51 protein-coding genes (1 of these 51 running past the window's edge) are annotated in these 49,824 nt (G+C 71.5%); 35 read left to right on the forward strand and 16 right to left on the reverse strand.

What is annotated here, in order from left to right; all coding sequences use genetic code 11:
• From O3X23_RS21565 to O3X23_RS21600, 8 genes are all read left to right on the forward strand, one after another.
• A protein-coding gene (locus O3X23_RS21565) for an SIS domain-containing protein (RefSeq protein WP_269273104.1) crosses the window boundary here: on the forward strand, positions 1 to 631 show its 3' portion. 317 nt of this gene lie to the left of the window's left edge; 631 of the gene's 948 nt are visible here — the last part of the coding sequence; its start codon lies off the left edge, out of view; it ends in the stop codon at positions 629 to 631.
• Positions 624 to 1,634 carry an ROK family protein gene (locus O3X23_RS21570; RefSeq protein WP_269273105.1) on the forward strand — a complete coding sequence of 337 codons (1,011 nt, stop codon included), beginning with the start codon at positions 624 to 626 and terminating at the stop codon, positions 1,632 to 1,634. Before O3X23_RS21565 ends, O3X23_RS21570 begins: the two co-directional genes overlap by 8 nt.
• The gene (locus O3X23_RS21575; protein ID WP_269273106.1) at positions 1,631 to 2,566 is read left to right on the forward strand and encodes a 1-phosphofructokinase family hexose kinase; all 936 of its coding nucleotides are present in this window, start codon (positions 1,631 to 1,633) and stop codon (positions 2,564 to 2,566) included. Before O3X23_RS21570 ends, O3X23_RS21575 begins: the two co-directional genes overlap by 4 nt.
• Entirely contained in the window at positions 2,544 to 3,383 is an 840-nt protein-coding gene (locus tag O3X23_RS21580) for a class II fructose-bisphosphate aldolase (RefSeq protein WP_269273107.1), read from the forward strand. Before O3X23_RS21575 ends, O3X23_RS21580 begins: the two co-directional genes overlap by 23 nt.
• 319 nt (positions 3,384 to 3,702) lie before the next feature.
• Positions 3,703 to 6,057, forward strand: coding sequence for a chitobiase/beta-hexosaminidase C-terminal domain-containing protein (locus tag O3X23_RS21585; protein ID WP_443047924.1), 2,355 nt, complete (start codon positions 3,703 to 3,705; stop codon positions 6,055 to 6,057).
• Positions 6,058 to 6,237: 180 nt separating this feature from the next.
• Positions 6,238 to 7,647 (forward strand): hypothetical protein, encoded by a 1,410-nt coding sequence (locus tag O3X23_RS21590; protein WP_269273108.1) that lies wholly within the window; start codon positions 6,238 to 6,240, stop codon positions 7,645 to 7,647.
• A gap of 57 nt (positions 7,648 to 7,704) precedes the next feature.
• Complete coding sequence (locus tag O3X23_RS21595) at positions 7,705 to 8,967, forward strand: AAA family ATPase (protein WP_269273109.1); 1,263 nt, start codon at positions 7,705 to 7,707, stop codon at positions 8,965 to 8,967.
• A complete protein-coding gene (locus O3X23_RS21600) occupies positions 8,964 to 10,208 on the forward strand; it encodes a vWA domain-containing protein (RefSeq protein ID WP_269273110.1) in 1,245 nt (414 codons plus the stop codon). Before O3X23_RS21595 ends, O3X23_RS21600 begins: the two co-directional genes overlap by 4 nt.
• Before the next feature lie 24 nt (positions 10,209 to 10,232).
• Here the strand turns inward: O3X23_RS21600 and O3X23_RS21605 are convergent, their stop codons facing one another.
• From O3X23_RS21605 to O3X23_RS21615, 3 genes are all read right to left on the reverse strand, one after another.
• Entirely contained in the window at positions 10,233 to 10,922 is a 690-nt protein-coding gene (locus tag O3X23_RS21605; protein WP_269273111.1) for a ribonuclease H family protein, read from the reverse strand.
• Positions 10,923 to 11,000: 78 nt separating this feature from the next.
• The gene (locus O3X23_RS21610; RefSeq protein ID WP_269273112.1) at positions 11,001 to 13,385 is read right to left on the reverse strand and encodes an FtsX-like permease family protein; all 2,385 of its coding nucleotides are present in this window, start codon (positions 13,383 to 13,385) and stop codon (positions 11,001 to 11,003) included.
• The gene (locus O3X23_RS21615; protein WP_269273113.1) at positions 13,382 to 14,080 is read right to left on the reverse strand and encodes an ABC transporter ATP-binding protein; all 699 of its coding nucleotides are present in this window, start codon (positions 14,078 to 14,080) and stop codon (positions 13,382 to 13,384) included. Before O3X23_RS21615 ends, O3X23_RS21610 begins: the two co-directional genes overlap by 4 nt.
• Before the next feature lie 241 nt (positions 14,081 to 14,321).
• On the opposite strand from O3X23_RS21615, the gene O3X23_RS21620 reads away from it, so the two are divergent.
• The 9 genes from O3X23_RS21620 (at position 14,322) to O3X23_RS21660 (ending at position 22,265) form a co-directional block, all read left to right on the forward strand.
• The gene (locus tag O3X23_RS21620) at positions 14,322 to 15,650 is read left to right on the forward strand and encodes a sensor histidine kinase (RefSeq protein ID WP_269273114.1); all 1,329 of its coding nucleotides are present in this window, start codon (positions 14,322 to 14,324) and stop codon (positions 15,648 to 15,650) included.
• A complete protein-coding gene (locus O3X23_RS21625) occupies positions 15,647 to 16,324 on the forward strand; it encodes a response regulator (protein ID WP_269273115.1) in 678 nt (225 codons plus the stop codon). Before O3X23_RS21620 ends, O3X23_RS21625 begins: the two co-directional genes overlap by 4 nt.
• Positions 16,325 to 16,844: 520 nt before the next feature.
• Positions 16,845 to 17,840 carry a serine/threonine-protein kinase gene (locus O3X23_RS21630; protein ID WP_269273116.1) on the forward strand — a complete coding sequence of 332 codons (996 nt, stop codon included), beginning with the start codon at positions 16,845 to 16,847 and terminating at the stop codon, positions 17,838 to 17,840.
• Positions 17,827 to 18,282, forward strand: coding sequence for a hypothetical protein (locus O3X23_RS21635; RefSeq protein WP_269273117.1), 456 nt, complete (start codon positions 17,827 to 17,829; stop codon positions 18,280 to 18,282). Before O3X23_RS21630 ends, O3X23_RS21635 begins: the two co-directional genes overlap by 14 nt.
• A gap of 34 nt (positions 18,283 to 18,316) precedes the next feature.
• Positions 18,317 to 19,051, forward strand: coding sequence for a hypothetical protein (locus O3X23_RS21640; protein WP_269273118.1), 735 nt, complete (start codon positions 18,317 to 18,319; stop codon positions 19,049 to 19,051).
• Positions 19,041 to 19,832 carry a vWA domain-containing protein gene (locus O3X23_RS21645; protein WP_269273119.1) on the forward strand — a complete coding sequence of 264 codons (792 nt, stop codon included), beginning with the start codon at positions 19,041 to 19,043 and terminating at the stop codon, positions 19,830 to 19,832. The genes O3X23_RS21640 and O3X23_RS21645 overlap by 11 nt, the downstream gene beginning before the upstream one ends.
• A gap of 57 nt (positions 19,833 to 19,889) precedes the next feature.
• A complete protein-coding gene (locus tag O3X23_RS21650; protein ID WP_269273120.1) occupies positions 19,890 to 20,699 on the forward strand; it encodes a PP2C family serine/threonine-protein phosphatase in 810 nt (269 codons plus the stop codon).
• Entirely contained in the window at positions 20,696 to 21,847 is a 1,152-nt protein-coding gene (locus tag O3X23_RS21655) for a hypothetical protein (protein ID WP_269273121.1), read from the forward strand. The genes O3X23_RS21650 and O3X23_RS21655 overlap by 4 nt, the downstream gene beginning before the upstream one ends.
• Before the next feature lie 88 nt (positions 21,848 to 21,935).
• Positions 21,936 to 22,265 (forward strand): thioredoxin family protein, encoded by a 330-nt coding sequence (locus O3X23_RS21660; protein WP_269273122.1) that lies wholly within the window; start codon positions 21,936 to 21,938, stop codon positions 22,263 to 22,265.
• Positions 22,266 to 22,327: 62 nt separating this feature from the next.
• Here the strand turns inward: O3X23_RS21660 and O3X23_RS21665 are convergent, their stop codons facing one another.
• Positions 22,328 to 23,428 carry a hypothetical protein gene (locus O3X23_RS21665; RefSeq protein WP_269273123.1) on the reverse strand — a complete coding sequence of 367 codons (1,101 nt, stop codon included), beginning with the start codon at positions 23,426 to 23,428 and terminating at the stop codon, positions 22,328 to 22,330.
• Between the two features lie 326 nt (positions 23,429 to 23,754).
• Here O3X23_RS21665 and O3X23_RS21670 point away from each other — a divergent pair, with 326 nt between their 5' ends.
• From O3X23_RS21670 to O3X23_RS21705, 8 genes are all read left to right on the forward strand, one after another.
• Positions 23,755 to 24,099, forward strand: coding sequence for a luciferase domain-containing protein (locus tag O3X23_RS21670; RefSeq protein WP_443047925.1), 345 nt, complete (start codon positions 23,755 to 23,757; stop codon positions 24,097 to 24,099).
• Between the two features lie 164 nt (positions 24,100 to 24,263).
• Positions 24,264 to 24,674, forward strand: coding sequence for a rodlin (locus O3X23_RS21675; RefSeq protein WP_269273125.1), 411 nt, complete (start codon positions 24,264 to 24,266; stop codon positions 24,672 to 24,674).
• Positions 24,675 to 24,898: 224 nt separating this feature from the next.
• A complete protein-coding gene (locus tag O3X23_RS21680) occupies positions 24,899 to 25,339 on the forward strand; it encodes an SPW repeat protein (RefSeq protein WP_269273126.1) in 441 nt (146 codons plus the stop codon).
• A gap of 132 nt (positions 25,340 to 25,471) precedes the next feature.
• Positions 25,472 to 25,987, forward strand: a complete 516-nt coding sequence (locus tag O3X23_RS21685) for a hypothetical protein (RefSeq protein WP_269273127.1) — start codon at positions 25,472 to 25,474, stop codon at positions 25,985 to 25,987.
• 97 nt (positions 25,988 to 26,084) lie between these two features.
• Positions 26,085 to 26,690 carry a TIGR03086 family metal-binding protein gene (locus tag O3X23_RS21690; RefSeq protein ID WP_269273128.1) on the forward strand — a complete coding sequence of 202 codons (606 nt, stop codon included), beginning with the start codon at positions 26,085 to 26,087 and terminating at the stop codon, positions 26,688 to 26,690.
• 109 nt (positions 26,691 to 26,799) lie between these two features.
• Positions 26,800 to 27,375, forward strand: a complete 576-nt coding sequence (locus O3X23_RS21695) for a TetR/AcrR family transcriptional regulator (RefSeq protein ID WP_269273129.1) — start codon at positions 26,800 to 26,802, stop codon at positions 27,373 to 27,375.
• Positions 27,376 to 27,379: 4 nt separating this feature from the next.
• On the forward strand, positions 27,380 to 27,928 hold the full coding sequence (locus O3X23_RS21700) for a hypothetical protein (protein WP_269273130.1): 549 nt from the start codon (positions 27,380 to 27,382) through the stop codon (positions 27,926 to 27,928).
• Between the two features lie 81 nt (positions 27,929 to 28,009).
• A complete protein-coding gene (locus O3X23_RS21705) occupies positions 28,010 to 29,257 on the forward strand; it encodes an MFS transporter (protein WP_269273131.1) in 1,248 nt (415 codons plus the stop codon).
• A gap of 86 nt (positions 29,258 to 29,343) precedes the next feature.
• On the opposite strand, the gene trxA is transcribed toward O3X23_RS21705, so the two are convergent.
• Positions 29,344 to 29,679 carry a thioredoxin gene (trxA, locus tag O3X23_RS21710; RefSeq protein WP_269273132.1) on the reverse strand — a complete coding sequence of 112 codons (336 nt, stop codon included), beginning with the start codon at positions 29,677 to 29,679 and terminating at the stop codon, positions 29,344 to 29,346.
• Position 29,680: 1 nt separating this feature from the next.
• Positions 29,681 to 30,112, reverse strand: coding sequence for a MerR family transcriptional regulator (locus O3X23_RS21715; protein WP_269273133.1), 432 nt, complete (start codon positions 30,110 to 30,112; stop codon positions 29,681 to 29,683).
• Positions 30,113 to 30,245: 133 nt separating this feature from the next.
• Here O3X23_RS21715 and O3X23_RS21720 point away from each other — a divergent pair, with 133 nt between their 5' ends.
• Genes O3X23_RS21720 through O3X23_RS21730 form a run of 3 tightly spaced genes read left to right on the forward strand, consistent with a single transcriptional unit; the run spans position 30,246 to position 32,140 of the window.
• The gene (locus O3X23_RS21720) at positions 30,246 to 31,031 is read left to right on the forward strand and encodes a DeoR/GlpR family DNA-binding transcription regulator (RefSeq protein WP_269273134.1); all 786 of its coding nucleotides are present in this window, start codon (positions 30,246 to 30,248) and stop codon (positions 31,029 to 31,031) included.
• Positions 31,032 to 31,091: 60 nt separating this feature from the next.
• Positions 31,092 to 31,469 (forward strand): DUF4406 domain-containing protein, encoded by a 378-nt coding sequence (locus O3X23_RS21725; RefSeq protein ID WP_269273135.1) that lies wholly within the window; start codon positions 31,092 to 31,094, stop codon positions 31,467 to 31,469.
• Positions 31,466 to 32,140 carry an NUDIX domain-containing protein gene (locus tag O3X23_RS21730; RefSeq protein ID WP_269273136.1) on the forward strand — a complete coding sequence of 225 codons (675 nt, stop codon included), beginning with the start codon at positions 31,466 to 31,468 and terminating at the stop codon, positions 32,138 to 32,140. Before O3X23_RS21725 ends, O3X23_RS21730 begins: the two co-directional genes overlap by 4 nt.
• 31 nt (positions 32,141 to 32,171) lie before the next feature.
• Here O3X23_RS21730 and O3X23_RS43950 read toward each other — a convergent pair whose 3' ends face one another.
• Positions 32,172 to 32,939 carry an ATP-binding protein gene (locus O3X23_RS43950; protein ID WP_331283928.1) on the reverse strand — a complete coding sequence of 256 codons (768 nt, stop codon included), beginning with the start codon at positions 32,937 to 32,939 and terminating at the stop codon, positions 32,172 to 32,174.
• Here O3X23_RS43950 and O3X23_RS21740 point away from each other — a divergent pair.
• Both O3X23_RS21740 and O3X23_RS21745 read left to right on the forward strand, forming a co-directional pair.
• Positions 32,884 to 33,471, forward strand: a complete 588-nt coding sequence (locus O3X23_RS21740; protein ID WP_269273137.1) for a TetR/AcrR family transcriptional regulator — start codon at positions 32,884 to 32,886, stop codon at positions 33,469 to 33,471. The genes O3X23_RS43950 and O3X23_RS21740 overlap by 56 nt on opposite strands.
• Before the next feature lie 84 nt (positions 33,472 to 33,555).
• On the forward strand, positions 33,556 to 34,071 hold the full coding sequence (locus tag O3X23_RS21745) for a DinB family protein (RefSeq protein WP_269273138.1): 516 nt from the start codon (positions 33,556 to 33,558) through the stop codon (positions 34,069 to 34,071).
• 219 nt (positions 34,072 to 34,290) lie between these two features.
• Here O3X23_RS21745 and O3X23_RS21750 read toward each other — a convergent pair whose 3' ends face one another.
• Positions 34,291 to 34,743, reverse strand: a complete 453-nt coding sequence (locus O3X23_RS21750; protein WP_443047927.1) for a DUF2199 domain-containing protein — start codon at positions 34,741 to 34,743, stop codon at positions 34,291 to 34,293.
• A gap of 315 nt (positions 34,744 to 35,058) precedes the next feature.
• Here O3X23_RS21750 and O3X23_RS21755 point away from each other — a divergent pair, with 315 nt between their 5' ends.
• Positions 35,059 to 36,699: a glycoside hydrolase family 9 protein gene (locus O3X23_RS21755; protein ID WP_269273140.1), complete on the forward strand. Its 1,641-nt coding sequence runs from the start codon at positions 35,059 to 35,061 to the stop codon at positions 36,697 to 36,699.
• Between the two features lie 31 nt (positions 36,700 to 36,730).
• Here the strand turns inward: O3X23_RS21755 and O3X23_RS21760 are convergent, their stop codons facing one another.
• Complete coding sequence (locus tag O3X23_RS21760) at positions 36,731 to 37,906, reverse strand: alanine--tRNA ligase-related protein (protein WP_269273141.1); 1,176 nt, start codon at positions 37,904 to 37,906, stop codon at positions 36,731 to 36,733.
• A 377-nt stretch (positions 37,907 to 38,283) separates the two neighbouring features.
• Here O3X23_RS21760 and O3X23_RS21765 point away from each other — a divergent pair, with 377 nt between their 5' ends.
• Positions 38,284 to 39,126: an SDR family oxidoreductase gene (locus O3X23_RS21765; protein ID WP_269273142.1), complete on the forward strand. Its 843-nt coding sequence runs from the start codon at positions 38,284 to 38,286 to the stop codon at positions 39,124 to 39,126.
• A gap of 67 nt (positions 39,127 to 39,193) precedes the next feature.
• Here the strand turns inward: O3X23_RS21765 and O3X23_RS21770 are convergent, their stop codons facing one another.
• Together O3X23_RS21770 and O3X23_RS21775 are read right to left on the reverse strand one after the other, a co-directional pair.
• Positions 39,194 to 40,270 (reverse strand): DUF3800 domain-containing protein, encoded by a 1,077-nt coding sequence (locus O3X23_RS21770; protein ID WP_269273143.1) that lies wholly within the window; start codon positions 40,268 to 40,270, stop codon positions 39,194 to 39,196.
• Between the two features lie 79 nt (positions 40,271 to 40,349).
• Entirely contained in the window at positions 40,350 to 40,844 is a 495-nt protein-coding gene (locus O3X23_RS21775) for a MarR family winged helix-turn-helix transcriptional regulator (RefSeq protein WP_269273144.1), read from the reverse strand.
• A 91-nt stretch (positions 40,845 to 40,935) separates the two neighbouring features.
• Between O3X23_RS21775 and O3X23_RS21780 the strand changes: the two genes are divergently transcribed.
• From O3X23_RS21780 to O3X23_RS21790, 3 genes are all read left to right on the forward strand, one after another.
• The gene (locus tag O3X23_RS21780) at positions 40,936 to 41,403 is read left to right on the forward strand and encodes an SgcJ/EcaC family oxidoreductase (protein ID WP_269273145.1); all 468 of its coding nucleotides are present in this window, start codon (positions 40,936 to 40,938) and stop codon (positions 41,401 to 41,403) included.
• Between the two features lie 64 nt (positions 41,404 to 41,467).
• Positions 41,468 to 41,974 carry a DinB family protein gene (locus O3X23_RS21785; protein ID WP_269273146.1) on the forward strand — a complete coding sequence of 169 codons (507 nt, stop codon included), beginning with the start codon at positions 41,468 to 41,470 and terminating at the stop codon, positions 41,972 to 41,974.
• 42 nt (positions 41,975 to 42,016) lie between these two features.
• Positions 42,017 to 42,589 (forward strand): 3'-5' exonuclease, encoded by a 573-nt coding sequence (locus tag O3X23_RS21790; RefSeq protein ID WP_269273147.1) that lies wholly within the window; start codon positions 42,017 to 42,019, stop codon positions 42,587 to 42,589.
• A gap of 58 nt (positions 42,590 to 42,647) precedes the next feature.
• Here O3X23_RS21790 and O3X23_RS21795 read toward each other — a convergent pair whose 3' ends face one another.
• From O3X23_RS21795 to O3X23_RS21815, 5 genes are all read right to left on the reverse strand, one after another.
• Entirely contained in the window at positions 42,648 to 42,935 is a 288-nt protein-coding gene (locus O3X23_RS21795; protein WP_269273148.1) for a DUF6343 family protein, read from the reverse strand.
• 53 nt (positions 42,936 to 42,988) lie between these two features.
• On the reverse strand, positions 42,989 to 44,272 hold the full coding sequence (locus tag O3X23_RS21800) for an LCP family protein (protein WP_269273149.1): 1,284 nt from the start codon (positions 44,270 to 44,272) through the stop codon (positions 42,989 to 42,991).
• 161 nt (positions 44,273 to 44,433) lie between these two features.
• Complete coding sequence (locus tag O3X23_RS21805) at positions 44,434 to 45,660, reverse strand: SGNH/GDSL hydrolase family protein (RefSeq protein WP_443047926.1); 1,227 nt, start codon at positions 45,658 to 45,660, stop codon at positions 44,434 to 44,436.
• Positions 45,657 to 48,077: a glycosyl hydrolase family 95 catalytic domain-containing protein gene (locus tag O3X23_RS21810; protein ID WP_269273150.1), complete on the reverse strand. Its 2,421-nt coding sequence runs from the start codon at positions 48,075 to 48,077 to the stop codon at positions 45,657 to 45,659. Before O3X23_RS21810 ends, O3X23_RS21805 begins: the two co-directional genes overlap by 4 nt.
• An 84-nt stretch (positions 48,078 to 48,161) precedes the next feature.
• On the reverse strand, positions 48,162 to 49,824 hold a 1,663-nt coding region (locus O3X23_RS21815; RefSeq protein WP_269273151.1), incomplete at its 5' end, for an alpha-galactosidase D.

Below are 49,824 nucleotides of genomic sequence, written 5' to 3' on the forward strand. Positions count from 1 at the left end.
CGTGCCCACGACGGCGATCACCGCCGACCCGGCGACCCCCGTGATGACGGCGGCCGGCTCCCTGGTGGTCCTGGACTTCGCCGACGAGGAGTCGGTCGTGCAAACCCGGTTCGCCACCACCGTGGTCGCCCTGCTCCGTGCCCACCTGGAGGCCGAGGGGGCGCTGCCGCCGGGGGTGCGCTCCATCGCCGAGGCCGCCGAGCACGCGGAGCGGGCCGTCTCGGAGCAACTGGCCGCCGAGGTGTGCGGAGCCGAGCAGTTCACCTTCCTCGGCACCGGCTGGACGTACGGCCTGGCGCTGGAGGCGGGGCTGAAGATGCGGGAGGCCGCGGGCGCGTGGACCGAGGCGTACCCCGCCATGGAGTACCGCCACGGGCCGATCAGCATCACCGGGCCCGGGCGCGTGGCGTGGATGTTCGGTTCGCTGCCGCAGGGGCTCGCGGACGATGTCGCCCGGGTCGGCGGCACGCTCGTCGCCGGGTCCGGGACCGGCACCGCGGCCCTCGACCCGCTGGCCGACCTCGTGCGCGCCCAGCGGCTGGCCGTCGCCATCGCCGAGTCCCGCGGCTACGACCCGGACCGGCCGCGCAACCTCACCCGGTCCGTGGTCCTGGACGGCCGCCATGCGTGAGGGCCGTGACGCGGGCGAGTGCGTGATCGCCGTGGATGTCGGCGGCACCGGCATCAAGGGGGCACTTCTCGACCGGGAACTGCTGCTGGCCACCGTGCGCCGGCCGACCCCGCGGGCCGCGGGACCGGAGGCGGTGGTGGACGTCATCACCGAGACGCTGCGCGCCCTCGCCCAGCAGGCCCGTGACGAAGGACTGCGGGTCCGCAGAGCGGGCGTGGTCGTCCCCGGGCACGTCGACGAGGACCTCTCCCACGCCGTCTACTCCGCCAACATCGGCTGGCGCGACCTCCCGCTCGCCAACCTCCTCGAGCGGCGCACCGCGCTGCCCGTGACGCTGGGACACGACGTCCGGGCCGGAGGGCTCGCCGAGTGTGTCCTGGGGGCGGCCCGCGGCGCCCGCGACGTGCTCTTCGTGGCCATCGGCACCGGCATCGCCGCCGCCGTCATCAGCGACGGGCGGCCCGTCCGGGCCGGGGGCCACGCGGGCGAACTCGGCCATGTGGTCGTCGATCCCGGCGGCGCGCGGTGCCCGTGCGGCGGCCGCGGCTGCCTGGAGACGGTGGCCTCCGCGGTCGCGATCAAGGCGGCCTTCACCGCGCGCACCGGCCGTTCCGTGCAGGGCGCCGACGAGGTGGCGGCGCTGGTGGCGCAGGGCGACACCGACGCCGTGGCGGTCTGGGACCGCGCGGTCGACGCGCTCGCGTCGGCCCTGGCGACCGCGTCCTCACTGCTCGGCCCCGAACTCGTCGTTCTCGGCGGAGGCCTCGCCCAGGCCGGTGACACCCTCCTCCAACCCGTCCGTGCCCGCCTGGCCGAGCGGCTGACGTTCCAGCGCAGGCCGGCCGTCGTGCGGGCGGCGCTGGGCGACATGGCCGGCTGCCTGGGCGCCGGACTCTACGCCTGGCAGGCCGTGGACTGCGTGACGCGCGGCACCGGCGCGGGGGACGTGGAGTTCGCCGTGCGCGGTGCCACCGCCGGTTCCGCGGGGGCCGGGTCACGGTGATCCTGACCGTTACGCTCAACGCCGCCCTCGACGTCACCTACGTCGTCGACCGCCTCGTACCCCGCACCTCGCACCGCGTCGACACCGTGCACGAGCGCGCCGGCGGCAAGGGCGTCAACGTCGCCCGGGTGCTCTCCGCGCTGGGCTGGCCGACGGTGGTGACCGGCCTGTGCGGCGGTGACACCGGCGCCAGGCTGCGCGGTGAACTGCGCACGGCCGGCCCGCGCGACGAGCTGGTGCCCATCGCGGGCGAGTCCCGGCGCACCCTGACGGTCGTCTCGCGCGCGGACGGTGACGCCACCGTCTTCAACCAGGGCGGACCATCGGTGACGGCCGGCGAGTGGGAGGCCTTCACCACGCGGTACGCGCTCCTGCTGCGTGACGCGGACGTGGCGGTGCTGTCGGGCAGCCTCCCGCCGGGCCTGCCGGCCGACGCGTACGCGCACCTCGTCACCCTGGCCCGCGAGAGGGGTGTCGCCACGATCCTGGACACCAGTGGTCCCGCGCTGAGCGCCGCACTGCCCGCCGGCCCGGACGTGGTCAAACCCAACGCCGACGAACTCGTCGCCGTCACCGGCCGCCAGGACCTCGCGGACGCGGCGGCCCGCCTGCGGGCGATGGGTGCCCGCGGCGTCGTGGCCTCCCATGGTCCCGACGGGCTGCACGCGATCACCGAACAGGGCACGTGGCGCGCCACGCCGCCCGAGCGGCTGGCGGGCAACCCGACCGGTGCGGGCGACGCGTGCGTCGCGGCGCTGGCGGCCGGGCTCGCCACCGGCGCGCCGTGGCCCGCCATGCTCTGCGAAGCCGTCGCCCTGTCGGCCGCCGCCGTGCTGCGTCCTACGGCGGGCGACTTCGACGCCGACGCCTACCGCCGTTTCCGTACCGCCGTTTCCGTGGAGGAAGTCCATGCCGCTCGCAGCCACCCATGAGATCGCCGACGACGCGGCCGGAAGGGCCGTGGGCGTGGGCGCGTTCAACGTCGTGCAGTTGGAGCACGCCCAGGCCATCGTCGCCGGCGCCGAGGCGGCCGGGCTTCCGGTGATCCTGCAGATCAGTGAGAACACCGCCCGCTACCACGGCTCCCTCGAACCGATCGCCCTCGCTTCACTGGCCATCGCGCGGTCGGCGCGGGTCCCGGTGGCAGTCCATCTCGACCACGCGGAGTCCGCGGCCCTCGTGCACGAGGCGGTCGAACTCGGCTTCACCTCGGTCATGTTCGACGCGGCCAAGCTCCCCTACGCCGACAACGTCGCCGCCACCCGGGAGATCACCGCCCACTGCCACCGCCGGAAGGTGTGGGTCGAGGCCGAACTCGGCGAGATCGGCGGGAAGGACGGCGCCCATGCCCCCGGTGTCCGCACCGATCCGGACGAGGCGCGTGACTTCGTCGCCGCCACCGGGGTCGACGCGCTCGCCGTGGCGGTGGGCAGCTCCCACGCCATGCGCACCCGCGACGCCGTCCTCGACTTCGACCTGATCACCCGGCTGCGCGACGCCGTCGGCGTCCCCCTGGTCCTGCACGGCTCCTCCGGAGTCGGGGACGCGGACCTCATCCGGGCGGTGGCGGCGGGCATGACGAAGGTCAACATCTCGACCCACCTCAACCGGACGTTCACCCGGGTGGTCCGGACGCACCTGAACGCCGATCCGGCCGTCTCCGACCCCCGCAAGTACCTCGGCCCGGCCCGCGACGCGGTCGCGGCGGAGGTCGCCCGTCTGCTGCGGGTGCTGGCCGGCACGTCCTGAGCCCTCGCTCTCCCCTGACGTCGCCCATCGGCTTCACCTCATGGCCCTCTCTCCGCAACTCATCGCGGGAGAGGGCCGTTTGTGTTCAAGAGTTGAATTCTGCCCGTCATCTTGACGACTCGCCGCCGTCACTTAACACTGCCTAAGCAGATCCAGTGTCTTCGGCGATCCGCAGATTGAGAGCGTTTTCAAGCGGTTGAATCCAAGGTTTAAACCCGAGCCACATCCCCCAATACGCAGTTTTACGACCCACTTCACCTTTCTTCCGCGCCGACTCGGTGTTCACTTCACGAATCCAGGCGAAAGGACCCCCCCACCCATGCGCAGCACCGCCCCTCCCGGCCCCATGCGTCCTCCCCCACGCCTCCACCAGCGCACCGTCGCCCTGCTGAGCGTGCTCGTCCTGGCGCTGACCGGGCTGCTCGGCCTCAGTCAGCTCACCGGTCCCGCCTCGGCGGCCGCGGCCGACTACACCCAGAGCGTCACGCAACTGAGCACAACGCAGGCCCAGATATCCTTCACGCCGACCACGAGCGCGCTCTATGTCGATGTGCACTACACGGTCAACGGCGCCGGCCAGCAGAACGTCCGCATGACCAACAGTGCGGGCACCTGGACCAAGACCGTCGACTCACTCGCCAACGGGTCGCTCCTGGACTACTGGTTCACCTACGAGAAGAGCGGACCGCAGTACGACACCCCCCACTTCACGTACACCCAGGGCGGGGGCGGCACCGGGACGGTGGCCACCCCGACCTTCAATCCGGCGGGCGGCAGCTACACCTCGGCCCAGAGCGTGACGCTCGCGGACGCGACGGCCGGCGCGAGCATCCACTACACCCGTGACGGCTCCACCCCCACCGCCACGTCCACGCTGTACAGCGCGCCGATCAGCGTGACCGCGACGACCACCGTCAAGGCCATCGCCGTGAAGGCCGGCCTCACCAACTCGGCAGTGGCGAGTGCCACTTACACGATCGGCGCATCCGCCGGCTGCCCCACGCAGTCGGACACGCCGAACTTCGGCCCGAACGTCCACATCTACGACCCGAGCATGTCGAGCGCCACCATCCAGGCGCAGCTCGACGCACAGTTCGCGCAGATGAAGGACACCAACACCGCGCAGTTCAGCTCCAACCGGGTGGCCCAGCTGTTCAAGCCGGGCACGTACAACGTCGACGACAACGTCGGCTTCTACACCTCGGTGGCCGGCCTCGGGCAGAACCCGGGCGACGTGACGATCAACGGCCACGTCACCGTGGACGCCTTCAACGCCTCCGACGCGGGCAACGCGACGCAGAACTTCTGGCGTTCGGCCGAGAACCTGGCGATCAACCCGGTCGGCGGCAACCGCTGGGCCGTGGCCCAGGCGGCCCCGTTCCGCCGGATCGACGTCCGCGGCGACCTGCAGCTCTACCCGGCCAGCTACGGCTGGGCCAGCGGCGGCTACATCGCCGACACCAAGGTCAGCGGTCAGACCGCGTCCATCTCGCAGCAGCAGTGGTACACCCGCGACAGCAACCTGGGCAGCTGGGCCGGCGGCGTGTGGAACATGGTCTTCTCCGGCACCACCGGCGCTCCGGCCAACACCTTCCCCAACCCGCCCGAGACCACGCTGGCCACCACCCCCGTCTCCCGTGACGTGCCCTACCTGTACGTCGACGGCGCCGGCAAGTACCGGGTGTTCCTCCCGTCGCTGCGCACCAACGCCTCCGGCGCGAGCTGGGCGAACGGCAGCACCCCCGGCACCTCGCAGCCGATGAGCCAGTTCTACGTGGTCAAGGCCGGCGACACCGCCGCGACCATCAACAACGCGCTCTCACAGGGCTGCAACCTGTTCGTCACCCCCGGCGTCTACCACCTGAACCAGACGCTGAACATCAACCGGGCCAACACCGTCGTGCTCGGCATCGGCTACCCGACGTTCGTTCCGGACAACGGCGTCAACGCGATCCAGGTCGCCGACGTGGACGGAGTCCGCCTCAAGGGCCTGCTGATCGACGCCGGGACCACCAACTCGGCGGCGCTGGTGACCGTCGGCCCGGCCGGATCGTCCGCCAACCACGCGGCCAACCCGACCACCATCCAGGACGTCTTCTTCCGGATCGGCGGCCAGATCGCCGGCAAGGCGACGACCAGCCTGATCGTCAACAGCAACAACACGATCATCGACCACATCTGGGCCTGGCGCGCCGACCACGGCACGCCGGGGACGTTCGGCTGGACGATCAACACCGCGGACACCGGCGTGATCGTCAACGGCGCGAACGTCCTGGCGACCGGACTGTTCGTCGAGCACTACCAGAAGCACGAGGTCATCTGGAACGGCCAGAACGGCAAGACGATCTTCTTCCAGAACGAGATGCCGTACGACGTGCCGGACCAGGCCGCGTGGAAGAGCTCGGCGAGTGTCAACGGATATGCCGCCTACAAGGTGGGGGCGGGCGTCACCACCCACGAGGCGTGGGGACTCGGCAGCTACTGCTACTTCAACGTCAACCCGGCGGTGAACAGCTACCACGCGTTCGAGGTGCCCAACACCCCGGGCGTACGGTTCCACAACATCCTGACCGTCTCACTGGGCGGCAACGGCACCATCACCCATGTCATCAACGACACGGGGGCGCTGACCCCGGCGGGCACCGTGCCCAGCAACGTGGTCGCCTACCCGTGACCGGATGGCGATGACCTGACACAGAAGGCGGACCCGGGGCCCCTCGCGAACGGCGAGGGGCCCCACGTCCGCCCGGACCGCAAACGGCTGGCAGAACGCGGTCGGGCGAGCTACGATCACCGCGATGATGAATCAGACAGCTCACAGATCGGGGGTCCCGTCCGCGCAAGGTGAGTGCTGATGCTCACTCAGACCGCGAACAGGGACACCCGACTTTCCTTCTGGCTGCGCGTGCGGGAGTACGCCGTGCCGCCGTCCATGATCGAGACCGCGACCGCCCGCCGCCGTGCCGGGGACTGGGCAGGGGCCTGCGCTGCCGCGGGCATCGACGTCGATCTCCGTCTGCGCTCCGTGGCGCACACACACGGCCGCGACCTCGCGGCCCGAGTCCGGTCCGATCTCCGCCATCTGGTGCCTGACCTGCTGCGCTGGCACATGCCGCGCATCGCCCCCAGCGGGCTGCTGCGTCCGGGCCTGACCATCGCACTGGCCCGGTACGACGACGCGGGGCGCGACGGTGCGAGACCGGTGCACCTCGTGGCCCGCACCCCGCCCGCCTGGGCGGACGCCGGTCAGCGCATCAGCCTCGCGCTGTGGGACGCATCCCCTGCGGCCGCCGGCACCGGCCGCCATCCGCATCCCCATCCCAACCGCCGGTTCCGCCTGGACCTGCACCGGCACCTGTGGGACGCGCGCAGGACCGACGAACTTCGGATCCGCTCCGGCGCGCCGGATTCGCCGGCGCCGCGACCGGAGTTGCTCGGAGCCGAGCTCCTGGAGGCGGTACCGCCGGGGCGTCCCCGCGCCGTCGACCGGTGGGCCGCCGAGGCGGAGATCCTGCTCCGCGCGGACGGGCTGCCCGACGGCCCGGTCACCGTGCGGTTCGACGCCCGCCATCGACTGGTCCTGGATCCGGTCGCGGCCGCGGACGGCGCCGGGTCGTCGTCCGCGCTGCGGATCACGGCGGCCCCCACTACCGGCAGTGCTGCCGCGCTGCCGGTGCTGCCCGACGCGGCGGCCTGGGTGCCACCCGATCTGGAGCTGATCCGCACCGGTTCGATCGAGGCCGGCCGGCTGCACCCGCTGGTGGCCTCGTCCCTGGTACCGGGTCACCCACCGGACGGGCTGCCCCGGGCCCCGCACCGGCCGGGGCAGCCGCGCCTGGTGGAGTGCCGGGGAGCTCAGCACCGGATCGCCCTGGTCGACGGGGTCCTGGCCCCGATGGACCACGACCCGGTCGAGATCCGGCGGGAGGAGCTGCTGGTCGAACTGACCGGTACTCCGCTGCCCTGCCTGCGCGCCATCGACGAGGCACACCGCCGTCCCGACTGCCTCACCGGTGTCCGCGAACGCCTGGACCACGGCGACACCGCCGGTGCGCTGGCCGTCGTCGAGGGCCTGCTGGGGCCCGACGCGCTGCTGCGCGCCGGGGCGCTGCGCGACGAACTGGAGACAGCGGCGCTGCGGCGGATCACCTACGGGCTGTACCGGTCGGGGCTGATCGGAGCCGGGCCCGACCGCGTCCCTCCGACCGGCCCGCACCACCGCCGCGCCGACCGCGCCCGCCCGCGCCACGCCCACTTCTGCTGAGCCGGGGCCTCCGCCCGGTACCCGCTCGACCCGCCACGAACCCATAGGTGATCAAACATGTCCTCATGCACGCTGCCCGCCGCCACCGACACCCCTGCCGAACCCGTCCACGACTCCCAACTCAACGTCGCCGGGGCGCTGCTGACCCTGCTGCGCGACGCGGACACCGAACCGCGTCCCGACACCCAACTGGAGGCCCTGACGCTGGCCGTCGCCGCGGACCTGCCCGTCCTGCTGTGGGGTGGGCCCGGGATCGGCAAGACCGCGGCCCTCACGCAGCTCGCCGCGGCTCTGGACCTGCCGCTGACCACGGTGATCGCCAGTGTGCACGAGCCATCCGACTTCTCGGGCCTGCCGATCATCGGCGACGATCCCGCGGAGCAGGGGGTGCCGATGGCCCCGCCGGAGTGGGCAGTGCGGCTGGTGCGCGCCGGCCGGGGGCTGCTGTTCCTGGACGAACTGTCCACCGCGCCCCCGGCCGTTCAGGCCGCCCTGCTGCGCCTCGTGCTCGAACGGCGGATCGGCTCCCTGCAACTCCCGCCCGGGGTCCGGATCGTGGCCGCCGCCAATCCGCGTTCCTCGGCCGCCGACGGCTGGGAGCTGAGCCCGCCGCTGGCCAACCGCTTCGTCCACCTGCAGTGGACACACGACCACGACGTCGTGGTCCGCGGCCTCGCCGGGACCTGGCCCCGCGCCACCCTGCCGCCGCTCGACGCGGACAAGCTGCCGGAGGCCGTGAACTTCGCCCGTCGCGCGGTGTGCGGGCTGCTCTCCGCCCGGCCCGCTCTCGTGCACCGGCTGCCCACCAGCGAGACCCGTCGCGGCGGTGCTTGGCCGTCGCCCCGCAGCTGGGAGATGACGCTGTGCCTCATCGCCTTCGCGACCGCGGCCGGCTCCTCCCGGGAGGTGCTCTCCCTGCTGGTCAGGGGCACCGTGGGGGACGGTCCCGGGCTGGAGCTGCTGGCGAGCCTGGACCGGATGGACCTGCCGGACCCCGAAACGCTGCTCGCCGACCCGGCGAGCGCGGTGCTGCCCGAGCGGGGCGATCTGCGCCAGGCCGTGCTCGACGGTGTGGTGGACGCCGTCCGCAAGCGCCTGGAGAAGTCCCGCTGGGACGCGGCGTGGGCGGTCCTCGCACGGGCGGTGGAGACCGGAGCGCCGGACCTGGTGGTCGTGCCCGCGACCACCCTGGCCAGTCTGCGCCGTGCGGACTGGGACGTTCCGCCGTCGATCGAAGGGCTCGCCGGCGCGGTGACCCTGTCCCGGCGGGCGAACGAGGCCGCGGCCCGGGCGTCGGTCACCACGAAGGCGGGCCGATGATCCCGGACGCACCAGGGGCTCTGGACCTCGACAAGCTCTTCGCGGCCCGACTGCAGGCCGCCCGGGCGCGGCCCTACCTGGCGACCGCCCTGTTCGCCCTGCACGCCGTCGCATCGCGCCGGGTGCCGACCATGGGTGTCGACCGGTACTGGCGGTGCTACGTCTCGCCCGGATTCGTGGACCGGACGCCGGTGGAGGAGCTGGCCGGGGTTTGGGTGCACGAGGTGTCGCACCTGCTGCGCGACCACCACGGGCGCGGCGACCGGGTCGCGCGGGAGCAGGGGCTGACCGGCCCGGCGGAACGGCTGCGGATGAACATCGCCGCGGACTGCGAGATCAACGACGACATCTACGGCGACGGACTGGTCCGGCCCGAGTGCGCGGTCGACCCGGTGTCCTTGGGGCTGCCCGTGGGACAGCTCATGGAGGACTACCTGCGCCGGTTCAGCCTCGCGCCACTCACCCTGGACGCGGCCTGGCTGGACTGCGGCAGTGGCGCCGACGGCCTGGACCGGGAGTGGGACCTGGGACCGGACGGCGCTCACGGCCTCAGCGAGCAGGAACGCGACGCGGTCCGGTTCCGGGTGGCGGAGGGCATCACCGGCCGGCCGGGAAGCGCCCCGGCGGGGTGGAAGCGGTGGGCGGAGGAGGCCTTCCACCCGCCGCAGCCGTGGCGGGAGCTGCTGGGAGCGGCGGTCCGCTCGGCGGCCTCCGGTTCCGGTGCGGGCGAGGACTACAGCTACGGCCGGCCGTCACGGCGCTCGGCCGCGGTGCCCGGCGCCATTCTGCCGAGCCTGCGGCGCCGGCCGCCGCGGGTCTCCGTGGTCATCGACACGTCCGGGTCGGTCAGTGACGCCGAACTGGGCAGCGCGCTCCTGGAGGTCGCCGCGATCTCCCACGCCGTGGGCGGCCGGCGCGACCTGATCACCGTGGTGCCCTGCGACGCGGCGGCCCGCATCGTGCACCCGCTGTGCCAGGGCGAGGGAATCCCGCTGCTGGGCGGCGGCGGCACGGACCTGCGCACCGGCTTCACCAAGGCGCTGCGGGCGCAGTACCGCCCGGACGTCATCGTGGTCCTCACCGACGGCCAGACGCCCTGGCCGAGCGCCCGGCCGCCGTGCCGGACCGTGGTGGGCCTGTTCCCCCGGGGCCGAACGGCCTCGTGGGACGAGAACGATCCCGACTACGTGCCGGACTCACCGCCCGACTGGGCGCGCGTGGTGACCATCGGGCCCGCCTGACGTGCGGGTGGGGTCCCGCCACGCTCAGCTTCTGCCGGCCACCTCCGCGCACGCGGCGTGACCCCAGCCGCCCGCGACCTTGGCGATCAACTCGCCCTTGGCGTAGGAGCCGGAGCAGTGGCACCTGCCGGGGAACTTCGCCTGGATCGTGCCGGACGTCCCCTTGCCGGTCCGCGGCTTCGCCGCCCCCGCCTTGCGGGCGGGACGTGCGCCCTCCGCGGACCGGGAGGCATCCGGCACGGGCAGCTCCGCGCCCGTCCCGCTGCTCGCCTCCTGGCTGACCGCGGCGTCACTCGCGGCCTTGTCGGCGATCGCGTTGAGCGGGTCCCCGTTCACCTGGTGCGCGGGGACGTACACGAACTCGACGTCGCGCCCGGTCAGCAGGGCATCGATCCGCTGGATGATCTCCCGGTTCGCCACCGGCTTCCCGGCGGCGGTCTTCCAGCCGTTCTTCTTCCACGCGACCAGCCACTTGGTGGCCGCGTCGCGGGTGTAGGTGGAGTCCAGCCGGACCTCCAGGGGCACCGCCGGGTCCGTCGCGGTCAGGAGCTGCTCCAGTGCCGTCAGCTCACCGACGTTGTTCGTCGAGTGTCCCAGCGGCCCCGCCTGCCAGCGCTGCGGCCGCCCCTCGGCGTCCGCGACCACGAAGGCCCACGCCGCCGGGCCCGGGTTGCCCTTGGCGGCTCCGTCACATGCTGCGATAACGCGTTCCATGCCCTGATGATGTCAGGTGCCGGACCGCCCGCGGACCCCGTGTTCCGCGGACGGCCGTCCCTCCCCCTCCGACCGCGGCTACTCGGTGCGCAGCGCGGTCGCGGTGCGGGTGCCGGCGGCCCATCCGGCGGGCAGCAGCGCGCCCGCGGTCGCGATGACCAGCCCGCCCAGCAGCAGCGGGAGCAGTACCGGGAGGTGATAGACCGCGAGGTCCTGTGCCGGGAAGCGCGTACCGGCGGCGTCACCCATCACCGGCAGCACGTAGCCGTGCAGCGCGATGCCGACCGGGACGCCGACCAGACCGGCGACCAGTCCGATCCCGGCGACCGAGGTGAGGACCATCGTGATCGTCTGCCGCGGTGACATGCCCAGCGCCTTGAACACCCCGAAGTCGTGGACGCGTTCGCGGGTGTCGAGCACGACGGTGTTCAGCACGCCCAGCCCCGCCACCGAGACAAGCATCAAGGTGAGCAGCGCGGCCAGCGTGTCCATGGCGACCACCGTGCTGCTCGTCTCGCTGGTGTTGCCCTCGGCGGTGATGCCGAGCGGCTCCAGGGCGGTGTTGAGCGCGGCCAGATAGCTCTGCGGGTCCGTTCCCGGCGTGAGGTCGATGCTGAACCGGACCGACTCCGGTTCGACGACGGTGGCGAGACCGGTCAGGGACGCGGCGTCGGTGAGGATGGTCATGCCTTCGTCCCGCAGGTCGAGGGCCTCGCCGACGATCCGCACCGGGGCGGTGCGGCCCTCGTTGGTCAGGGTGATGGTGTCCCCGATGTGAGTCCCGGTGGCGTTGAGGAAGCCGGACGGGACGACCGCCTGGCCGCGCCCGGTGAACCAGGATCCCGAGATCATCCGGTAGGAGCCCCAGGACGAGGCGCCCCGGTACGCGATCACGTTCGTCCGTCCGGCGAGCCCCGCGACGCCGGCCCGGGTCTCACCGGTGCTGAAGTACCGTCGCGTCCCCGGTTGCGAGCTGATCTTCGCGGCGATCGCGGCGGAGTCGACCGGGGTCGGAGGCCGCCGCGGCGCCTCGCCCGTTCCAACGTCGGCGGGCGGCCCGCCGATGGCCCGGACCAGAACGGCGCCGGCCGTCCGGCGGTTCAGGCCGCTCTCGATCCCGTTGAGCGACAGGGCGAGGCCGACACCGAAGGTGACCCCGACCGTACCGAAGATCACGGCGGCGGCCATGGTGCCGGAGCGCCCGGGGCGGGCGAAGGGGTTGGCCAGGCCGAGGCTCACCGGGCGCGGCAGCGGCAGCCGGCCGAGCAACTGCCGGACGAAGCGCCCCCGCCCGGCCCTCGGAGCCCGGCCGACGGCGAGCGCCTCGACCGTACGCAGCCGCCCGGCGCGCAGGGCCGGTGCCAGCGCGGTGGCGACGACCGCGGCGAGTGCGGCGGCGGGAACGGCGACGTCGATCCACGGGGCGACCGTCGTGGTCCCGGTGCCGTAGGCGCTGCCCTCGATCCCCATGACCGGGATCGCCAGCAGATTGCCGAGGACGACGCCCAGCCCCGCGCCGACCGTCGCGGGGATGAGTGCCTGGCCGACGTAGGCGCGCACGACCTGCCCCGGAGTGAAACCCAGCGATTTCAGGATGCCGATGCGCCGGGTGGCGGCGCCGACCGCGCCGCTGACCACGATGCCGATGATCAGGACCGACATGAGGAGCCCGAGCACACCGAAGGCGACCACGAACGGCACGAACGTCGCCGCCGTCCGGTCCGCGGCCAGCTTGATCGTCAGATACGACACCACTCCGGTCATCGACCCCTGTGGCACCGCGGCGGCGACCGCGGCACGATCGGCGCCGATCTGGGCATCCGTCGCGGCCTTCGCGAAGCGGTAGAGCATCTGGTACTCGGGCCGGGCGCCGAGCGCGGTCAGTTGCGCCAGCTGGGCCGGCGTCACCCACGCCTCGGCGCTGTCGCCCACCGAGGTGGCCAGGCCGACGACGGTCAGCGTCGGACCGCCAGGCAGATCCGGGAAGGTCATCCGCGCGCCCACCCCGAACGGCGAGTCCAGGCTGCGCAGTACGATCTCCCCGGGGCCGGTGGCCCACCTGCCGTCGACCACGTCGAGGTCGTCGACCGGCCCGCCGGCGTTCGCCCGGCCGACGAACGTGAGCTGCGGCATGCGACCGTGCGAAACCGTTCCGGAGTCCTCCGCACTGAGCTGCGGGCTCAGACGGAGAACGGGATACGGGCCGGCGGCAGCCGTCACCCCGGGGATGTGCGCGGTGGCGGCGACCTGCGCGGCGGTGATCTTCGCCGCGTCGAACCCCGCGGTCAGGTGCGCGCCGTTCTGGCGCGCGAAAGCGTGGTCGAACGGCGCCGACGACGCGACGAGGAGCCCGCCGGCCAGCACCGACGCGGTGACCGCCATCATCGTGGTCAGCGTCATCACCAAGGTCTGGACCCGGCGCCGGCCGACTCCGGCGCGCACCACCTTCCCCAGCGCGCTCATCGCACGGCCCCCGCGCCGCTGGTCCGGTCGAGGGCGACATGCCCGTCGACGAGGTGGATCGTCCGGCCCGCGCACGATTCGGCGAGGTCCAGGTCGTGGGTGACCAGCACGATGGTCTGTCCGCCCCGGTGCAGATCGATCAGCAACTCGCGGACGTCGCGCCCGGAGGCCATGTCCAGGGCGCCCGTCGGTTCGTCGGCGAGCAGCAGCGCGGGTCGGTTGATCAGTGCCCGGGCGACCGCGACGCGCTGGCGCTCACCCCCGGACAGCCGGCCCGGGTAGGCCCGCGCGTGCTTCTCGATGCCGAGCGTCTCCAGCAGTTCGTGCGCGCGCCGCGCCGCCTTGCCCCGGGCTGTTCCCGCCAGTTGGGCGGGCAGCACGACGTTGTCCAGGACGGTGAGGTCGTCCAGGAGGTTGAAGAACTGGAACACCATGCCGATCCGCTCGCGGCGGAACCGCGCCAGGCCGCCCTCCCCGAGGTTGTCGATCCGCGTGCCGCCGACGGCCACGATGCCCTCCGTCGGCTTGTCCAGCCCGGCCACCAGGTTCAGCAGCGTGGACTTGCCGCTGCCCGACGGCCCGGTGACGGCGACCGCCTCGCCCTCCTCCACGGTCAGCGTCAGGGGGCCCAGCGCGGGCCCGTCCGCGTTGTCGTAGCGCTTGACGGCGCCACGCAGTTCGATCACGTTCACCATGGGGATCCCGGTCCTTCCGGTCGCAGCGGCCGCGTCCTCGGAGGGGCTCCCCCGGGCGGCCCGCCGGCAGCACCGAAGCTAGGTGCGGCCGCCGCGGCGGCGCGTCGGCCGCCGCACCGACATCCGGTCGCCCGCGAGGAGGACCCGGCCGCGGCGTCATCCTCGCGAAGTACTCCGCACGGCGGGAGCTCTGATCGCTGAGACCGATGTGCGCCGGACGGGCGGCGCCGACAATGTGCTCGTGGACACGGATGAACGACAGGGATGGCGCCGGCAGGTGCGTGACGCGCTGCGCCCGGACGGCCAGGCTCCCCGCTGGTCGAGACGGGCCGTCGTCACCGATGCCGTGCTCGCGCTGGCCCTCACCGTGATCGTGCTGATCGCGGTGTCCAGGCTGCACTTCGACGCGAGCTGGCCGGTCGGGCCCCGGACGCCCTTCGACCCCTGCCCCGCGATCGTCGAACCCCTGCCGCCCGACTGGCCGCTCCCGCCCGGCGCGCCCCCGCCGGGGGCCTCGTTCCAGCCGGCGGTCCACGCCTATGTCCTCGCGGCGCTGACCACGCTGCCGCTGGCGGCGCGCCGGCGCTTTCCGCTGGCCGTCTTCTGGGTGGTGATGTGCGCGACGCTGGCCGGTCCGGACTACGCGACGAGGTTCACCCCGCTGGTGTGCTTCGTCGCCGCCTGCAGCGCCCTCTTCCACAGCCGCAACCTGACCTCCACGACGGGCAGTTTCGCCCTCGCGGCCGTACTCGCCGCCACCGTCGACTGGAACACCGACCCGGAACTGCCGTTCTGGTCGGGCCGGCTGTTCGTCCTGCTGGTCGTCGCACTGATCGCCAGCGTGATCCGCTACTGGCAACTGCGGCTCAAGGAGACCCAGCTGCGATTCACCGAACTGCAAGTGGCCCAGGAGAGGGCGATGCGCGAGGCCATCGACGAGGAACGCTCCCGGATCGCCCGTGAACTGCACGATGTGGTGACCCACAACGTCAGCGTGATGGTGATCCAGGCCGGGGCGGCCCGCAAGGTCATGGACACCGCGCCCGAGCAGTCGAAGGAGGCCCTGCTCGCGGTCGAGGCGAGCGGCCGGGCCGCGATGAGCGAGCTGCGCCACGTCATGGGCCTCATCGCGGCCTCGGGGACAGGCCCTTCCGACAGCGCCGAGGACGCGCTCGAACCGCAGCCGGGACTCGACCAGTTGCACGATCTCGTGGAACGCGTCCACGCCGCCGGGCTGCCGGTGACCGTCACCCTGTCGCCCCCGCCGGAGCCGCTGCCCCCCGGCGTCGACCTGACCGCCTACCGTGTCGTCCAGGAAGCACTGACCAACACCATGAAGCACGCCGCGGGCTCGACGGCGTCCGTCACCATAGGACATGACGAGGGCTGGCTGGAGATCGAGGTCACCGACACCGGCGGGGCGTGGGGAACGTACGCGCAGAGCGGCGACGGCCGCGGGTTGATCGGTCTGCGCGAGCGGCTGGCCGTCTATGGCGGAACCCTCGCGGCAGGGCACAGAATCGGCGGCGGATACAAGATCGAGGCCCGAGTCCCGTGGAGAGCCCTATGAGCCGGCAGTCCCTGCGCGCCGTGATCGCCGACGACCAGGCACTGGTGCGCACCGGGTTCCGGATGATCCTCGCCGCCGACGGCATCGACGTGGTGGCCGAGGCCGCCAACGGTGCCGAGGCCGTGGCAGCTGTCCGGCGCACCCGTCCCGACGTCGTGCTGATGGACATCCGGATGCCGCAGATGGACGGCCTCGAAGCCACTCGGCAGATCCTGGGCGACGGTGCGGCCGGGACCCGCATCCTCATCCTGACCACGTACGACCTCGACCACTACGTCTACGCCGCGCTCACCGCGGGCGCCAGCGGCTTCCTGCTCAAGGACGTGTCCCCCGAACACCTGGTCGCCTCGGTCCGCCTGGTGCAGTCCGGCGACGCGCTGCTCGCACCGACGATCACCCGCCGGCTGATCGAGCGCTTCGCCCACCGTGACGAGGTCCAGTCCGCGGTGCACCGCGACCTGTCGGGCCTCACACCCCGCGAACTCGAAGTGCTGCGCCTGCTCGCCACCGGCCTGAGCAATGCGGAACTCGCCGACCGGCTGACCCTCAGCGCGACGACGGTCAAGACCCACGTCGCGCGCATCCTGTCCAAACTCGGTCTGCGCGACCGGGTGCAGGCCGTCGTGCTCGCCTACGAGACCGGCCTGATCTCCCCCGGCGCGGCCGCTTCGTGACACACCCCGGGAGCGGACCGAAGTCCGCTCCCGGGCGAAACGAATGCCATCACCCGCTGCGACCTGGGGTGTTGACGGTTCGATCTTCGAACCCCGCTAATCCATCGCCGAAAGGCCCTCCTCGTTCCCGAGGATCGGTGTCAATTCGCGATATCCAGTGGACGGCCCATTCCTCGGCGCTCCATTCCTCTTCCGGCTGCGGGGAGCATTCGCGCCGTGTCAGCCCCCTCCCGCAATGATCCCGATGGGACCCACGCGAACACCGGGTCGGCTGGGGCGGCTGCGCACCCGGAGCACGGATCACGTGTTCGACAAAAGAAGGTTGTCACCACGTTCGAGCGCCGCAGTTGTTTCGAACAAGCCGAGATCCTGAGAATATCCGACTGTTCCCATAACGTCCGGATGAGTTTTGCGGGACACTCTGAGCAACCACGACGGCGGGGCGCGGACCGCCTGTGGCGAGCCAGGGACGGAAGCCGTGACAGGGGGCGGAGTGCGGACTCCGATAAGTGATCCGTTAATGGTGGGCCCTTACCGCATTGTCGGTCGGCTCGCCTCGGGCGGCATGGGGTGGGTGTACCTCGGCAGGTCGGCGAGCGGCCGGGCGCTGGCCGTGAAAGTGGTGCGCCCCGAGTTCGCTGCCGACGCCGAATTCCGCCTCCGCTTCGCACGGGAGGTCGACGCGGCGCGTGCGGTCAGCGGCGCCTTCACCGCGGCCGTCGTCGACGCCGACACCCGGGGCGATCCGCCCTGGCTGGCCACGATGTACGTCCCCGGCCCCACGCTCGCGGAGGCGGTGCGGGCGGACGGCCCACTGCCCGAAGCGGCGGTCCGGCTGATGGCCGCCGGGCTCGTCGAGGCGCTGCAGGCGATCCACCGCGTGGGCGTCGTGCACCGCGACCTCAAGCCCGCCAACGTCCTGCTGGCCGCGGACGGTCCGCGGGTCATCGACTTCGGTATCTCGCTGTTCGGGGCCGCCGCGAACACGATCACCCAGGTGGGGACGGTGATGGGCACTCCGCCGTTCATGTCGCCCGAGCAGTTCAGGGGCGAGGTCGCGCAGCAGCCCAGCGATGTCTTCTCCCTCGGAGCGGTGCTCGCCTTCGCCGCGACCGGGGTCGCGCCGTTCGGCTCGGGCGTCGGCGTGATGTACCGGATCATCCACGAGCGGCCCGCCCTGGACGGCGTCCCGGACGGGCTGCGCCCCCTGCTGGAACGCTGCCTCGCCAAGCGCCCGCAGGACCGGCCGGATCTCGCCACGTTGCTGGAGGAGGTTCTGCCACCCGAACCCGAGCCGCTGACACCCGATCCCGAACCGACCGCCGTCACCTCGTGGCCGCCGCCCGCCGTCGCCGAGGGCATCCGGGTGCGCACCGACGACCTCGACGCCCGCAACAACAGCCGGGGATCGGTGATGTCCGTACCGTCCTGCCTGCTGCTGCACGCACAGACCCTGCTCGATGCCGGACTGACCGACCGCATGGTGGCGGAGGCGGTGGGCCGTGGCGGACTCTGAGGCCGCGCCCGCCGGCGAGATGGAACTCGGAGCCGGCTGGCGGCCGCTGGTACGTGCCTGGGCGGAGCGCAGCCACTACCGGTCGTCCGAGGACGACGCCGCGATCTCGTTGGAGTTCGACCTGGCGGGATCCGACCACCCGGTGACCGTGCGGTTCATGGCGACGCGGGATCTGCTGGTGGCGTTCATGACGGACGGGCACATCCTCAAACCCGACCAACTGGCGCTGGCCGCCGCCGCGTCCAACGCCTGGAACACCGAACAGCTGACCCCCATGCTCTCGGTCTGGGACGTACGCGGTCCGGGCCCGTGCCTCGCCGGCGTCTGCACCCTCCCGCTCACCTGCCGGATGACCCACCAGCAGTTCGGTCTGCTGGCCGCGAAGTGGGCCGAGCACGCCCGGCAGATGTTCACCCGGTGCCACCGCGTCTTCGAACTGTAGAGATCCGCGAGAAGAAGGAGTTGGGGAGCCTCTCGTGCCATCCGACACGGCGCAGCGCGGTCGTCCGATCGCCATGATCCTCACAGCGGTGCTGCTGCTCGGCCTCCCGGCCGCCCTGCCGGCGGCAGCGGCACCCGCCGACCCGCCGCCGACCTGCGCGACGGCCGACCCGAAGGCGCACTGCCCGGCCACGACGCCGACCTGCGTGACGCCGTCCGCAGGCGAGATCAGACCCAGGACGACGGCTCCCGCGGAGAAGTTGCCCGGCGGCAAGCCGACCACCGGCAAACCGGCCACCCGTTCCACCGACGCCTGTCCCGAGGAGAAGACGTCCGGCGGTGACGACACCAGTTGGGCGCTCTTCGGCTCCATCGCCGCGCTCCTGCTGGTGCTCCTCGTCCTGCTCGCGGTGGCCGTCCGCCGTTCGGGCACCGGTCGCCACTCCGCCCACGCCCGGACCCACCGGAACGACGCCGACCCGATGGCGTCCCGCACGCCCACCGCGCCCGCACACCTCCCGGGAGCACGCCGGACACCGCGGCCGGGGAACCTGCGCCCCGCCACGGTCGCCACCGACCTGCACCCGCAGGGCTACGTCGAGATCGACGGGTGCCTCTTCCGCGCGGTGTGGTCCGAGCCCGCGGAACCCCCACCGGGCGCGGGCGATCCCGTCGAGGTCGGCCGCCCCGATCCGCAGGACGAGACCCACGACCAGCACGTCCTTCTCGCCTTCCCGGCCGACCTCCGACGGAGAGACCATGCGCGATAACACCCACCCCATGACCGTGCGCGTGAACCAGCAGGCCAGCACCCTGCCGTACCAGTACGCCGACATCGAGATCGAGAACAACGCGCAGCGAATGCCACTCGTGCTGTGCCTGGACACCTCGCACTCGATGCTCGGCGCGCCCATCGCGTCCCTCAACGAGGCCCTGCGCGAGTGGACCCGGGAACTGCACGACGACGTCAGCCTCAGCTACAGCGTCGAGGTCGCCGTCCTCACCTTCGGCGACGCCGGGGTGAGCGCCTGGCAGGGCCCCAACCTGCTGCCTTACAACAGCCCGGTCAGCCCGTTCGTCCCCGCCCACCTGTTCCAGCCGCCGCAACTGCGCGCGGCCGGGGTCACGTTGATGGCCGAGGCGCTGGAGCTGTCGATGCAGATCGTCGCCGCCCGCAAGGCGGAACTGCGCCGGCTCGGCCTGCAGTTCTACCGACCGCAGATCTGCCTGGTCACCGACGGCCTGCCGACGGACACGACCGGGCACCCCACTGATGCCTGGCGGCGCGTCGTCCCGGTGCTCACCGAGGAGCAGCGCGCGCGGCGGTTCCGCCTCTACGCGATCGGCGTCGGCGGCATCACCGACCGGGGCGAGGAGGTCCTGCGGGCCTTCGCCCCGACGTTCAACGCCCGCCTGCAGGGATTCCCGTTCCGCGAACTGCTGCAGATGATGTCGGCCAGTGCCAACGCCGAGCAGCGGGGTGCGGGGGACGAGGTCTTCGAGAAGATCTTCAGCCAGTTCAAGACCCAGCGGCCCGCCTGGGAATCCTGATCCGGATCAGACCGACAGGACCCGACAGAACCGACGACGGGCACCGGGAGACGACACATGGACGATGACAGCGGCGGCGGCCCCGGCGCGCAGTGGCGGGTCCGCGGCGTCAGCGTCGAGGGCTACCGCCACCGGCGGACCGGAACTCCGTGCCAGGACGCCTGGCTGTACGCGGTCTCCGGACCGCCGGAGGATTCGGTGACGGTACTGGCGGTCGCCGACGGAGCGGGCAGCCGCGCACGCTCCGACGAGGGCTCGGCGCTCGCGGTCCAACTGGCCGTCGAGTGCTTCACCCGGCGCTCCGCCGATCTGCCGCCGACCGCCTCGGGTGTGCGCGCGGCGCTGCGCGAGGCGTTCCTGGACGTCCGCGAGGAGTTCCTGCGGCGCACCGGGGACGAGTCGAACGACTTCGCCACCACGCTCACCGTCGCCGTGCTCGCCCCGCGATGGATCGGCTACCTCAGCGTCGGCGACGGCTTCGTCGTACTGCGGGCCGGGACGGTGGACGGTGTGCGGCAGTTCCACCTGCTGCCCCAGCCGGCCGCGGCCAGCGAGTACAGCAACGAGACCGTGTTCCTCACCTCGGCGGAAGCGGAGCGGTCGGTCCGTACCGCCTGCGTGCGCGACCCCGAGGTCGACGGTGTGCTGCTGTCGACGGACGGCCTCGCCCAGATCGCCCTGACCTGGGTGGACGGGCAGCCGCAGCAGCCCCGGGCGTCCTTCGTCGCGGCGATGCTGCGGACGCTGGACTCCCCGTCCGAGGACCCCGACGAGGACGATGACGCGCTGGCCGTACTCCTGCGGTCGGACAAACTGACCGCGGTCAACGCCGACGACAAGACGCTGCTGAGGGCGGTGCGCCCATGACCGGGCACAGGATCCTGCTGAACGACGTGCCGGTGGAACTGTCCGAGCAGCCGCTGAAGAGCGGTGGCGAGGCCGCCGTGTACACCGTCGTCGGCAACGACGGCATCGTCGTCAAGCTCTACCGGGACGCCCCCGGACCCGAGCAGGAACGGCGACTGGCCCGGATGCTGACGATGACCCCGTTGGGCGGCCGGCCCACCGACCGCGCCCAGCCGCCGGAGCTGGCCTGGCCGACGGCACCCGCGCGCAGCCCCGGCGGGGAGTTCGTCGGCTACGCCATGAACCGGTTCGGTGAGCCCGAACACATCCGTCTGGTCGGCCTGTTCACCCGCGCTCAGCGGCTGCGGCTCTTTCCCGAACGGGTCGACTGGCGCTTCCTGCTGGGCGTCAGCTGGAACCTGGCCTTCATGACCGCCCGCATGCACCACGAGGGCCTGGTCGTCGGGGACTTCTCCAGCAACAACGTCGTGGTGGACGCGAACGGCTTTGTCACGTTCCTGGACTGCGACTCCATCGCCTTCACCGACCCCGGCTCGAAGGAGTACTTCCCCTGCCTGATGCAGACGGCCGACTACTGCGCCCCGGAGCGGCAGAAGGGCGGGCCGGCCACCACGGCCAGCGACGACTTCGCACTCGCGGTGCTCGTGTACCAGTTGCTGACGGTCGGGAACCATCCCTTCGGCGGGGTGCCGCACGACAGCGACTCGCAGTCGACGGTCAAGGACAACATCGCCGCCAGCTGCTCCTACGTGGTCCAGCCGGATCGGATCATCGTCCCGCGCGGTGTCATCGACCCCGCCGTGCTGCCCCCGGCGCTGCTGGCGCTGGCCCGCGCCGCCTTCGGCCCGGGTGTGGCGAACCCGCAGGCCCGCCCCTCCGCCGAGGACTGGCTGCGGGCGCTGGACCAGGAACGCGGCCGCGTCCGGACCTGCCCCGCCCGGCCCCGGCACACCTACAGCTCACATCTGCCCTTCTGTCCCTGGTGCGAGCGCGCCGGCCGCACCGGCCAGGACGACTTCAACGTCGTCCTGCCACCGCCTCCCCCGCTGCCCGAGGTTCCGGAGAAGACGCACGCCCTGCGCAGCTCCATCATCGTCGTGGCGCTGCTCATCGTCCTGCTGGTCGTGCTGCAGGCAGTCGTCCGGTGACGTCGTGATGTGATGTGGCACGGCAGTGGGCCCGCGGGAGCGGGGCCGGACGGTCGCTGCCGTGTTGATCGCGATGCAGGGAGAGCCGATGGCAAGCCGGGTCCACCAACCGATGGAAGACGGGGAGTTCGACTTCATCCTCGCAAAGGCCGACGGGCCGGTGCTGGCGTACTTCTGGGGGATCTGGTCCGAACCGTGCAAGGAGCTGGACCCCGTCGTGCGCGAGATCGCCGCCGCTTACGGGGACCGCGTCACCACCGTGAGGACCGACATCACCCGCTGCCCCGCGGCCACCAAGCGCTACGGCGTGACCGGCGCGCCCACCTTCCTCCTGCTCGTGCGGGGAGAGGTGACGGCGACCGCGGACGGAGCGTTGGAACGCGAGGAAGTCGAGGCGTTCCTGGACGCACACCTCTGAGCGCCGAGGGCGTCCCGTCCGCCCGGCACGCGCAGCGCGACCGGGCGGACGGGGAGGTCGGACTACTGCTGGCGACGGCGCCGGGCCGCCACCACGAAGACACCGCCGGCGACGAGGCTGACCGCCGCGGCGATCTCGAGGCCCAGTTCGTTGCCGCCCAGACCCGTCTCGGCGAGCCCACCGGTGGTGTTCCCGGTGCTGCCGCCGTGCGTGCCACCGGTGCTGCCACCGGTCGTTCCTCCGGTCGTGCCACCAGTCGTCCCACCGTGCGTCCCGCCGGTCGTTCCACCGTGCGTGCCACCGGTCGTACCGCCCGTGGACGTGCTGCCACCGGTCGTTCCACCCGTGCTGGTGGTCCCGCCCGTGGACGTGGTTCCGCCGGTGGTTCCGCCATGGGTACCGCCGGTCGTACCACCCGTGGACGTCGTGCCGCCGGTGGTTCCGCCATGGGTTCCGCCGGTCGTACCGCCGTGCGTCCCACCGGTGGTGCCGCCGTGAGTACCACCGGTCGTCCCACCGGTGGTGCCGCCATGAGTACCGCCGGTCGTCCCACCGTGCGTCCCACCGGTGGTGCCGCCATGGGTTCCGCCGGTCGTCCCACCGTGCGTCCCACCGGTGGTGCCGCCATGAGTACCGCCGGTCGTCCCACCGTGCGTCCCGCCAGTGGTGCCGCCGTTGGACGTGCTGCCACCGGTCGTTCCGCCGTAGCCCCCGCCGGACGACCCGCCCGTGTCGCTACCGCCGGTGGACGAGGAACCGCCGTGCGTACCGCCGGTGGTGCCACCGTGGGAGCCACCCGTGGATCCGCCGTGGGACCCGCCGGACCCGCCCGTGGTGCTGCCGTAGCCGCCGGTCGTCGAGCCGGCGGTGCTGTGGCCGCCGGTGGTGCTGCCGTAGCCTCCCTGGCCGTGCCCGGCCTGGTGGCTGTCACCGGCGTGCCCCGCCGAACCGCACGGGCCGCGGCCGCAGTCCTTCCAGATGCTCCAGTCGCTCCACTGCCTCCAGTCGGTCCAGTCGGTGTCGCCGTGGCCGAGGTGGGGGCGTGTGCTGCTGTGCCCGGGGGAACCGGAGTCGGTGACCAGGGGCACGGCGATGGCCATGGTGGGGGCCATCGCCGCTGCGGCAGTGAGACCCAGGAGGAGGGCACTTCGAATCTTCTGCATGCCAGACCTTTACTGTCGTGCGGTACGGGCTTCGGCGTGGGACGGCTCATTGATACGAGCCGTCGAGCGGGCAACGTTCCACCGGCACACACACTCGGACCGCCCAAGGAACAAGGCGCACCCGCATGCAGGCACATTTCACCCATACAGGTCAGCGTTCATGACATTCGACGAACTCGCGGACGCCTCCCGCCGACACGTCCGAGGGGGCACTCCCGCCCCGGAACGCCCGGGCGGCCGGATGCTGCTCCCTACCTCTGTGCAGGGCGCGGAATCTGCGACAGGCTGGTCCCATGAACTCTGCCAGACATGCCAGGGAACGGCTGATGAGCTGGCCTGGTCTCACCGGTGGCCGGGCCAGTTGCGGCAGCGAGTACTGCGTGCGCACAGGTGTCCAGGAGATAGTCCATTTCCACAGCGACCAGGAAGCGGACGTGCACCTGTCCCGCACCATGGTCGCCAAACTGCTGCCGGCCCTGAGCGAGTCCACCGCACTGCGAATGCGCGACGGCTCGGGCTGGGTGACCGTGCGGCTCGACTGCGGCACCGACATCGATCTGCTGATCACCCTGGTCAGCGCCGCGCTCCAGGCCGGCCCGGCCGTCGCGGAGGAAGAGATCTCGGGACTCGCCGCCGACCTCTGCACGCATCAACGTCAATACGCTGCCTGACCTCTCCGCCGAAACCCCCCGAGGCCCCCGCGACGCGAACTCCACGTCACGGGGGCCGATTTTGTCTGCCTCCATACGGGTGAAGCCCCATAACCAAATCTGCGCCAGAGAGTTGATCAGACCGACCCGGTACCAGGTCAATTTCGCACAAAAAGGATTTTGTCATGATGAAGAAGTTCCTCGCCACGGCGGCCGTCGCAGTGTCCGTCATCGGCGTCTCCGGCGCGGTGGCCGCGCCGGCGATGGCGATCGGCGACTCGGGCGGCGCCAGCACCACGAACGGCAACGGGTCCGAGCAGTCGTACGGCAACACCTACACGAGCGGCTACATGAGCCCCTCGTTCGGCCTTGTCCAGGGCTCGCTCAACAAGCCCTGCATCGGCCTCCCGGCGAAGGCGAACGTCGGTTCGCTCATCGGCCTCATCCCGATCTCGGTCCAGGACATCAACGTCCTGTCCTCGCCGCAGAACCAGCAGTGCACCGAGAACTCCTCGCAGATCAAGGGCGACGAGCCGCTGTCGCACATCCTGGACCAGATCCCGGTCCTCTCCGGCAACGGCGCGGGCAACCACTGACCCGCAACACCGCTCGAACGTTCTGGCCGCCGGTGACCACCGGCGGCCAGTGCCGTTCTCCGGCCCACGCCGCCCCGCACCGCCGCTGGATTTCATGCCCGATAGAAACCATTTCGTGACAAAAAAGCTTATTCTACCCATACAGCCTATTGAGGAGCACAATGGACTCGCGGTAGATACCGCGAGTGCGGTCCGACTTGCACGAGCCGAAGGAGGCGAGTCGTATGGCCGACGTGTCACACCGCTCAGGGGATATCGGAGCGCATCCGGATGTATCGGAGATGCGTGACCGCTATGCCCGCGTTCTCGGAGGCCGGGGAATCGTAGGAGTCGACGGACTGCTGCTCCTGGCCGGACTGTACGCGGCCATCTCGCCCTGGACGGTGCACTTCGCGCCCACGTTCCCGCAGCTGGCACAGAACAACCTGATCATGGGCATCGCGGTCGCCGTGGTGGCGCTGGTCCTGAACATGGCCCCGGAGCGCATGCAGGGTCTGAGCATGGCCTGCGCGGTGATCGGCGCCTGGCTGATCGTCTCCCCCTGGGTGGTCGTCCGTCACCCCGACACCGGCGCGATGTGGAACAACATCATCACCGGTGCCGTCATCTGCCTGCTCGGCCTCGCGGCGGCAGGAATGATGATGAGGAACAAGAGAGAGGCCTGACGCCGGACCACATCCGGCACAGGCAGGTACCGATGGTCGCCCCGGGGACCGGCGAAAGCCGAGGGGCGGCCATCCGCGCATTGCGGGCACCCGGACTTCGTGAGTTGATGCAATCAGGAGGTGCCGCCCGCCATGACCGCATCGAACCAGGACCACGCGTCGCAGAACCGCCCGTCGAAGGACCGCCCCCACGGACCGCACGAGATCCTCCAGCACGGGGCGGAATTCGACGCCGACGCCGCGAAGCGCCGGCACGACGACGTACAGGCGCACGAGACCCACACCGCCGCGACGGACGCCCTCATCGCGCGCAGCCGCGCCCTGCGGGCCACGCTGCAGGAGCTGCACCGGGTCCCCTCGGGCGCCCCGGACGGTCTGCTCGCGTTCCGCCAGGCGTTCCAGGAGCACTACGCGGCGAAGCAGGCGACCGTCCATCCACTCCTTGAGCGGCAGGACAAGGCCTCCGTGGCGGTGGTGCGCGACCGCGAGGACGGCGCCCAGCTCCTGCGGCGCCTGGACGACGTCATCGCCGGCAAGGTCGCCGTCGAGGGCATGACGCTCACCACGCAGCTCGTGCTCGGCGAGGTCGACCAGTACCTCCTGCACGAGGAGCGCGACCTCGTTCCGTGGATGCAGCGCAGTCTCTGACGCGTCGGCAGTGACCGATGAGTTCCGCGGCTGCACGCCGTCTACCCTTCGTCGCGACGTACGCGGACAGCCGGCACGCGCCGAAGGAGACACCCCCATGACAGCACGGACAGCACTGACAGCGATGCTCGACCTCGATCCCGCGGTCCGGCGGCTGGCGGACCTGCTGAGCGCCATCCCCGACGAACGGCTCACGGCGCCGACACCGTGTTCCCAGTACACCCTGGGCGACCTGCTCGACCACGTCGGCGGGCTCTCCCTCGCCTTCACCAACGCCGCCCGGAAGGTGGGCGAGAACCCTCCGGCACCCCCCGGCGACGCCTCCCGGCTGGACGCGGACTGGCGCACCCGCATCCCCGAGCAGCTCAGCGGCCTCGCCGAGGCCTGGCGCGACCCCGCCGCATGGGAGGGGATGACGGAGGTCGGCGGCGTCACGATGCCCGCGGGCATGATCGGCAGGGTGGCGCTCAACGAACTGACCGTGCACGGCTGGGACATCGCCCGCGCCACCGGTCAGCCGTTCACCGCCGACATCCGAACCCTGGAGGGCTGCCGCGATTTCGTGGAGCCCATGGCCGCGCCGGGCCAGGGCCCCGCCCGCCAGGGTGTGTTCGGCACGCCGGTCGACATTTCCCCCGACGCCCCGCTCCTCGACCGTGTCGTCGCCATGACGGGACGTGACCCGGCCTGGGTCGCCGCCTGAGCGGTGGCGTCAGCGGGCGGCTCGTACGGCGCCGGGACGTGTGAGCGGGATCGGGCATCGCCGCCGACCTTTTATTTACGGATCGACCCGTTTCGTTTATGGTGAGGCCATGAACCGAGGGCGTCCGCGGGACGGCAGAGTCGACGAAGCGATCAGCGACGCGGTACGCGACATCCTGGACGACGTCGGATACCAGCAGTTGAGCATCGACCGCGTCGCCGCCCGCGCGGGGGTCGGGAAGGCGGGCATCTACCGGCGGTGGCGGTCCAAGGCCGAGATGGTGTTCGTCGCCGTCGTGCACGGGACGGAGATCGCCGCGCCCCCCGACCTCGGCGGCCTGCGGGCCGATCTGACCGCTCTCGTCGAGCACATCGTCGTGCTGCTGTCCGCGCCGCACGCGCGCCAAGCGCTGCCGGGCCTCATCGCCGACATCGCCGCCGACCCCGGGTTGGCGACCCGCTTCGCCGCCACGTTCATCGATCGCCAACAGGACGTGCTGGCCCGGATCCTCGAACGGGCCGCCGCCCGGGGTGAGATCCGCAGCGGGTCGGATCCGGTGCTGGTGCACGCGCAACTGCTCGGCACGGTCTTCGTCCACCTCTTCATGCTCGGCGGCGCACCGCCGTCGGACCTGCCCCGGCGGCTGGCCGACGCGGTGGCCGCCGGGCTCGACACTCCGGAGTGACCCGATGGAACTCGACCGCGTGCTTCCCGCCCACGACTTCCGCTCCTGCTTCACCCGGCGCATCGCGGCGGATCCGCCCACCGTGTGGAAGGCGCTGTGCGAACTGTCCAGCGCGGAACTCCCGCTCTCGCGCCGGCTGATGCTGCTGCGGTCAGGAGGCCGGAGCCGGCTCGACGGCCCACTGCTCGACAGCTTCCCGACGCCCACCCTCGTCACCGTGGAGGGAGAGGAGATAGTCAAGGGTAAAGTCGCCAAGTTCTGGCGGCTGCGGCCCCGGCCCGCACCGATCGAGCCGGGCGATGCCGCCGCCTTCACCGGGTTCTCGGAACCGGGCTGGGCCAAGGCGGCCATGAGCCTGCGGGTGGCACCCGACGGCGATGCCACCATCGTCTCCTTCGAGACCCGGGTGCAGTGCACCGACGCCCGCTCGCGACGCGTCTTCCGCGCCTACTGGCTGCTCATCCGGCTGGGCGGGGCCGCGTTCATCCGCGTCGAGGTGCTCGGCGCCCTGGTGCGGCGGGCCGAGCGCGCCGCCGCCGGAACCCCCGGCTGATCCACGTCGCTCCGGTTGCACGCCCACGGTGAGGTCGAAATCCCGCCGGATCGCGGCGGACGGCGAGGGTTGTATGGGCGCATGGGCTTCCGCGCGAACACCACCGAACCGGGCCCAGCGCCCGTGGCCGCACCGCTTCCCGCTCCGGACCGCGGCATCTCACCGGGCCGATCGCCGCTGGTGAACCGGCTCGCCGTCCTGTCCGTCACGATGGGGATCTTCTCCATCGTGACCACCGAGATTCTGCCGATCGGCCTGCTGACGCCCATCGGTTCCGGTTTCCGGGTCTCCGAGGGCGTCGCGGGGCTGATGATGACGATGCCGGGCATCGTCGCCGCCATCGCGGCACCGGTGGTCACCGTGACGACCGGACGGTTGGACCGGCGGCTGATGCTGAGTGTCCTGATGGGGCTGCTGGCCTTCGCCGACTTCCTCGCCGCGGCCGCGCCCGCCTTCTGGGTCATGCTGCTCTCCCGGGTGCTGGTCGGCATCACCATCGGCGGGTTCTGGTCGATCGGGGCCGGCCTCGCCCCGCGGCTGGTCCCGCCCGGGTCCGCCTCCCGGGCGACAGCGGTCATCTTCTCCGCGGTCCCGCTGGGATCCGTGCTGGGTGTTCCGGCCGGGGCGCTCATCGGCGAACTGGCGGGCTGGCGGGCGTCGTTCCTCGTGATGGGTGTACTGAGCGTGGGCGTGCTGATCGCCCTGCGCACCCTGCTGCCGCCGCTTCCCGCGGTGCAGGTGACCCGGCTGAGCGCACTGCGCGGCATGCTGCGCGAACGGAACGTCCGGGTCGGGCTGCTCGCCACCTTCCTCGTGGTCATCGCGCACTTCGCCGCGTACACCTACGTCGAACCGTTCCTCCAGCAGGTCACCCAGGTGAAGGTGAGCCTGATCAGCACGTTCCTGCTCGTCTACGGCGCGGCGGGTGTCATCGGCAACTTCGTCGCGGGGTGGGCGATCACGCGGGGCCTGCGGGCCACCTGGATCGGGTGCACCTCCCTGCTCGCCGCCGCGACGCTGCTGCTCCCCGTCCTCGGTGGCGGCCGGCTCACGGCGCTGGGGCTGCTCGTCGTCTGGGGGCTCGCGTACGGTGCGGTCCCGGTCTGTTCGAGTACCTGGTTCGCACGGTCGGCCCCGAACGCGCCGGAGGCGGCGACCGTCCTGTTCACCGCCTCGTTCCAGGCGACCCTGTCCGCCGGCGCACTCGTCGGCGGCGTGATCGTCGACCGCACCTCCACCGCGACCGTCATGACGCTGAGCGGGTCGGTGGCGGTGCTCATGGTCGCGATGCTGTGGGGCACGGGCGGGATGGTCCGGCCGGCACGTTGACCGGCGCCGGCAAGCAGCTGGTGTCCCCGGGCCGTCGTGCACGGCCGGGGGACACCGGCGTCCGAGCGGAAGGTACCGACCGCCGGTCAGCTCAGAACGTCGTCGAGCTCCTGCAGCAGCCGCCGCTTCGGGCGCGCCCCGACCATCGACTTCACCGGCTGCCCGCCCTCGAAGACCATGAGCGTGGGCATCGACAGCACCCCGTACGCCGCCTGCGTCTCCGGGTTGGTGTCCACGTCCAGCAGCACCACCTTGAGGCGGCCCGCCTGCTCCTCGGCCACCGCTTCCAGCACCGGGGCGAGCATCCGGCACGGCCCGCACCAGTCAGCGGTGAACTCCACGAGCACCGGCCCCTCGGCCCGCAGCACCTCCTCGGCGAACGTCGCGTCCGTCACCGTGGCCAATCCCGTCGCCTGCGCCATCTCAGCCCCTCTTTCCGTCGTTGTCCTGGTAACCGGCGTACTCACACCGCGGCGGCGAGCTCTCCGGCGCCTGCGCGGTGGCCTCCACCTCCGCGCGCGCCAACTGCGCTCCGACCTGCTCGCGCACCTCGCGCAACCGCGCGATGACGTCGTCGAGCTCGGCGAGCTTGTGCCGGTAGACATCCAGCGAGGCGGGACACGAGTCCCCCTCCGGATGCCCGGCTCGCAGGCATTCGACGAACGGGCGGGTCTCCTCCAGCCCGAAGCCGAAATCCTGGAGCGTGCGGATCTGCGCCAGAAGACGCAGATCGTCCTCGCCGTAGGAGCGATATCCGTTCCCGGCGCGCCGCGCGGGCAGCAGCCCGAGCGTCTCGTAGTACCGCAGGGCACGGGTGGTCACACCCGCTCGTTCCGCCAACTCACCGATCCGCATGACCCGACGGTAGACCTTGACCCTGACGTCAACGCCAGCGTTCCCGCCCTGCCGCGTCTTCCCGCAGGGCGAGCCGCACACCACTTCGCACAGTGATCTACCAAAACGAACAGAATCATGTTAGAACTGCTCCATGAGTACTGCGAACCGCCTCGACGTCACGCTGCGCCTGGTGCAAGGAGCCGATCGGATGGCCGTGGCCGAGCTGGCCCGGCGGCTGGGCGTGTCGGAGATGACCGTGCGCCGGGACCTGGACGAGCTGGAACGCCAGGGGATGGTGCGGCGGGTGCACGGCGGAGCGGTCGCGGCCGGGCTGCCCGAGCAGGGTTCCGGATTCACGGCGCGCGAGCCGTGGCAGGCCGCCACGAAGGACCGGCTGGGCGCGGCCGTGGCCGAACTGGTGGAACCGGGCGGGACCGTACTGCTCGACGCCGGCACCACCACGGTGCACGTCGCGGCACATCTGATCGCGCGAGCACCACTGACGGTCGCGGTCCTCAGCCTGCAGGCGGCCGTCCGGCTGGCGGACCAGCCCGGTATCCGGCTGCTCGTGCTGGGCGGGGAGTCCCGCCCCGGCGAACGCTCCCTGGTGGGGCCGCTCGCGCTGCGAGCGGTGGACGCACTGGCCTTTGACTGCTTCGTCATGTCGATCGGCGGAGTGCACGCCGAGCACGGCTGGTCGGAGTTCTCACTGGACGACTGCGCGGTCAAACAGACCGCGCTGGCCCGCGCCGCCCGCACCGTCGCGGTCGCCGACGCCACCAAGCTCGGAGTGCAGGCGTTCAGCAGGGTCGCCCCTTTGAACGCCGTGGACACCTTCGTCACCGACGCCGCCGGCGACGACCCGGACACTCACCCCGGCGGACCCGCCACCCTCACCGCCCTGCGCGACGCGGGCGTCCGGACCCGGCTGATCTGACCGGATCCGTCCGATCGCGCGGCTGCTCCCGCACCCACAGACACTGATGAGAGGCGCCCGATGGCCACCCCGCTCCACCCCTTGATGATCCTGGTCGCCGGCCCCTACCGGTCCGGCACGGGAGACGACCCGGCCAAGCTCGCGTCCAACGCCGACGCCATGAACCAGGCCGCGCTGACGCTGTTCCGCGCGGGGCACCTGCCCGTCACCGGCGAGGCACTGGCCCTGCCGCTGATCGAGGCCGCGGGCTCCGCCGGTGTCGGCGACCCGGCGTTCGACGAGATCTTCCATCCCGTCGCGGAGCGCCTGCTGGCCCGGTGCGACGCGGTCTGGCGCATCGGCGGGTCCTCGACGGGAGCCGACCTGATGACCACCCGGGCCGAAGCCCTGGGCAAGCAGGTCTTCCACCGCCTCGACGAGATCCCCGCGGCCCGATGACGGCCGGGATCGACACACCCGACCGCCGCGGACGCACCGGACTGGACCGGGACGGCCTCGACCTGACCGGCAATCCCCGGGTGATCGTCCGTGACGTCACGCTGTTGTCCTGCCACTGGTACGTGCTGCGCACCGTCACCTTCGACTACCGGCACGCGGACGGCCATTGGAGCTCCGAGCAGCGCGAGAGCTACGACCGCGGCAACGGCGCCACCGTGCTGCTCTACGACCGCGACCGCGCGACCGTGCTGCTCACCCGGCAGTTCCGCTACCCCGCCTACGCGAACGGCCACCCGGACGGCATGCTCCTGGAGACCGCGGCCGGCCTGCTCGAGGAGGACGGTCCCGAGACGGCGATCCGGCGGGAGGCCGCCGAAGAGACCGGCCACACCATCGGGGACGTGGAGCACGTCTTCGACGTCTACATGAGCCCCGGATCGGTCACCGAACGCCTGCACTTCTACGCGGCGCCGTACAGTTCCGCGACCCGCGACGCGGCCGGCGGTGGAATCGCGGAGGAGGGCGAGGACATCGAGGTCCTCGAACTCCCTTTCACCCGGGCCCTCGAGCTGATCCGATCAGGCGACATCGCCGACGCGAAAACCATCATGCTGCTTCAATGGGCGGCCCTGGAAGGCCCATTCGCCCCGAATCGCCGGCTGGGAAATTAGTTCCAGCCCCGCCCCCGCGACTGTCGTCATTTCAGCAGGGCTTCGCGCCCTTGAGCTCGAACCAGACGGATTTGCCGCCGTCGGTGAGGTCCACACCCCAGTCGCTGGCGAGTCGGTCGACCAGAGCGAGGCCCCGGCCGAATTCGTCGTCCGGACGAGCGTTGTACAGCTGGGGCAGCAGCCTGCTGGCGTCGTCGATGTGGCATCGCAGGGTGTGGCCGCCCCGGGCGGTCAGATGGATGGGGCCGGGCGCGTAACGCACCGCATTGGTGACCAGTTCACTGACGAGGAGTTCCGCGGTGTCCGTGAAATGCTCCATCTCCCACTGCCGCAGCACTTGTCGCAGTACCGACCTGGCCTCGCGACACGCCGTCGGCGTACGGGGCAACGGCCAGGGGCCGCCCGTCGGAAGGTCCTGCTTCGGTCCTGCCGACCCCATCGGCCCCACCGGTCCCAACGCCACGGACAGCTCCCGGCGCGGCGCTGGACCCGCGTACTGCCGCCCACAACCCAGCTGCCCCAGCAGATCCGCCGGGGCGGAGGCGCCCTCAAAAGGGCGAGGTCGGCGCATAAGGGCCTCCATAAGTGAACAGCAATACCGCGAAGTAAAGCCTATGTCGACTTTACCGTGGAGTAAAGTGCCATTCATGATCGATGCGGGGAGCGCCACGCCATCACCCGAAGACCTCTCCGTGACCGGGCGGCCACGCAAACGTGCGGCGTCCCATTCCAGAGAAACGCAGATGCTGGAGGCCGCGTGCGCGGTCTTCGCGGAGGCGGGCTTCCTGGCCGCCACCATGGAGGCGATCGCCGCGCGCGCCCGTTCCACCAAACCCACGCTGTACGCGCATTTCGGAAGCAAGGAAGACCTCTACCGGCACTGCAGCGAACGGGCCGCGGAGAACCTCGCGCGGCAGCTTTTCGCGGCGCAGGTCGCGGCGGAGGGACTTTCGCTGGAACCGCAGGTGCGTGCCGGAATGCTCGCCTTCTTCGATTATGCGGCCGCGCACCCCCATGAGTTCCGGCTCCTGTTCGGCTCGGAGGCCTCCGGCACCGTCCCGGCCGCCCGGCACCGGCTCATGACCGCCGCCACGGACCGCATCGCCCACTTGATCAGGGAATTCGCGGCATCGCACCACCGGCCGCCGTGGGGGTCCAGCGCCACCTTGTGCGCTTCTTTCATGGTCGGGCTCGCCGTGGAAGGCGCCCGGAGTGCTCTCGGCGCCGGCGCGCTCAGTCCGCGCCTGGCCGGGGAGTTCGCGACGTCGTTCACGGTGGCGGCGCTGCGGCACATCGACGGCTCGCTGGCCGCCGCCGTCGACGCGGAGTGACCGTCTAGGTATCCGACCGGCGGGGCCCGCGCACCCGGAAACTCCCGTGCGCCCTGGCCGGAGACTGGGATACCGTCGGCGCCCATGACTCCTCCTCCCCGCATCCGGCCGCCCTACGACGCCGACGAGCGCACCCAACTGATCGGCTGGCTCGACATGCAGCGCGCGATCATCCGCTGGAAGTGCGAGGGGCTGTCCGAAGAGGCCGCCCACCGGTCGGTCCTCCCGACGTCGCCCATGATGACGATCGCGGGCATCGTCCTCCACATGCGGTGGGTCGAGCACTGCTGGTTCGAGGTCATGCTGCTCGGCAGGAAGGCCGAGGGTCCGCAGTTCGACGACGGACCCGAGGACGCCGACATGATGGCTGACGGCATTCCCCTCGCGCAGCTCCTGGAGGAGTACGAGCGCAGTTGCGCGGTCTCCAACGAGATCATCGCGTCGCTCTCCCTGGACACGGTCGGCAAGCACCCGGACTTCGGTGCCTCTGCCGCGTCGCTGCGGTGGGTACTCCTCCACATGATCGAGGAGACCGCCCGGCACGCCGGTCACATGGACACCGTCCGGGAGCTCGTCGACGGCGAGAAGGGCTACTACTGACCCGGCCGGTCCCGAAGCGGCAGGCCGGCCGTGTCAGGTGCGGTCCGGCCTGCGGCCCCCGCCTGGTTCAGACGGACGCCGCGACGGCGACCGGAGAATGTCAGCGCTCATCCGTGCAGTCTGCACGAAGGCTCCGCGCCGACGCATCCGGATTGAACGGCTCGTCGGCGGGGAGTCCGAGCGCGATCCCACGCGGCCGCCCGCGCGCGGCCGTTCACGTCAGCGCCGGGGGTGCAGCACCGCCTCGGCGATCTGCCGCACCCGCTCCGGAGTGATGCCGGTGCGCTGCTCCACTGCCAGCGGGTGCTCCGTGGGCTCGAGTTCGACGCGGGGGCGGCGGCCGACGGGGCGCGTGTGGACGTTGGTCTTGAGGTCGGTCGTGCTCTCCGGGTACAGGCTGAGTTCCGTCGACAGCCAGCCGAAGTAGGGCCGTTCGGTCTCCCGGCCCGGGGTCTCCCACAGCTCGCTCGCCCGCGCGAAGCTCTCGCGGCTGAGTGATATCCACACGCCCCAGGCGAAGACGTCCGTGCTCCCGATCACGGGCAGCTCGATCAGGCCCCGGACGAAGAAGGCCTGATTTCTGATCACGCACTGGTCCGACGACAGCACGCTGTCGGGGTCGTTGGCGTGGGCCGGCTCCCAGATGTCCGGGGCCGTGGTGGAGTAGCTCATCGGGAGCTCTTCGTGGTGCTCGCCGCAGGAGGAGCAGAGGAAACCGAGATCGACTGACATGGCGGAGACGATATCCGCTCCGCGGGGGTCCGGATCCGCGCAGGGTGCCGGCTCGGCGGTCGCCGAGCGCGGACGCCGGCCGAGGGACGTAGGTTCACCGTGGATCTCCTTCGACACGGTGGAAGGGACGGTACGCGCGGATGCGTTCGTCGGACGACGGGAACACCGGGGAGGGCGCCGCCCGGCCTGCCGTCCTGCTCGGCCACCTCGGCTACGGACTCGGTGCCTCGCAGGCCGTCGTGGCGGTCCTGCCCGATGGCCGCCCACCGCGCCGGGTCGAGCTGCTGGCGGACGACGGCACCGTCCTGCGCCCGCTCACGGCCGGCCCCGTCCAGGTGGTCCCGGGCTGGCGGCGCGGGCCGTTCGCGCGCGTGGAACTGCCGCTGGACCTGGGGGGCGGGCCGCTACGCGGTCCGCCTCGTCGACGGGGACGGCCGCGGCACCGTCTCGGATCCCTTCGAGGTCGCGGAGGACCGGCTGCGGCGCGGGACGATGTCCGACGTGCTGGCGTACTTCAAGGCCATGAGGTCCAGCGGCGAGATCGACCGGAAGGACCGGCACGCCGCACTGTGGGGCGACGACACCGGGCGGGAGGTCGACGCGCGCGGCGGCTGGCTCGACGCGAGCGGTGACACCAGCAAGTTCCTCAGCCACCTCACCTACACCCGCACGATGAGCCCGCAGCAGATGCCGTTGTGCGCGTGGGCCATGCTGGCCGCCCGCGACACGATCGCCGAGCGGCACCCCGCGCTGACGCGCTCGCTCGGCGCCCGGCTGCGCGACGAGGCGCTGTGGGGCGCGGACTTCCTGGTCCGCTTCCGGGCGCCCGAAGGGTACTTCTACACCGGCATCTTCGACGCGCTCACCAAGGAACTCGACGAGCGCGTCATCACCGCGCCGCTGGCGCAGTGCGTACGCACCGACCGCTACCAGGCCGCCTACCGGCAGGGCGGCGGCCTGGCCATCGCGGCCCTCGCGCGCGCCGCGACCTTGGACGACCACGGGGACTTCACCGGCTCCGCGTACCTGTCCGCCGCGGTCCAGGCCTTCCGCCACCTCGAAGCCCACAACCTGGAGTACCTCGACGACGGCACGGAATCGATCGTCGACGACTACACGGCGCTGCTGGCCGCGACCGAACTCGTGGCGGCGAACGCGGACCCCAGCGGGCGGACGGGGGTCCGGGACGCGGCCCGGCGGCGCGCTCGCGCGCTGCTGGCCCGGTACGTACGGCCCGCCGACGGCCCCGGCTGGTTCACCGGGGACGCCGCCGGGCGCCCGTTCTTCCACGCCGCCGAGGCCGGTCTGCCGGTGCTCGCGCTGACCCGGTTCGCCGCCGTTCTGCCGGACGCTCCCGAGGCCGGCCCGGTCCGGGCCCTGGCGCTGGAAGCCATGCTCGACACCCTGCGCCGCACCCACGCGGTCCCCAACCCGTTCGGCTACCCGCGCCAGCGGGTGCAGCCTGCCGGCGGGCCGGCCGCGGACGCGTTCTTCTTCCCGCACGCCAACGAGACGGGCTACTGGTGGCAGGGCGAGAACGCCACCATCGCCTCGCTGGCCGCGGCCGCCTGCGCGTGCGCCGGACTCGACGAAGCCGGCGAGGACGACCGCGCCCGGCTCGGCGCGTTCGCCGACGACCAGTTGGCGTGGATCACCGGCCGCAACCCGTTCGACACGTCGATGCTCCAGGGGCGCGGCCGCAACAACGTGGAGTACACGTCGGACTTCCCCAACCTGCCCGGCGGCATCGTCAGCGGCATCACCTCGGGGTTGACCGACGAGCAGGACATCGCGTTCCTGCCACCTGACGCCCCGCCGGGAGACGCCTGGCGCTGGGCGGAACAGTGGATCCCGCACACGGGCTGGTTCCTGCTCGCCGTCGCGATGGCCCGCTGAGCGCCGCGGCGGGCCCGGACGCGGCCCACGGTCACCGCCCCTCGGAGTCGAGGAGCCCGACGACCAGTTCCCGCGGCAGCCCGTGGGTCTCGTGCAGGTAGCTGTAGTCCTGCTCGCGCAGCGGCCCGTCGAAGCCCTGCCGGGACAGCACCAGCCGGCCCCGCTCGAGCAGCTTCGAGAAGCGGATCTCCTCGTCGAGCAGCACGTCCCGCACGGGTCCCACGCCGCTCGTCTGCCGGAAGTGGTCGAGGGTGTGCTCCACGAGTTCCGTCGGGAGGTCGGACAGCGTCCGCGAGGGGTCGTCCCGCCACAGGGTGGTCAGCACCCGGCGCGTGAGCCGGCGCAGGACGTAGCCGCGTCCGGTGTTGGACGGCAGGACGCCGTCGCCGATGACCACGATGCTGGAACGCAGGTGGTCGGACACGACCCGCAGCGACATCTCGTCCGTGTCCCACAGGCCGGGAAGCGTGTTCGTCCACGGATCGAAGATGTCGCACTCGTAGACCGACCGCTTGTCCTGCAGCACGGTCAGCAGCCGCTCGAGTCCCAGTCCCGTGTCGATGGAGGGCCGTCGCAGGGGTCGCAGGCTTCCGTCGTCGTGGCGGTGGTACCGCATCTTCACGTGGTTCCACACCTCGACCCACCGCTGATCGCTGCCCGGAGTGCCCCGCGGTGGTGTGTCGCCGGTCCATACGAAGATCTCCGAGTCGGGTCCGCACGGCCCGGTGGGGCCGTTGGACCACCAGTTGTCCTCCCGTGTCAGCTCCACCGGCACCCCGAGGTCGTTCCAGGTCCGCAGGGACTGGGTGTCGGGGCCGATCTGCTCGTCCCCGCCGAAGACCGTGACGTGCAGCCGGCCCGGCGGGATGCCGAAGCCGTCGCGCAGCAGTTCGTACCCCCACCGCAGGCTCTGCGGGCCTCCGTACTCGCCGAGCGACCAGGAGCCCAGCATCTCGAAGACCGTCAGGTGCGTGCGGTCGCCGACCTCGTCCAGGTCGGTGGTGCGCAGGCAGCGCTGGAGGCCGACCAGGCGCCCGCCGAGCGGATGCGGCCGGCCGAGCAGGTACGGGGTGAGCGGGTGCATGCCGGAGGTGGTGAACAGCACCGGGTCTCCGGGTGGCCGCAGCAGCGAGTCGCCGGTGATGCGCTGGTGACCGCGGTCGCGGAAGAAGTCGATGAACGTGCTGACGGTCTGCTCGGTGTTCATGGCGGTGGTTCCTTCGGGTCATGGGGACCGGAAAGGAGCCGGGGGCGGGGACACCGCGAATCAGGAGTCGTACAGCGCACCGGCGGCCGTTTCCGGTCGCCGGGGGTGAGGAGTGGGTTCAGGCGGCGGCGACCGTCGAGCTGGTAGCTCGCGCGGTCGCGGCGGTGACGTGCCTGGTGATCTCCATACCTCCGACGGTAGCAGGGGCGCCCGCCGGCCTGCCCGGCATTTCTTCCGGCGCCGATCCGTCCGACGGGTACGCGCTCGGTGACGTGGGCCACTCGCGGCAGTTCGCTGTCACACTCCGGACCGCCGGCCGGCTCTCGGGAGGGACAGGGAAACGCATTCCCCGCCGACTCAGCAGAGGACGACACCCAATGATCATGATCACCGGTGCCACCGGGAACTTCGGCCGCCCGCTCGTCGCGGAACTCGCGGCGCAGGGAAGCAAGGTTCGGGCGCTGACCCGCACCCCCGAGCGCGCGGACCTGCCCGCCGGAGTCGAGCCGTGCGACAGCGCCGCCCCCGACTTCGCGGGCGTGAGCGCGCTCGTGCTGAACATCGCCGGGGCGCCCGGCAGCACCGCGGCCCTGCTGGGCGCCGCGAAGGCGGCCGGTGTGCGCCGGGTCGTCACGCTCTCCTCGCTGCTGGTGGCGACGGAGGGCGCGTCCCCGGCCCGGGGCAGCACCGCCGCGCTCCACCGGGACCTGGAGGAGGCGGTGGAGGCGGACTTCCCCCAGTGGACTCATCTGCGTCCCGGCGCCTTCGCGTCGAACGCCCTGCAGTGGGCGGCGCAGCTCCGGGCCGGCGATGTCGTGCACGGGCCCTACGCCGGCGCCTGCACCGCGCCGGTCCATGAGGCGGATCTCGCCGCGGTCGCCGTCCGGGCCCTGCTCGGGGAGGAACTGCTGGGGCTGGCGCCCTCGCTGACCGGCCCTCAGGAGCTGACCTTCGCGGAACAGGTGGAGACCCTGGGGGTGGTGCTGGACCGCCCGCTGCGGTACCAGGAGATCAGCCCGGCGGCGGCCAAGGCGGCGATGCTCGCCCACAGCACCTGGGTCCAGGAGGAGATGATCGACTCACTGCTGAGCTTCCTCGCGGGAACGGTCGGGCGGCCGGCCCTGGTGAGCGGTGAGGTGGAGCGCCTGCTGGGCCGCCCCGCCCTGACCTACGCCCAGTGGGCCGAGGCCAACGCCGCCGCTTTCGCAGCCGTCTCCTGACCGTCCGGGGGAAGTGCCCCGGGACCGGGGGTCCCGGGGCACGCCTGCAGCCGGGCGTCGAGCACACCTACAGCCGGGCGCTGGGCACGGGACCCAGCAGGGACCAGCTCCTGCCGTCTCCCCAGAATGACGTTTCATCGACATACGGCCGCAGCAGACCGGTGAGTTCCGCGTCGCCTCGGCCGTTGAGTTCGTCCGAGGCGATCTTCCGCGCCACGCCGGCGAGGAAGTCGGCGAGCTGGATGCGGGCGTCGGAACGGGAACTGACGAGCGTCACGCTCGTCAGCCGGCCCCGCGGCCCGTACCCGGGATCAGCGGGGTACGCCGCGCTGAAGATCTCCTTGAGCTGCGCGATCCGCTCTTCAGTCAGCGTGTTGTTCCTGTCGTGCACGATGGCGACGGGTCGGGTGCCCTCGCTCCAGTGCGCCACCGTCCGGACGATCGAGGGGATCAGCGGGTCCAGCGCGGGGATCAGCGTCGGGTCGTCGAGGAGGCGGGCCCGGAAGGAGTCCGCGGGCGATCTGGCCGCCGCGAGTTGTTCCATGATGCCGTCGAGCGGGCTGCCCGCACCGGCGCGGCGCAGCTTGTCAATGGAGCGGAAGAACGACTCGACGGGGGTCCGTTCGCCCCAGAGGTTCTTGGTGCGCATCAGGTTGTTGGCCGACTCCAGGAACTCCTGCCACAACTCCGGCCCGAAGGACCGAGGTCCCTCGCGGTACAGCGCGACGGCCAGGGCATGGGCTTCCTCGTCCCGGCTCAGACCCGCGCTGGCCGCGTGCGTGGCATCCCCGACCAGCAGGTCGACCGCCCTCCCGACCACGAAGAACGCCTTGTCGGTCAGGTGGACCTGGGCATGGCCGTGGATCGGCCCCAGCGGTCCGAGCAGCCAGGTGAGGACCGGCCGGTGCTTCTCGCGGAGCAGATGGTTCGCCTTGTACTCCTGCGCGGGAGAGCGAATCCTGTTCCGTATCTCCTGGATGCTGTCCGCCGCCAGGGCGACGTCCAACCAGACGCTGGCATGGGCGAATACATCCGTGTTGCCGCCCAGGAGATTCTCTCCGTCGGAACCCGACTCGTCGCAGGCGACCTCGATGAGCGGGCCGGTCGCCGCCGCATGGAGAGGTTCCTCCCGGTCGCCTGTCACTGCCTGGTCCTCCCGCGGATGGGCATCCCGCCATCATCGGTGATCAGCGCGGGATCCACCACGAGTTTTCCGACGGTCCTCACTTCCGAGCGCCCTCCGGCCCGGCCGGCCGGGCGACATCGCGGCGCAGTTCCTCGGTTGCCGCGTGGTACGCCGTCGCCGCGTGCTCGAAGTAGTCGAAGAGGACGTCGAGCTGTTCCGGGGTGTACCGGGCGAGAACGTCGCCGACCCGGCGTCGGGCGGGCCCCGCGACCGCCTCGACGTCCACGCCACCGGTGGCTCCGGCCACCGGCTCGATGATGACCTTGCGCCGATCGGCCGGGTCCACCGCCCGGCGCACCAGGCCCCGGCGCTCCAGGCGGTCGATCAGCCGGGTGGTCGCGCCCGTGGTCAGCCCGGTGCGCTCGGCGAGCTCGCCGGAGGTGAGGCTGCCGGCCAGGTCGAGAACGCTCAGGGCGCGCAGGTCGGTGGTGTGCAGCCCGGCGGCCTCCGCACTCGCCTGCCCGTTGAGCACCACCGCGTCCACGTAGCGGCGGTAGATCCGATGCGCGTTCTCCCGGCGAACGGTTGACATCCCGAGCGACCTCCCTTTCACTTATATCTGCACGCATGCAGATACTTCAGTCGTGCAGATTCTTTTCAGTGTAACCAATCGGAGGCCCGAGATGAACGCCGACAGCATCGACCGCACCGCCGACCTGCAGGCCATCACCGCACTGTTCGAGGGCATGAACGCCGCCTGGGGTCGCGGCGACGCCGACGCCTACGGCGAACACTTCACGTCCGACGCCACCTACACGACGTACGTGGGCACGCTCTACCAGGGGCGGACCGACATCGTGGAGTCGCACCGCGCGCTGCTGGCCACGTTCCTCAAGGGCACGCGGCTGGCGGCGGAGACCACCGACATCCGGTTCCTCTCCCCCGACACGGCCGTGGTGCTGTCCCGGGGAGATGTCAGCAAGGGCGACAAGCCGCCCAGGAAGCTCCGGAAGGTGCAGACGTCCACGGTCGTCCGCGACGCCGACGGGCGGTGGCGGGTGGCCGCCTTCCACAACACCAAGCGGCATCCGGTCATGGAGGCCGTGTCCTTCACCTTCGCCCCCGCCACCAAGCCGCTCGCCCACCGGTAGCGACGCCGGCCGGGCCCCTCGGACCATGGCGCCGGGCACCCGCATGACTTGGCATGATGACCCGATGCAAGATCACGAGAGAACCCAGCCGCCGTGGATCGCGGACGAGCGCGCCAGCCTGACGGCCTTCCTGCAGTACCAGCGCGAGACGCTGGCCATGAAATGCAGCGGGCTGACCACCGAGCAGTTGCGGACGAGAGCCGTTCCCCCCTCGGAACTGTCGCTGCTCGGACTCGTCCGGCATCTGGTCGAGGTCGAGCGCGGCTGGTTCCGGAAAATACTGAACGACGAGGACGTGCGGCCCTACTGGCCCCGCCCGGAGCCCGGCCGGTTCAGCGAATGGGACGTCGACGCGGCCGACCCCGACGAGGCGTTCCGCGCCTGGCACGAGGAGTGCGCCCGGTCCCGCGCGATCGTGGAAGCGGCCGGGTCACTGGACGACACCGGGCACTACGGCGACGAGGTGTACTCGCTGCGCTACATCCTCACCCACATGATCGAGGAGTACGCGCGGCACAACGGTCAGGCCGATCTGCTGCGCGAGTGCATCGACGGCACCACCGGGGAGTAAACCGAGGTGACCGGCGGACGGTCGTCTTCTACGCTCGGCAGCATGGACGGCGCCGCGGGACTGTTGAACGTCATCGATGTCGAGGCGACCTGCTGGGCCGGCGAACCGCCTGCCGGGGCGGTCAGCGAGATCATCGAGATCGGGCTGACCGTCGTCGACCTCGACACGGGCGAGCGGGTCGCACGGCACCGCATCCTGGTGCGGCCCGCACGGTCCGCCGTCAGCGCCTTCTGCACCGAACTGACGGGTCTGACCCAGGCCGAGGTGGACACCGGCGTCGCCTTCCCCGAAGCCTGCCGGCTGCTGGCCGCCGAGCACCGGGCCGGGAGCCGGCCGTGGGCGAGTTGGGGTGACTACGACCGGCACCAGTTCACCCGGCAGTGCCTGGCGACCGGCACGGAGTACCCCTTCGGATCCCGGTACACCAACGTGAAGCCGGTCTTCACCGAGGCCCATGGGCTGCGCAAGCGGCCCGGCATGGCACAGGCCCTGCGGATCGCCGGGCTACCGCTGGAGGGCCGCCACCACCGCGGCGAGGACGACGCGTGGAACATCGCGGCCCTGATCCTCGCCCTGGCCGCCGACGGCGCCTGGCCCGGCGCGTCGGCACCCTGACGGGACGGGGATCGGACCCCTTCCGCCCGGCCGCGGAGGGCACGGCCTGGGACAGGCCCTAGGGACGGTGCTGCCGCAGGTGGTAGTCGCCGCCCCCGACCGGTCGGTACGGCGGGATGTCGCGGCCCGGCTGGTAGTGCGGCCCCTGGCGCATGTGGCGGCCCACCAGGAGGATGTCCGCGGCGGCCACCGCCGCCACGACCGCGAGGGCGACCGCCCACTCCGGGTGACCCGCCACGGCGAATCCCACGGCGCCGCCCACCGCCCAGACCAGCCCGAACACGGCGAGCCCCAGGCGCAGGCGCAGGGCACTGCGCGCGGTCAGCGGCTCACTCCCGGTACGCATGGCGACGCATCTCCTCCCCTCCAGCATCCACCTTCGGAGCGGCGATTGCGAGGTCAGCCGCCGGAGCCGAACACCGTGTTGGCGCAGGTGTCCTGGTCCGCGGAACGGGCGTCGGCCAGGACGGTGGAAGGCAGCGCCGTGGGCGTCCCCGTCGGCTTCGTCGAGGCCGAGGGCGTCGGCGTCGCGGGCGGGGTGGTCGTCGTACCGGCGGCGTCCTGTCCGTCGATGGTCAGGTCGGCCCTGAGGGTGGCCCACAAGGTGTCGACGTCGGGGTGGACCAGTTCGACGCGCTCGCCGCTGAAGCGCCAGGGGGTGGTCAGGAACTTCAGCTCGTGCAGGTCGATGTGTTTCAGCGACGAGCCGAACTCCAGGAGTTTGGCAACCGAGTCGAGACCCGGGTCGACGATCAGCGACTTGGTCACGGCCTCCGCGAGCGGCAGCAGCGTGGTGGGGTTGATGCCCTGCCCCTTGATCTTGGACACCAGTGAGCCGAGGAAGGCCTGTTGGCGCAGCATCCGGCCGATGTCGGAGCCGTCCCCGATGCCGTGCCGCAACCGCACGTAGTCCAGGGCCTGCTGGCCCTGGACGCTCTGCCTGCCCTTGCTGAGGACGAGGTTGCCGCGGGCGCCCAGATTCGGGTTCACGTCGCGGTCGTAGATGTCGTTCGGCAGGCACACCTCGACGCCGTGGACGGCTTTCGTCATGGCCGCGAAGCCCTCGAAGTTCGCCACGATGGTGTGGTCCACCCGCAGGCCGGTGAGTTTCTCGACCGTGTTCTGCGTGCAGGCCGGGTTGCCGGCGTCGGTCTCGCCCACCGAGAACGCCTCGTTGAACATGGTGTGGGACCGCTCTTCGGTCCAGGTCCCGTCCGGCAGCCGGCAGGAGGGGATGGTGACCAGGGTGTCGCGGGGGATGGAGACGCCGATCGCGTGCCGGTGGTCGGCGTAGACGTGCAGCAGGATCGTGGTGTCCGAGCGGGCCGTGCCGCTCTCTCCGCCGCCGAGGCTGCTGTTGTTGCCGCCGCGCGAGTCGGATCCGATGAGCAGGACGTTGACCGGGGTGTTCCCGGTGGCGTCGGGTTCGGCGGCGGGCGGCCTGTCGGCGCTCAGCGCCTCGGCGGGGAAAGTCCTGATGTTGCTGTTGAAGTGGTAGTAGATCGCTCCGCCCGAGACGACCAGCAGTACCAGTGTGCCGACCGCCGTCCAGGCGACGATCCTCCTGGCCCGACGGCCGGTTCCACGCACTGCCGGGGCCGCGGGGCCGCCGGCCGTGGTCTCGGGTATCTCCTCCGGAGCGACCCCGTCGTGTTCGTGCGTCTCGTACCGCGCGCCTGGCATCTGCGTACCTCTCCCCTGGTGTGCGACTCCTGAGTCGCACACCGAAGATCGTCGCAGACGGATATGAGGATAATGTTAGATCTCTCGAACAGTTCCGAACACAGACGCCGACCTGCGGCCGGACCCGGTCGGGTCCGGCCGCGGACCGCTGCCCGGCGACGTCAGCGCGCACACCGCAGGCTCGTCAGGTCGATCGAGTCGGCCATCGCCTGCATGCCCTTGTCGTTGGGGTGCAGATGGTCACCGCCGTCGAATACCGGCAGCAGCCGCTCCTGGTCGTACGGGCTGCGCAGGAGCCTGTCGAAGTCGGTGACGGCGTCCAGCCCACCGCCGGTCCTGAGGAAGGCGTTGACTCCCTGGCGGACGGCCTCACTCGCGGGATCGAACTCGGACCACCCCTTGAAGGGCAGCACCGTCCCGCCGACGACGCACACCCCCGCCGCGTGCGCCTGGTCGATGATCTGCCGGTATCCCCCGATCAGATCGGCGACCGTGACGCCGCTGTGCGCCTTGATGTCGTTGATGCCCTCGAAGAGGAACACCGTGCGGATCCCGGGCTGGGAGAGCACATCGCGCCGCAGCCGCGCGAGGGCGCTCTGCCCGGCGCCGTCGGCCAGCACCTTGTTGCCGGAGATCCCCTCGTTGGCGACTCCCCTGACACCGATGCCGCTCGCGCCCTGCAGCCGCCGGGAGAGGTAGTCGGGCCACCGGCGGTCGGTGTCGGTGCTCGACTGCCAGCCGTCGGTGATCGAGTCGCCGAGCGTGACCACGGCGCCGGTGTCCGCCCCGGTCTCCACACTGACCGCGTCGAGGTAGAACCACGAACCGATCCGCTCGTTCCAACTGCCCGCGCCCTCCTCGCCGGCATGGTCGCCGCCGGCCGCGTAGGAGGTCTGCATCGCCATGCCGTGGCCGGTCGCCGGCCCTCCGGCCGCCACGACATGCAGGCTGACGACGAGATCGCTCTGCGCCGCCAGTGCTCCGGACAGCGGGTCGCTGTACACGGTGGCGCCCGGCGGCACCGTGACGGCCCGCCCGCCACCGAAGGTCAGCCCGCGGTTGCTGCCGGGGACGAGTCGGGCGCCGTCCTGCTGCCGTCCGGCATAGACGCTGTCGAACGTCACCGGTCGGTCGCCGAACGCGTTGGACAGCCGGACGCGCGGGCGGCCGCCACCGACGCTCGTGCGGACGACGAGCCGGTAGCTGTGGTCGGCGACCGTCGTTCCCATCCGGTCGGCGCTCGCCCCCCACGTCACCACCTGGTGGGCGGAAGCGCGCACGACAGGTGCTGCCGCGGCCGTGGAGGCCGGTGCGCACAGGGCGACGATCAGGCCGCCGACGATTCCGGCCGCACCGACACCGCGCGGCAGCCACGGACGGCGGGTCACCGGCTGAAGTCCCGCAGGGTGACGGAGCCGCCCGGTTTGAGGCTGAGAGCGCGGGCCACTCCCCCGTACGAGACCGTGGTGGCGCGACCGCCGACACTGCGCAGCCGCGCCTCGGTGACCTTTCCGTCCCGCCAGCGCAGGTCGATGACGAACCCGCCGCGCACCCCGACGCCGGTGACCGATCCGGAGCGCGCCCACGCCGCGGGGAGGGCGGGCAGCAGCTCGATGTGGCCGGGGCGGGAGTAGACCAGCATCTCGATCATGGCGGCCGCGGTACCGAAGTTGGACTCGATCTGGAAGATGCCGCGGCCGGCCGACACCTCGTAGATGTCGAACAGGTTCATCGCGGTGCCGTTGGTGCCGCCGATGGAGGGCCGCAGGTTGTTCACGACCAGCTGGTACGCCTTGTCCGCGTTCTTCAGCCGGGCCCAGCACAGGCTGCGCCAGGCGTTCGCCCAGCCGAAGCTCTCCGTCCCGCGCGCGGTGAGCAGCGCGGTCGCGCCGTCGACCACCTCTTTCGGGGTGGAGCCGTCGGGGCGGATCCGGTCGCCGGGGAAGAGCCCGATCAGCGGGGACAGGTGCCGGTGGGTCGTCTCCCCGAGGTTGTCGGGTGACATCCACTCCTCCAGCCAGCCCGTCTTCGGGCTGACCCGGGGCAGGTACAGCCGCTCCTGGAGCGCGCCGATGGTCCTGCTGTGGCCGGCGTCCCGGCCCAGGACGGAGCACGCGGTGCGGTAGTTCTCGAAGAGCGACCGCACCAGTTCCTGGGCATAGGTGATGCCCTTGGCGTCGAGGGGGCCGTGTTCGGGCGACCAGTCGCTGTCGGCTATCAGGACCTCGCGGTCCTCGCCGGTGGACGGGTCGGTGACGGTCGTGGTGAGCAACCGCGCCTCCCAGAACTCGCAGGCGCCCTTCAGGAGCGGATGGATCCTGGCGAGATAGGCCGCGTCCTGGGTGTACTCGTAGTGCTCGAAGAGCGAGTTGGACAGCCACGCATTGCCGGCCGGATGCCACCACCAGCCGCCTCCGCCATGGATGTTGGTCGAGATGGCGACGGTCCAGCCCGCGATCTTCCCGCTGGAGTTGCGGTAGCGGTTGCGCGGATCGTTGAACAGGGTCCGGGTCAGCTCGGTCCAGGACGGGAGCTGCGCCAGGCAGTAGTCGGCGTAGGCGTCGAAGCTGCTGGACAGCCCGGCCCGGTCCGCCATCCAGTAGTTCATCTGGATGTTGATATCGGTGTGGTAGTCGCTCATCCAGTCCGGGTCGTTGCCGTCCAGCCACAGTCCTTGCAGGCTGAGCGGCAGGCTGTCGCGCGATCCGGCGATCATCAGGTAGCGGCTGAACTGGAGGTAGGAGGCTTCCAGTTCGGGATCGGCCTCGCCGTCCCGGGCACGCGCCGTGATGCGCTCCCAGGTGTCGAGGCGGCGCTGCACGGAGGACGACGCGCCGAGCGAGATGCTCATGCGCTCGAAAAGCGCCCGGTGGTCGGCGACATGGGAGTGCAGGAGCGAGGTGTACGGGTGGCGGGCTGCTGTGAGGACCTTGCTCCGGGCCAGTTTCTGCGGGTCCAGGGCGGGGTCGCGGTAGCCGGCGGAAGCGTCGGGCGCGTAGTTGGTGCCACCGCTGACCACGACGGTGAGGTCCCGGCACCCGGCGAAGGAGATCCGGGGACCGTCGATGGTCACCGTGCCGGCGGAGGAGAACGCCGTCACCGCGGCGCCGTAGCGCAGTCCGCCGTCGGGGAAGGCGGCGCCGAACGACGCGTCCATACGGAACCGGTCCCCGGTCGTGGTCTCGCCGTGGGTGCCCGCCAGGGTCACCGTCCCGGTGTACCGGCCGCCGCCGCGCTGGGAGAAGTGCAGGACGATGGCGTCGTCCGGATGGCTGGCGAAGATCTGCCGTTCGTACGTCACTCCGGACCGGACGTACGAGGAGGAGACGATCCCCTGGCTGATGTCGAGGTCACGGCGGTAGTCGGAGACCGCCGAGAGGTCGTGGTCGGGGATGTCGACGGTCAGTCGCCCGAGCAGGGTGAAGGAGCCGAAGTTCTCCCGGGCGTAGGGGAACTGGCCGTCCGCGTCGAGCACCGCGTTGCGGCCGCCGGTCCACAGCGTCGCGTCGGTGAGCAGGAGCAGCTCGCGCGACGGGTCGTTCCCGGTGAGCGCGCCCAGGCGCCCGTTGCCGACGGGCAGTCCCTGTTCGATCATCGCGCTGTCGGACGCGGGTGCCGGGTACCGGAACCTGGTGGTCGACGCCTCGGGAAGCAGGGGGGACGCGGACGGGCGCGCCGCCGGCGCGGAGGCCGCGTAGGCGGGCAGGCCGCCGAGCGCGGAGAAGGCACCGACCGCGGCGGCGAGGGAGAGGATGTCGCGGCGGCTCGGCCGGCGGGGGGTCGAGTCGTTGGTCTGGTCGTCCACGGTGCACTCCGATTCGTGGCGGAACGTGGTGGGGGGCGGGCGAGGGCGCGGGGCCCGGAGGAGATCGGACCCCGCGCCCGGTCGTCACGACAGCTTCGGCACGTCGATCCGGTCGATGTCCGGGGCGTACCCGTCGCCGCTGTCGAAGGTGACGGTGTTGCTGCCCGCCTTGAGCGTCACGGGCACGCCGACGGTCTCGACGCTCCCCCAGTCACCGGTGGAGGGGAACTTCAGGGCGGTGGGCCCGTTGCCGTTCGCGGAGACCTGGGCCGGGCGCGCGTCACCGCTGATGTAGGCGACGTCGATGACGTAGCGGCCGGCCCTGCTCACCACGATGTCGTTGAACCGGAGTCTGCCGCCCTGGTAGAGGTTGCCGACCTTGTGGCCGCCCGAGCAGGCCGCGCAGTCGCCGGTCCCGGCGTTGCCGCTGAGGGTGTTGACCGCCGACTCGGCCTCGTAGCCGGTCTTCTGCTGCGCGGGGCCATGCGGGGTGACGGTGAACAGCCGCGAGCCGTGTTCGGGCAGTGCCTGCGTCACCTTGTCCTGGTACGTGCCGAGGTCCTGCCGGTTCCAGAGGTCACGGACCGCGCCCGGGCCGGAGAAGCCGAGGGAGGTCCAGTCGGCGGTCACGGCGGCGGGCCCGTTCCCGAGGTTGAACAGGGCGACGGTGTAGCTGCCGTCGGCGTTCTTCGCGCTCCAGACCTGCTGGTCGCCGGCGGCGGTGATGGGCCGGGCGGGCGGGGTGCTGCCCTGGTTGAGTGCGATGACTTCGCGGTTGGTCAGCAGGGAGACGCCGTAGTCGTCGAGGCGGGTGAGGTCGTCGCCGGTGTAGAGGGGGGACTTGGCGATGGCCCACAGGGTCGCGTAGCTCTGCCGTTCGGCCTTGGTCAGGCCGTCCATCTCGCCGTTGCCGACGTCGAGGGAGTCGAGGTCGTTCCAGCCCCCGGGTCCGGCGTGCCGGGTCCAGCCGGCCACGTCGGCCCACCGGTCGTCGACGGAGTTCTCCCACGACACCAGGGTGTTGCAGTAGCACTCCACGTCGGTGTCGATGCGCCAGCCGTTGGAGTACCGCTTCCAGTCCGCGGCGTGGTTGATATCCAGTGACCAGGACAGTTCGAGGTGGATCGGACGCCCGGCCGTGGCGATCGCCTGCTGCCAGGCGGCGGCGTCGGCGACGTTGTCGTAGTTGTCACCGCTCTTGGAGGAGCCGGGGCCGACGCCGTCGAGCTTGAGGAAGTCGTATCCCCAGTCGGCGAACAGCCGCGCCTGCGAGTCGATGTACTTCTGTGCGCAGGGCCGGGAGAAGTCGAGTTTGTACGCGCTGTCCCAGCCGTTGGTGGTGCGCAGGTCGCCGTAGACGATGTCGGCGGTGGTGCAGTCCGGCGCGTTCCAGATCGGGACCTTCCCCGCGCCGTACGCCTCCTTCTCCAGCCCGGCGGGCAGGTAGATTCCGGCCTTGAGGCCCTTGGCGTGGATGTCGTCGGCGACCGGCTTCATGCCGCGCGGGAACCGGACGGGGTCGGGTGCCTGGCGGGCGTACCCGTCGAACTCCGGCTTCCACGTCGTGTCGCGCCACCAGCCGGCGTCGATGTTGACGTACTCGTATCCGTACTTCCTTAGCTTCGACGCCAGCGCGCCGGCCTGCTTCAGGACGTTCTTCTCGGTCAGGTAGCTGTAGTCGCCGTCGGGGTTCAGTCCCGGGTACTTCGAGGACTGCATGCTCCAACTGGACCAGCCCATGTACGGC

This window comes from Streptomyces sp. H39-S7 (genome assembly GCF_027158205.1).
Classification (GTDB): Bacteria; Actinomycetota; Actinomycetes; order Streptomycetales; family Streptomycetaceae; genus Actinacidiphila.

Coding starts and splice junctions, on each gene's coding strand:
- O3X23_RS21580 (WP_269273107.1), top strand. CDS start 2,544: ATGCCGCTCGCAGCCACCCATGAGATCGCCGACGACGCGGCCGGAAGG.
- O3X23_RS21585 (WP_443047924.1), top strand. CDS start 3,703: ATGCGCAGCACCGCCCCTCCCGGCCCCATGCGTCCTCCCCCACGCCTC.
- O3X23_RS21645 (WP_269273119.1), top strand. CDS start 19,041: ATGCGCGATAACACCCACCCCATGACCGTGCGCGTGAACCAGCAGGCC.
- O3X23_RS21675 (WP_269273125.1), top strand. CDS start 24,264: ATGATGAAGAAGTTCCTCGCCACGGCGGCCGTCGCAGTGTCCGTCATC.
- O3X23_RS21590 (WP_269273108.1), top strand. CDS start 6,238: ATGCTCACTCAGACCGCGAACAGGGACACCCGACTTTCCTTCTGGCTG.
- O3X23_RS21715 (WP_269273133.1), bottom strand. CDS start 30,112: ATGCGGATCGGTGAGTTGGCGGAACGAGCGGGTGTGACCACCCGTGCC.
- O3X23_RS21795 (WP_269273148.1), bottom strand. CDS start 42,935: ATGCGTACCGGGAGTGAGCCGCTGACCGCGCGCAGTGCCCTGCGCCTG.
- O3X23_RS21630 (WP_269273116.1), top strand. CDS start 16,845: ATGGTGGGCCCTTACCGCATTGTCGGTCGGCTCGCCTCGGGCGGCATG.
- O3X23_RS21765 (WP_269273142.1), top strand. CDS start 38,284: ATGATCATGATCACCGGTGCCACCGGGAACTTCGGCCGCCCGCTCGTC.
- O3X23_RS21760 (WP_269273141.1), bottom strand. CDS start 37,906: ATGAACACCGAGCAGACCGTCAGCACGTTCATCGACTTCTTCCGCGAC.
- O3X23_RS21650 (WP_269273120.1), top strand. CDS start 19,890: ATGGACGATGACAGCGGCGGCGGCCCCGGCGCGCAGTGGCGGGTCCGC.
- O3X23_RS21685 (WP_269273127.1), top strand. CDS start 25,472: ATGACCGCATCGAACCAGGACCACGCGTCGCAGAACCGCCCGTCGAAG.
- O3X23_RS21570 (WP_269273105.1), top strand. CDS start 624: ATGCGTGAGGGCCGTGACGCGGGCGAGTGCGTGATCGCCGTGGATGTC.
- O3X23_RS21695 (WP_269273129.1), top strand. CDS start 26,800: ATGAACCGAGGGCGTCCGCGGGACGGCAGAGTCGACGAAGCGATCAGC.
- O3X23_RS21600 (WP_269273110.1), top strand. CDS start 8,964: ATGATCCCGGACGCACCAGGGGCTCTGGACCTCGACAAGCTCTTCGCG.
- O3X23_RS21610 (WP_269273112.1), bottom strand. CDS start 13,385: ATGAGCGCGCTGGGGAAGGTGGTGCGCGCCGGAGTCGGCCGGCGCCGG.
- O3X23_RS21615 (WP_269273113.1), bottom strand. CDS start 14,080: ATGGTGAACGTGATCGAACTGCGTGGCGCCGTCAAGCGCTACGACAAC.
- O3X23_RS21700 (WP_269273130.1), top strand. CDS start 27,380: ATGGAACTCGACCGCGTGCTTCCCGCCCACGACTTCCGCTCCTGCTTC.
- O3X23_RS21725 (WP_269273135.1), top strand. CDS start 31,092: ATGGCCACCCCGCTCCACCCCTTGATGATCCTGGTCGCCGGCCCCTAC.
- O3X23_RS43950 (WP_331283928.1), bottom strand. CDS start 32,939: ATGGTGGCGGCCAGGAAGCCCGCCTCCGCGAAGACCGCGCACGCGGCC.
- O3X23_RS21790 (WP_269273147.1), top strand. CDS start 42,017: ATGGACGGCGCCGCGGGACTGTTGAACGTCATCGATGTCGAGGCGACC.
- O3X23_RS21690 (WP_269273128.1), top strand. CDS start 26,085: ATGACAGCACGGACAGCACTGACAGCGATGCTCGACCTCGATCCCGCG.
- O3X23_RS21655 (WP_269273121.1), top strand. CDS start 20,696: ATGACCGGGCACAGGATCCTGCTGAACGACGTGCCGGTGGAACTGTCC.
- O3X23_RS21705 (WP_269273131.1), top strand. CDS start 28,010: ATGGGCTTCCGCGCGAACACCACCGAACCGGGCCCAGCGCCCGTGGCC.
- O3X23_RS21595 (WP_269273109.1), top strand. CDS start 7,705: ATGTCCTCATGCACGCTGCCCGCCGCCACCGACACCCCTGCCGAACCC.
- O3X23_RS21745 (WP_269273138.1), top strand. CDS start 33,556: ATGACTCCTCCTCCCCGCATCCGGCCGCCCTACGACGCCGACGAGCGC.
- O3X23_RS21750 (WP_443047927.1), bottom strand. CDS start 34,743: ATGAGCTACTCCACCACGGCCCCGGACATCTGGGAGCCGGCCCACGCC.
- O3X23_RS21670 (WP_443047925.1), top strand. CDS start 23,755: ATGAGCTGGCCTGGTCTCACCGGTGGCCGGGCCAGTTGCGGCAGCGAG.
- O3X23_RS21730 (WP_269273136.1), top strand. CDS start 31,466: ATGACGGCCGGGATCGACACACCCGACCGCCGCGGACGCACCGGACTG.
- O3X23_RS21625 (WP_269273115.1), top strand. CDS start 15,647: ATGAGCCGGCAGTCCCTGCGCGCCGTGATCGCCGACGACCAGGCACTG.
- O3X23_RS21720 (WP_269273134.1), top strand. CDS start 30,246: ATGAGTACTGCGAACCGCCTCGACGTCACGCTGCGCCTGGTGCAAGGA.
- O3X23_RS21665 (WP_269273123.1), bottom strand. CDS start 23,428: ATGCAGAAGATTCGAAGTGCCCTCCTCCTGGGTCTCACTGCCGCAGCG.
- O3X23_RS21785 (WP_269273146.1), top strand. CDS start 41,468: ATGCAAGATCACGAGAGAACCCAGCCGCCGTGGATCGCGGACGAGCGC.
- O3X23_RS21605 (WP_269273111.1), bottom strand. CDS start 10,922: ATGGAACGCGTTATCGCAGCATGTGACGGAGCCGCCAAGGGCAACCCG.
- O3X23_RS21660 (WP_269273122.1), top strand. CDS start 21,936: ATGGCAAGCCGGGTCCACCAACCGATGGAAGACGGGGAGTTCGACTTC.
- O3X23_RS21680 (WP_269273126.1), top strand. CDS start 24,899: ATGGCCGACGTGTCACACCGCTCAGGGGATATCGGAGCGCATCCGGAT.
- trxA (WP_269273132.1), bottom strand. CDS start 29,679: ATGGCGCAGGCGACGGGATTGGCCACGGTGACGGACGCGACGTTCGCC.
- O3X23_RS21775 (WP_269273144.1), bottom strand. CDS start 40,844: ATGTCAACCGTTCGCCGGGAGAACGCGCATCGGATCTACCGCCGCTAC.
- O3X23_RS21740 (WP_269273137.1), top strand. CDS start 32,884: ATGCTGGAGGCCGCGTGCGCGGTCTTCGCGGAGGCGGGCTTCCTGGCC.
- O3X23_RS21780 (WP_269273145.1), top strand. CDS start 40,936: ATGAACGCCGACAGCATCGACCGCACCGCCGACCTGCAGGCCATCACC.
- O3X23_RS21755 (WP_269273140.1), top strand. CDS start 35,059: ATGGCCGCCCACCGCGCCGGGTCGAGCTGCTGGCGGACGACGGCACCG.
- O3X23_RS21800 (WP_269273149.1), bottom strand. CDS start 44,272: ATGCCAGGCGCGCGGTACGAGACGCACGAACACGACGGGGTCGCTCCG.